This window comes from Lacrimispora sp. (genome assembly GCF_036758025.1).
In the GTDB taxonomy this organism is placed as follows: domain Bacteria; phylum Bacillota; class Clostridia; order Lachnospirales; family Lachnospiraceae; genus Lacrimispora.
On the sequence record NZ_DAIOXM010000024.1, the window covers coordinates 1 to 43,183 of the forward strand.

A 43,183-nucleotide genomic window follows, 5' to 3' on the forward strand; every position below is an offset into this window, starting at 1 on the left:
AAATCTTATAGCAAAGAGCATCAAATGACACTACGGTAGATTATGTAGCGGTTACATCCCAAATATGATCTGGCATAGTACCTGCAATTTGAATCCCACTAGGTTCAACGGAAGCCCATAAATCAATTTTCTTCCCAATCCATTTTACTTCCTTCTCATTTCCGGCCCAGTATGGCATAGATTTATAAACTTCACTTATTTTATTCCATACTTCTTCAGGCGCAGAATAATGAATATTCAAATTTATATCTTGTTCCATATTTTTTCCTTTCATCAAGTGAAAATTATATCCCGCATACTTCAACATAAATTACAGGTTTGCAGCAATTATTGATAGAGCAAAAATAATGAATATGCCGTAGATAATCTTAACTGCTTTAAATTTGCTTCTCTTGATAGAATATACCAGATAAGCAATCCATACTATGTAGGAAATATAGATTATCCCACGATTGCGAATCAATACAGATAAGAGAAAAGCAGATTTATAACAGTCATTCCTTTTTCTGAATTCAAAACTTCTTTTATTTGTTATAATGAGACCTCCACATTCAAACTGTCACTATTCTTCAAATAAAAAATCTGCGGTATCTGTCCCTTCTTCAAGAATAGTGCATAGCTGTTTATCATCTACACTGATTTTATATGCATAAGTCAGATCGTCATTGATTCCAATGCTATATTTGTATCCAACTACATAGATTGGTGTTTCAGAGGTATAAAACCCATAATATGTTTCTAGGATTTCGCAATTTGAATTAAAGTGGCTCAAGAAAACATCAAATTCTTTGTCCGCATATTTTCTCGCAACAGTGCTTCGATTATAAAATTCTTGCATTGTACTATCTGAATTACTATATGCTTTTTCCTTGGTACAACCGTTTAACAGCAAGCACATTACAAACAAAATAAAAATCAAAACCATATTCTTTCGCATTTTTGCACCACCAATTCAAATTTATATGATAATACCTATAACACTAAACATGCAAAATCCAACCTTTTAAATTTATTGGCGAAGCTGTAACACCTTCCAGTACATACTCTCCATATGGTTGTATCATTATAATTTCACTATTAAAAGCATTCTTATAAAACTCCAGTGCTTCTGCAAATGTACTCATTATCTGCCCCTCGTAAAATTAATGTTAAACCCCTATTCCCAACCAGAACTGTTATTCCAGATTTTGAATGATATAAATAGCTGTTTTGGGTATAGATGATGAATCCATCGGATCTCCAGGGATATTCCCCTGAATTGCAAACTTATAGCTGCCATATTCCCAGGTAGCCAATACATCCTTGTTGTCAATGGAATGCTGCACTTTGACCGGCACAACTTTATTTGATATTGTACGGCCTTCCCATGCCTCATCCAGTGTCCCGTCATAGGCATGGTCCGGTAAATCAAGTTCACCACCATTAGCGACCTGAACCGTGCAATTCGCTTCTGCCATAGCATCGTAATAAGAAATCTTCATACCACTTTCATCCAACTGATATTCTCTTTTTTTTATCCAGTTTGGATTCCAGGGTAACAGAACGGGTATACCAAAGGCATCCATCAGCTCCTCCGGGCTTATTGTTTCTTCCAAATCCGATTCAATATTCTGATTTTCAGCGGGCTTTGTATTTTTTATTTCCTGCATACTGGTTTCTGTCGAAGGTTCTGTAACCGGCTGGTTTTTCGTACAGGCATTTAAATGAAGCATACATAAAACTGTCAGAAATAAAACCATCCTTTTCATGTTCTCCTCTTTTCATTATCATGGAAGTTTAAAAGTGCTGCGAGAGATTCGGGAAGGGCATAGCCACTAAAAACACTGAGTGTGCATTGATATATCTCATCCGTTATTCTTTGTAAAAATCAAATGCTTTTTCATATAATTCTCTGGTTTGCTTTTCATCTCCATACGATAAACAATCATCTGCATAGCTTAATGTATGAAATGGTTCCTGCATACTAATGTCTTTAGGTAATACAGTCCACATTTTGTAACATCTATCAGCAAATTCTCTAATATCAAGTGTATTAGTTTTATAAACTTGATTCATCCCTTAAAATAAAACTTTTCCAAATATATTAGACTCAAAACTACTTACTTCATTTTCAAAATATCTTTTAAGTTTAATGAAAGAAGTATTTAAATCACTGGAACATTCCTCTAATTCCAACAGTATCTCATCATTTGATTCTTCCAAAAACAAGGCATCTAAATGAGCATTGTACTTTTTCTTGGAAATAAAATTAAACGCCCAAAGATATGCATATGCGAATAAAGTATTCATTTTGTTCTCTCAAACTCCTGTTTCATGCAGTTAGCCTTTAAATACCGCCAAACTCAGCCTCCAAAGAACTTATTAAGATTGACTATAAATTCTTGTAAATAATTACCCAAAATCACTTTATCACCTTCATCAATTATGGCAGGGACTGTAAAGTAATTTCCTCTTGTATCTACTCCCAAAAGTTCACCACCGCCATTGGATCCAATAATACAACTATCTGGTAAATATTCTTCAACGGAGTAATCCTCATTTATTTCCGTCAATTCTTCCATCCTGAAAAAAATAACCCAGACATTTCCTGTGTCCCCTTCACCGCCATTGTGTTGTTTCATAAATTCAAGATAATCCCCTGGAAGCTTTACACCATTGATTTCTTTTACCGCTTCACCTTCAAAAGGATTATTAAATGTAAAATCATTCCACACATTGTATTCTATTTCACCAAAAACAGCATTATCAAACATCATTTAGTCACCCCTAATACCGGTTTTCTGTAAATCAAATGATTCAACTGTCTTAATTCCATTTATCATAATTCATCATCCATAGGGCATCCTTTATAATTTTCCTTAAAAATCGTACTGCTATCATAATTCCCCTCAATGCTATCATCAGTGGTTGTGCTGTGGATGCTCGAGGGGCCCTCAGCCGGAGGAACTCATACGTAGGCTCTTTTTTTGCCATACTGAAAGTGAGGTATATTATGCCTCAACAATTTATGACATATCAGCAACAACTTTTATATGAAATGAGGTTTCCTTCAAATTGGTACAAAATAGCCAGAAATTAAAACATTAATTAAAAATCAACATTCTATCATCTAAACTAATCTACTCGTTGCACCATCTTCTACAGCTAAATTAATATTTAGTGTAATATTCATGTATAGGTATTTCGATTATGTCTTTTATGTAATATTCAATCTCTTGAGTTGACCGCAAATATATGGCTGTATTTATAGTGCCGTTGTAAAAATTAAGGGTTATCACATTATCTTGTACACTATAAGTTCCCTCATATCTGTCGGTCTCTTCAGTAGTTATGCCAATGTACCGCTTAAATGTGGCATCATCATTGAAAGTCAATGTTCCACCATACTGTATTCCTGTACCATATAACTCTTGGAGAGAATAGTCCTCACCTGTATTTGCATTTTTGGCATAACTTATCATCCAAGTTCCCATTATGTATTCAGGGACGTTGTCTTTAACAGCAGGCGAGTTTGTAGCACTTGATGTTGTTATTGGCTCTACTTCTGGCGTATTTGTTGGTTTTATTACTTCGGTTGTCATTGACGGATTAGGATTAATGCTGAATCCATTTTCACACCCTGCAAGTATTAAGACCACAATACAGGTTAAAAATATAATAATTTTTCTCATGACACTGCCTCCTATCTTCAATAAGTTCTTTTATAGTCACCATCATAGTTTTCAGTGATTAATACTTCTCTTAAATTATCGTAATTATCAAAGAAATCTGTCATATTTCCATCCATATATTCTTCTAACGGACCAATTATAGATATGCAATGATTTTAGTTTAGAAACGAATTCTATTCTTTCTAAAATCATTCGAATTTTCCGCATATGTTCTATACCTATACATTGGGACTCCTTCTCTAAATTCTTATTTACTTTAACGATATAAGTTACGTGTATTTTAGTACCAAATTTATTTTATATATTCTACTTAAAAAATTTTATATTATTTCTGTCACATTCATCTTTACATGATATACGTCCCTATTTTTTACGAGAAAGAAGTACAACCGATTGCTTTTGACTACCATTCTCTTCGCTATACCTATGCTATGGCATCAAAAAGTGTGGATATATTTGAAAAGGCGGCTTCCATTTGCAATTCACCATAATATAAAGTTTCTAATCATGTCTATAATCATACGTATTTTTTCTAACATCAAGCGTTTTACCGTTGATTCTAACCGTAACATCATCCAACCATTCAATTACAGCTGTTTCCCAACGATATTGCCAATATATATTCTTCTGCCTGTTAGTTTTATTGTTTTTTACGGAACCTAAAACAGCATAAGATGTTGTTGCGCCGCCATTATTTAAATATGCGTACACTGTATATGTACCATTTGGTGACGTAGACTCTGCGATTTGTTCTTGACCTTTTATCCTCTGAATATCAAAAAATACCCAATACACAGCATATCCTGCAATCACACAAACAACTATCAGGATAATAGTCATTTTCTTAAATGTTTTATTCATAATCAGCTTCTCCAATTTGCAAAATTGAAATTTTGCAGTGAATCATTAAAACTGATAAAAATTACAGTTAACTACAAAAATCAATTTCATATCGAGTTCCATGTGACAGTAAAACACCATTTGTGAGTTTAATACAAAGAATACAGGTATTTACGTCATCAAAATTGTTATGCCCATTGTCAATCCATTCAGCAAAGGATTTTCTTAGTTTCTCCGCAATATAGCTATTTTCTTCTTTATCAAAACAGCCCAAATTAACACCCTTTCCATGTGAAGTAAACCAATCCCCTGAAATAGTAACAACCGAATTATTCTCAATCTTCTTCATTTTATTAGAAAGTCCGTACGTAATTATATAAAACGTTCCATTTTCATAATCAGATTTACTGTTCACTTGAATTTATCCGTTCCATAATCTCCTTTATAACTTCAGTTTTTGCATCCGCATAGTTTTGTACATTCCGCCAAACATGTTGAGCAAGATCACGTTTAACGCGTGCATAGTTTTCCCGGTCGGTGTCGTTAGTCCTCAGCCAATCGCGGAAGCGAAGCATTCTTTTGGCCTCAGATGCTCCCGCACTGAACACATGCAAGTTGATATCGGTATCAGGTCCTTTAAACAAACGATGCTCAAACCAATCAGGCTCTCGTATTCGAAGCGTATAGCCAGCTGTTTCCAAAGCTGGAACATAGGACGGTTCATCTGAAGAATCTGCCACGGCCAGCAATATGTCAATGATTGGTTTTGCACATAATCCCGGTATCGAGGTTGATCCCACATGTTCCAACTGTAATACCCTGCAGCCAAGTATAGACTGAATCCTATAGGATTCCTGGTTGAACAATTCTGGCCAATGCGGATCATACTCGATAAGCGTAATAGGGGCATTGTGCAGTTTCAACCCACCTACCGTAACCTTTTGAAGATATTCATCGTTTGCAGATGCGGAATTGTGGCTATTCTCAATGTTTTTCATTTATTCATCCCCTTGTTGATAAGTTTTCCTGATATTAAGAACCTTCAGATCAAATTTGCTCCATAAGTTCCTGTTTATCCATTATGATGTATTCACCTTTGAATACATCATACCATATTTTTTTGCATAGAAAAAGGCATAATTAGCCTTTGGCGTAAACTATACGCTTTTGTAGTTATCGTGGAAAATTTTCTCGGGATAGCAGGGTTTTGCTAATGTCTTCAGCGGCAAATTGAAATTTTGCGGTGAATCATTAAAAATGATTAAAATTGCAGGTAGCTGCAAAAATCAAATTCATATCGAGTTCCATGTGACAGCAAAACACCATCTGTGAGTTTAGTACAAAGAATACAGGCATTTACATCATCAAAATTGTTATGCCCATTGTCAATCCATTCAGCAAAGGATTTTCTCAGTTTCTCCGCAATATCGCAATTTTCTTCTTTGCCAAAATAGCCATCATTATGTTCCCCCGTTAAATTCATATTTATCTTGCTGTTTAACTGGCTAAGCTGTAAGTTCTCTATTTAAGATTTATCCTATACAACTTCCTATTTACTTCATCAATATAAATCGAATGTACTTTGAAACCACATTTATTTTCTTTTATTCTCACCACTCCCATCTTTGCACGATATATGCTATTTTTTCTAAGAAAGCAGTATAACGGTTTCCACATTTGTTGATGCTGTGATTCGGATTCCTGGAAGGCATAATTTGTCCTTGGCAGAACGATTATTATTCCAGCCAAAGCAGACACTAAGTCTCTTTAATGACATATATGAATTTCAGAAATTTATCATAAAATTTTGTTTAATTGCATAGAAAACCGCACAGAACCATTTCCATTAGAATAAACTGAACTGAGAATAAAAATGCGTTGCTATTTAAGCAGTCTTCAGGAGTTTATATGGACAATAACATCTATAATAATCAAGCAATGGCAAGTGCAGGTTTACCTTATGATGATATAAACTGGTATACTATTGCAGGTCAGCCGTTTGGTGCTGCATCCAGATTCAATGTTATTGTATTTAACGATGCAAATAACATTATAGATATTGAAGGGCCTGTAGCAATAGGCGGAAGTTTTTACAGCCCAAGGGGCTTGAGCGTTGGCTTTGTCCGTAGAGGTAACGGAGCAGTCAGTTACTCGCCGGATTTAGTACGCTTCTTAGTTGGCGGTAATGTATCTATGACCGGCCCTTTGGTTGTTATCGGCCATGTGGTTGTCGGCGGTGGATTCCGTGCAGCCAATGGAAGTACTTATTTAATCGGAAAAGATGGCATGACTGATGGAATACAAGAATTAAAATTTTTGTACCAGGCCAATGGGGGCAGTCAATATTGGACACCATCGGATAAGGGTGATCATTATGTGGTTCCCAGTTATGATGTACCAAGATATATACCTGCAAGCAGGATAGGTGCTAACATACCACGTTTCTTTAGTGATGCAAGGGAAAGCATCGGATACTACAAAAACTGTATTGAAGCTTTAACTCCAAATGGAAGTGTAGTAGATAATAATTATGAATGGATTTTAAGGGGTAATGACCCTGTACAGAATGTATTCCTTATCGATGTAAGACCAAATGGTTTAATCAACAAAGGAATACGTGCAGAAGTTCCACAAGGAAGTACGGTCATTGTAAGACTGAGAACGGGAGCAAATGCCCATTTGCAATACGGTGTTTATGGGGAAAGAAATAAGGCGAATCAGACATTGTATTTGTTTGAGGATGCAACTAATATTTATATGGAAAAATCTTCCGATATCTGGGGAAGTATACTGGCACCACAGGCTATGTTCCATGCACATCCTACAGGCGGTCATGTAAGCGGTAATGCTGCCTTAGGAGCATTTGCGGTAAATGCTGACAGCGGCTTTGAATTTCACTATTTTCCATTTGTTGGAGGTGTGATGTGTCAAGCTATAACACCAGCCCCTACAGTTCCGGCACCTGTAGTTCCGGCTCCTGCTGTTCCGGCTCCTGTCGTTCCGGCTCCTGCTGTTCCGGCTCCTGTCGTTCCGGCTCCTGCTGTTCCGGCTCCTGCTGTTCCGACACCTGCTGTTCCAACGCCTGCTGTTCCAGCTCCTGTAGTTCCGGCTCCTGCTGTTCCAGCTCCTGTAGTTCCGGCTCCTGCTGTTCCAGCTCCTGTAGTTCCGGCTCCTGCTGTTCCAGCACCTACAGTTCCAGCACCTGCTGTTCCAGCACCTGCTGTTCCGGCTCCTGCTATTCCAGCACCTGCTGTTCCGGCTCCTGCTGTTCCAGCACCCGCTGTTCCGGCTCCTGCTGTTCCGGCTCCTGCTGTCCCAGCACCTACAGTTCCAGCACCTGCTGTTCCAATCCCAGAAGTACCTCAGGTGAGCCCGACGTGTCCGGCACCGCCACCATGTCCGACACCGCCTCCATGTCCTGCGCCGGAACCATGCCCAACGTGTCCGGTACCACAGCCATGTCCTGCACCGGCACCATGCCCGACACCGCAGCCATGTCCAGTTTGCCCGGTACCGGAAAAGGAATATATTTTCGTTCCAATAGCAATACCTGGAGAGTGTCCCGTGCCAGAACCATGCCCTGTTTGCCAGGAATGCTTGATTAAACCCTGTATTATCACGGGATGTATCTGGGGCTGCCACTGCCAAGATTTCCATGAGTGGGATGTAAAATTATATCAGAGATGCAACGACATCGATACTGTTCTGTACTGTGTACAGATTAACGGTTGTGGCTGCTTTGAATTTACCGTTCCTTATGAAGGCTTTTATATCTTAAAAGTAAGGATGTCTAATAGCTACTGCAAGACATTCCGGTGTAAACCAATCATAATTTTTAATAATATTGGTGTGGCCTGCTTTATGGTTGAATAATTTTATATCAATTTACCGTGTATTAATTTATATTAGGGCTGCTGCATGAGAGGTATACCTTAATTGCAGCAGTTTTTTATTGTATAGGAAAGTTTGCCCTAGTACGAAAGTAAATGTGATCAAGGCAAATGCCTTCAAATACTCTGTGTCAGCAATGTGTAGAGTCCTACAAATTCCAAGAAGCACCTATTACTACGAAGCAAAATAAAAGCAAGACAAATCTGTTTTGATCGCACAACAACCTTACTTTGCAATCTTTATAGTTTGTAAGTAACACTTGAACTTTTTCTGGTAATTTATCAATACTAAAATCATCTTGGGGAAGTATCACTGTATATCCATAAACATATGGTGTGTATTTTCTAGTTATCTCCTCAACGCGTTTTCTCTCCTGATTGATTTTGGCAGGGGTACAATACCTATTTGAATCAGCCAAAGGAGTGTTACCTATACTGGTTTTTTTGTATTTTCTGGCAATTTGATTTAAAACTTCATTGTTTTCCATATAATATATATGAAAGTTAGAGAAACCGATTGATTGGAATATTATTCTTCTTTATTCATTTCTTTCCTTGCTTCAAAAAATTGACCAAGCATAACTCCGACAAAAGAAAGCACTAAAGTAGAATATGTATCTTCTCTCCAAACATCAGCCCAATCAATCCCCCCAGAATCTTTTAATCCGTATGTAATAATGCATCCCCCAAAAGCTATTATCACTACTAAAATACCGTACATTACTCTTCCCATAACAGATGTTGTTTTACCATATTTTTGTACAAAGTGTCCAACAAAAAAAGTTATTATGCCAGCTCCTCCAAGCAGATATGGAAATAACCCAAAAAACACAACCCATAAACTTCTTTTAGTAGCATAACAAAAAACTATAATAAACAATACATATACCACTATTGGAATAAGAACTTTTTTATTATATTTAATGTTTTTCTCCTTTCATCAACAAATCAAAATATATTTACATAGAAGCTGCAAGACTGCTTATTTTCTCATCAAATGCCTGTGCTAATGCCTCTCCATAAATATCTGCTAAAAAGTCACCAAATATTAATTCAAATATATCGGAAAGCACAAAAACCTCTTCTTTTGCAAATTCATATTTGTCGAAGTTATTTTTATTTATCAAATTGCTTTCTTCATCCATTCATTTAAAAAAATAACTTGTTCCTCCGTATGAAACCAATGTTCTCCATTTTTCATTACAGTAAGTGTGGCATTGTGACTTTCAACGAAAGCATCTACTGTTTTATGTGATATAAGATTATCTTTTTCAGCATAAAGAATTTTTGTAGGAATACTCCACTCAATCGGGTTTTTTCTTACATAATTTAGATATTCCCATGATAATGTTTCACCAAAATCAGTTGGTATTTTTCTCTTTTCATAAAGTTCTTGCTCCGTAACATTTGCCCATTGCATCATATCAAGAATGAGTCTTTCCATATCCAATACAGGAGATATAAATAATGCCTTTTCAATTTTGCAGTTTTGTAATGTATGCATTGCCAAATAGGCACCTACACTATTGGCAATTATATAAATATGTTCATGCCCTTTACATGCCTCGTCATATGCTGCCTTAATTTGATTTTGTACAATCCATGGGAAATAATCGTTATAGTCTATTCCAATAATATCGAAGCCAGGACAGTTTTTCTTGTAGTTCTCAGCTTCTAAATAACTTCCGCCTTTTCCGTGAATATATAATATAGCCTTTTCCAAAATATCACCTCCACAAATTCAAATTTTGTCAGCTTTAAGTTATACCCATAATCATCATGTCATTTTTTCACAAATTTCCTTTTTAAGCTTAAATTGCGCCTTATACCGGTCTATGCCTCCTTCAACGGCAACCACATGAAATCCACACTTATTGATATAGAAATGATGATTACGGTAAGATACCGCAGGAGTTTCAGTCTCCCATACAGCAATCTGCGGATATCTATGCTCCACAAAACACCATGCAGTATATCCATAGCCCTTTCCAATTAATTCGCTGTCGATAAACATGTTGCCAAGGAAACCACACTTATGCTTGTCGTCGATAAACAAAATGATTGCACCAATCGCTCTTTCGCCAAGGTTAATGCGGTAGGATACTGCATTTGAGTCAAACCCCCACTTTTCAAGAAAACTTCCATCGTCATAACCAGGCGGATCACCTGCTGTTTTTTGAAAAAAGAGACGAGCATCATCATCAAACGCACGTTTCATAACAGGTATTAAAACTGATATATCTTCTTTTTTCATTAAGCTGAACTCTAATCCATTAAATATCATCTTTCAACCTCCTTGCGATGATATAAATAATCTACAACCATTATATTGACGTCTCCATACAGTGTCAAGGAAAGTTCTGACAATGAAATTGTTAGAATCTTATTGTTACTATTTTTTGGTCGAAACTATTTTACTATCCTCACTTATCATCTCCTTGTATTTTTTAGTTACTTAAAGAAAAAGGGCGCCAGTGGAAAAGTTTTCTTCCACTAGCACCTTATGAACAAGTTCTATAGGTTCCAATATAGATAAATCAAATAATCTCTGTTGGCAAAATACTTTCTCCAATGAGTTTTCAGGCACGACTAAGTTCATAGCAATCCATATAAGATAAATCCATTCCTTCCGGAATCGCTGCAAATGTAGACTTATAAAATGCCTCCTTATCCCTTACCGAAGCACTGAATATATAATTATAGCCAATATCAAACAGATATTCCGGACACAGTTCAGCGCTTGGACCGTAAATGCCTCGGATTTTTGCATTTTTACACATCTTAAGAATATCTCTATAGGTATTATTTACGATTGTGCAGCCAGTCATTACCACGATATCCAGACTCTCCAGTACATCTTTATGCTCAAGGGCATTATTTCCAAGATGCCAGCAGATGTTTTCTGGATATACCTTTGTCTCATTTCCGATTTTATAATTTAAAATCCCCTTGGGATCCCGAAAATCAAAAGCATGAAATTCCTTACATTTTCCAAGAAAAACTTCATTATATAGACCATAGCCTATAATTCCAACCTTTTTATCCTTTACATCATAGTCAAATATGCGCCCCTCTGTCCGAACAATTCCCCTGTCTTCCAGTCTTTCCGCTGAGTTAAATGGCTTGCTTAAAAGATTGCATAAACAGGATGCTACGATTCTAAGTTCGGGATCCGACCGCTCAATCAGTTCGTAAACACATTCATCTGCCGACCTGCCAATTAAAGATTTTAATATTTTCTCATATTCATCAAGTTCTTTTTCCTGCCCCACCCGCAGTGCCATGGATAATCTGTCCTTCGTATCAGACACCATGAACCACCGGTATCCCAGTACAAATTCTTTGACGATTGGCACTGACTCATTATACTTTTTGTAATTTTTCTGTATGATTTCCAATGCTGTACTTAAATCATTCATAACTTTCCTCCTCATTCATAATTGAAATAGGAACAATGCTCTTCACAATACGTTCGTTATATTGAAATTCATTTACCGCAACATTCACATGGAATGCTTTTGAAATATTTTCTTCATTGAGGACATCCTGAGTCTGTCCGTATACATACTCGCCGTTATTATGCAGCATGAGTGCTTCATCAGAAATAGAAATTGCATTGGTCGGATAATGTGTATTCATAACAGCACATATTCCTTTCTCATGAGCCATGCGCTCAATCAGACTGAGCACCAGTATCTGATTATGGAAATCAAGACCTGTTTCCGGTTCATCAAGAACAATGAGGTCAGGTTCATTTATAAGCGCTTTTGCTATAAGCACCATCTGTAACTCTCCCCCGCTCATATGGTTGCAGTCTTTATCTGCCAGCCTTTCTATTCCTATCTGCTTCATTATTTCTTCAGCCATTTCGATATCTTTAATGCCCGGCTGTTCAAAGGCTCCAAGATGTGCACTGCGTCCGAGAACAACCATTTCAAGACCTGTAATGGAAAATGCAAATCCATGGGACTGAGGGATATAGGAAACCTTTGACCACAGCTTTTTTGATTTAATACTTTTTATATCCTCTCCATATAAAAAGCTTTTTCCATCCGCCCAGTCCAGAAGTCCAACCATACATTTTAAAAGTGTTGTTTTCCCTACTCCATTAGGACCAAGCACGGACAGAATCCTGCCCTTATTCAATTTAAAGCTAATATTCTTTAATATCCTTTGTTGATGGGGATATCCGAAACTTCCATTCTGTACTTCAAGTATCAATGTAAACTCCCCCTATTTCTTTTCAGCAGTGATATAAATACTGGTGCTCCAATAATTGCAGTAAGAATGGACAGCGGAAGCTCAATGACACTGATGCTTCTTGAAAATGTATCAATGATGATCATAAAACTGGCGCCAAGGCTGATTCCTACAGGAACCGCATAACGGTTGTTGCTTCCTACAAGCATTCTTGCACAGTGGGGAATTAAAAGTCCGATCCAGCCAACCTGTCCGCACATAGAAACGCATGAAGCTGTTATGACTGTAGCCGCCAGCACGAAAACCAGGCGTGTTTTCTTTAAATCCATTCCGCTGGCTCTTGCCTCATCACTGCTGAGGGATAATATATTTAATTTCCATCTCATCATATATATCACTGCAATGCCTGCAAGTATCAGCGGTGAGCCTACCGCGATTTTTTTATATGAGGCACTTGTAAAGCTGCCCATAAGCCAGTAGGTTATGGCCGGAAGTTTATCTAAAGGATCAGCAGTATATTTTAATAAAGAACCTACCGCATTAAACAATGCTGATATGATCACTCCGGCCAGAACAAGAAATACGACCGACTGCCCATTTCTGTCTCTTGCCAGTATCATCGTAATCCACACGGAAATGAGTCCAAAAGCCAATGCAAGCAGCTGAGTCTGCATAATGCCCATAGACATAATAATGGCAATAATTGCGCCCACACATGTTCCACTTGTAACACCAAGTACATCTGGTGTTGCAAGCGGATTAGAAAAGAGTGACTGGAAAGCATTTCCTGCACAGGTAAGACCGGCTCCGACAATGATTGCCATTACGATTCTCGGTGCCCTTAAATTTATGACAATGGAATAGTTCTGGCTTTGCCGATTCCCCTTTGCCGCATCAGATAAGGTGTTAATAACCTCTCCGATAGAAAGGTTCATTCTTCCTATACACAGGCATATGAGCGCAGTAGCAATTGGCAGTATAATCATTGTCAGTACGGCAACAATTGTAAATTTGTTATGTCTGATCCAAACAGTATTTTTCATTGCAATTGAAGCATTCCCTTCATTTCTTCATCAGTAATTTCGTACCCATAAAAGTTCTGGTAATATTCACATATTACTGTTTCCAGAGGATAGTCCGAAAATTCTTCCGGATAAGTATTATATGCGAGCCAGGCTAATACAAGAGGTGCATCAGGATTAGGGGTGAACCAGTTCCACATACCCAGTGTTGTGTTATATACGCGCTCATCCATTACTGCCTGTATTGTTGAAAAATCTACACCTTCAACTTTATTATCTATTACATCCTGCCTGCCCAGCTTTAGCAGACCAGGACCGTTTAAAAATAATACCTGCGGATTCCAATCATATATTTGTTCAAAGCTGACCTGCGCAAATCCATTGGCCTCCGCTGCCACATTTTTAACTCCAAGATGCTGCAGCCAAAAATCACCGAATACACCTTTACCGGCAACCTGAGGAACACCGTCAATCAGCTTAAATAAAATCATTGCACTGGGACGCTTATCCTCCGGAATATTTTCTATTCTGGTTTCCACATCTTCAACGATCTTATTGCCTGCTTCAAGAAAACCATCCATCTTGCCCTTCTCTCCAAATACATCTTCAAGAAGCTTCAGCCACTGCTCATACCTTTCTATTGGATCTGCAGGGGAATCTGCGCCCACTGTCGCAAATCCTACTGACGGAATTCCACTTGAGGCCAATATTTCCGCATGCTCTTTATTGTTTGCATTATAAAGAATCACATCCGGTTTAAGCTTTATGATCTCCTCTATATTCAGATCTGACTGTGCATATACGGTATCTGATGATTCAAGCAGCTCAGGTGCAATGTTCTTTAATGCTGTTTCTGATATGGTTTCCTTAAAGGAACCGCTGTACCCGACAATATGGGGAGCTGAGCCTTCAAAATATGCCATGTATGTAGACAATATCGGAATTTGGTCGATTACAATACGTTCTATCTTATCCGGAACTTCAACCTGATTTCCACCATGGTCCACTACCATATGAGTTCCCGGCTTCTCATTACCTGCTTTGGTTTCTGTTTCATTTTCCTCAGCAGCAGTTACTGATTCTTCAGAAGTGGTTTCTGCCACTGACTGGGCAGCTGTATTATTATTCGTATTTGAAGCACATGCTGTTAATAGCAATACTGATGCAAATAAAAGTGACGCTGTTTTTAATCTTAATCTCATAATGTCCTCCTCATTTTGTTAGTTTGAACTAACTCATATGTAAGTCTACATGAAAAAAAGGATTATTTCCGTTGCTGCTGCAACCAAATTAATCCTCTTATTGGTGTTTATTTATTATGAACGCATTTTTTCTATAATCTGCAGGGCTCTTTTGATAGCTTACTCTTTTCAACACCAAGATAATCTGCTCCAATACGAGAATTTGAAGAAAAAAGCTCAAGCGGCAGCAGATACTTTTAATCAGCATTCTACTGAAATCGAAGCCACTGAAAAGCGGATGGCTGAAATAGCTGTCCTTAAAAAGCACATCATCAATTATGCTAAAACCCGTAACCTCTTGACCTGTGATTTTTTTAGCTCACAAAGTGAGCGTAGTTACACAATCTTCAGTGAGAATTGGGGATACTCCCTAACAAGCATATATGCCAGAAATCCCACAAGAGAATTTTGTGCAAAATCGCAAGGTGTACCACCTTGCCCTGCTTGCCATTATAGCTTTTTCAAATTCAACAGGTATATAAAACATCAATTTATAAAGATATATCCCTCACTGGACAGTTTCTTTTGAATCTGATATTATAAGAAGAAATTAAATATTGAAAATGCTGAGAAGAGGATTAGTATCTGTAAACTGGTTTCAGAAAGTTGCTGGTTGATGCGAAGCAATAAAAGGAATACAGAGAACTCACCTTTGAGCAGTCTTAGTCAAATTTAAATATACACTTTTGTAGAAATTAGAGAGTAGCTAAGAACGGAAAACCCACCGTTACTGGGGGAAGGATATAAGGCATTCGTGCCCGTATCTGAATAAGTGCATAATACTTAGGTATTATGAATCGGAGTGGTACCGCGTAAGATTAAGTCTTTCGTCTCCTTGGCAGATTGCCGGAGATGTAAGACTTTTTTTATTATTATTAAGGAGGAAATATATTATGTTTAATTATCAAAAATATGAAAAAAATTTCTTTTTACCCCCTGTTATTTCTTATGATTGGGTAAAAAAAGAGTCAATCGACGAAGCACCCATATGGTGCAGCGTGGATTTAAGAGATGGAAATCAGGCATTACCTACTCCAATGACATTACAGGAAAAACTTGAAATGTATCAAATGTTATTAGACATTGGATTTAAAGAAATCGAAGTGGCATTTCCGGCTGCTTCGGATACGGATTTTCAATTTTTGAGAACGCTGATTGAAAACAAAATGATTCCGGAAGATGTCACTATTCAAGTAATAACTCAAGCAAGAGAGCATATTATTCGTAGAACTTTTGAAGCTTTGGACGGTGTCCCTAAAGCGATAGTTCATTTGTACAATTCAACGTCTGAAGCCCAACGTAGGCAGGTATTTAATAAATCAAAAGAAGACATTAAAAAGCTTGCTGTTGACGGTGCTATTTTATTTAAGCAGATGGCTGAAAAAACAAAGGGTGATTTTTATTTTCAGTATAGTCCTGAGAGTTTTCCGGGAACGGAGGTTGACTATGCTCTCGATATTTGCAATAGTGTTATAGAGATTTGGAAGCCCACACGCAATCATAAAGCGAATATTAATATTCCAACCACTGTTGAGAATGCTATGCCTCATATTTACGCAAGTCAGTTGGAGTATATTAACAACAATTTGTTGGATAGAGATTCTATCGTATTATCCATTCATCCTCATAATGACAGAGGTTGTGGTGTATGTGATGCAGAGTATGGAATATTAGCCGGAGCGCAGCGCGTCGAAGGTACACTTTTTGGAAATGGAGAACGTACAGGAAATGTTGACCTCATTACAGTAGCCATGAATATGTATTCACAAGGCGTAGACCCGAAATTGAATTTCAGTAATATGAATCACATATGCGATACATATAAGCGTTTAACAAAGATGTCCATTCCAGAAAGACAACCATATTCAGGTTCACTTGTCTTTACAGCTTTTTCAGGTTCTCACCAAGATGCAATTTCTAAAGGAATGAAATATCGTGAACAGGAAAAAATGGAGAAATGGGAGGTTCCTTATATTCCTGTGGACCCTGCCGACTTGGGAAGGAACTATGAAACCGATGTAATTCGTATCAATAGTCAATCTGGAAAAGGTGGTATAGGTTATATACTGCAAAATGCTTATGGTATTAAAATGCCATATAGGATGAATGAGGAACTTGGATATTTTGTAAAGAAGGTATCAGATAGAGAAAACAAAGAACTTTCTACGGAGGAAATATATCAAATATTCAAACAACAATACATTAAATTTTTCCCTGAATTCAAAATCGAAAATATCAAAGTTAACATTGAAGAATCACATGAAGCTTTATTAACAATATTACAAAACGATAATCAAATGCTTATAAAAGGTCATGGAAATGGCAGCCTTGATGCAATCAGTAATGCATTAAAAGAACATTTTTCTGTGGATTATGATTTAGAAATATATGAAGAACATTCTATGGGAAAAAATTCATTGGCGTTAGCTTCCGCTTATATCGGAATCTGCAAAAACGGAAAATTATACTGGGGAGCAGGAATAGATAAAGATATTATAAAAGCATCTGCTTATGCCTTGTCAATCGCAATTAACAAATTATTAGGAGATTAAGATAATGAATAATAATAAATTAGATAAAAGTGAGGTGATGCAGCATTTAAAAAAATATAATGATAGCGAAATTTTTTATCAGCAATATGCTTTGCTTCAAAATGACAAAGAAGCTTTAAATCATTTTATACAGCAATATGATCAAACTACTTTAAGACAAAAAAGAATTTATATAAAAGAAATATTACAAAAATCTTATAAAGAGTTTGAAGATGAGTCAGCTATGTGGGACAATCAGGATGATATTTACATTGAAAAATACTGCCGTTTTATGCCTCGTATTTCCGCAATACATGACTATTTTGAAATCGTGTATGTTGTAGAAAGTAATATAGATATTGACATTGGAGAAAAAAGCATAACCTTAAAATCGGGTGATGTCTGCTTTATATCTCCGGGGATTCTTCATAGTCCGCATATTATGGAAAAAACAATAGCGTTGCAAATGATTGTCCGAAAAAGCACATTTCGTCAGGAGTTTTTTCGATGCTTAACGGGAAACAGCGTGATTTCAGATTTTTTTCTGAATGCCTTATATTTGCAAAACGAAGGCAGCGTCTTATTGTTTCACATGAGTTCGGACGAAGAAATCAAAAATATATTTTTTCAGATGTACCTAGAGAACCACAATAGATATGTTCGATACCAAAATATCTTAAATAACCTTTTTGAGATTTTATTATGTCATTTGTTACGATGTGATTCTTCCAACATTGAAATCAAGCAGACTTGCCAAAAGGCTGATTCTCGTATTACTCAAATTCTACAGTATATTGAAAATAACTGTAAAAGGATCACAATTGCAGATTTATCAAAGGAATTTCATCTATCCGGTCCATATTTGTCAAAGTATATAACAAACAAAACAGGGAAAGCATTTAGTCATATTTTACAAGAAATAAGATTGGAAAAAGCCCGTAATATGTTATGCTCCAGTAATCTTCGGGTTGAAGATATTGCCGATTCTGTTGGCTATCGCAATGTAGAACATTTTATTCGACTTTTCAAACATAAATATTGTAAGACACCAAACCAATTTCGCAAAAGTAAATAAATTCAATACCCGCCAAATAAAAAAAGTAGATTTGGCGGGGCTATACTTGTGCCTGATATTTTACAATATGCCTTCCATTTCTGACAAAATTGGAAGGTGTATTTTTATGGTAAGCGCCTAAATTTCGGGCAGTAGTCCGATTTTGTTGTTGAGGATTTTGGTAATGGGTAGTTTTTTACTCCCAAAACTCAGGCGTTCTTAAACCTCGAATAATTGCCCCATCATCTTTTATTTCAACCATAGATTCTCATCTTCATATCGAACTTCAATAGAATCCACATCTGATTGCATCGAAAACACTAAAAACGCAGCCGCATTGCTGCGAGTATTTATAATTTGTTTCTTATCATGTTTCATTTAACTTCCTCATCAACAAACCGCCTATCTTCATCAATTCTAAACTTACAATTTCCTGCTCCAATTTTACATTACACTGAAGCATATAGCGTACCGTATCAGCGTATGGATCCAATCGTTTCAATTCTTGTAATCGTATAATGTCTGTGTCTGTTAATGGATGCAAGCAATGTTTAAAACCCTTATGCAAAAGAACATCTCCCGTCATACAAAAAAGCTTGAATTTAACATCTGTAATTTCAGACAGATTATGATGAATCCAAAATCCTCCTGCATCAATATCTCCAAAATGCAGATATTCCAAATCATGGTTATCTTCATACACCTTTTTTATAAAATCACGTTGAAAACGATTTGCATATCCCCCCAGATAGAATGTAACTGTATCAGGAGCTGAATAACGCAGGTAAGAAGTCCTATTTTCAATTGTCATAAATTTAGTTGCGGCAATCTTAATATGGTCAATTTTTTCAAGAGATTTGGCATCCAACTCGATTCCCTCATCCAATACACTGAAATCAAGTTCTTTTCCATTAACCGATATCATAAATTTCCCCTTAAGACACAATTTCTGAGTTTCTTTTTTTATTCCATATTCAACTAATATCTCATCTAAAAATTCTTCTGAATCACAAGGCTTATTTCTCAATTTGCGAAGTCGCTGACAAACCGAAGCCAGAGTATTAATTTCAAAATATTTTGAATCTCCGTATATCTTCATCGATGCTTCTCTAACGAACAATTCCGTTTGATTGTTTTCAATAAATACAAGAGCATCTAATATTGGCGGAAGTTCTTCATAGTTAGCCGAAATTTTATTGCGTTTCAAATCCTGTTGTAAAAGGTCACATTCCACAGTGCATGCTGCTGATAAACCAGAATATTTATCAATGATCATCTGTACGGCTTCCTTCTTCATTTCCTTAGATACAAAACCAAATGTTTGATGCAAATATTCCTCCACTTGCGTTATTTTCTCATCAACAAGATAGATACACTTGAGCTGCGTCCCAAACGTTTCCTGATCATAGATCAAAAAGCCCTTTTGAGAAAGCAACTCTACTGTACAATTTATTGCATTAATAATGTCATAATCTCCGTCATTTGCCCTATACTTCTTATATAACTTTTCAGGTTTAACCTGAGTTCTTCGATTAATCTTATTACTGCCGGCATCCTTTTTGCTGCTGCGATAATTATTTACCAAGTATTCAAGAATTTTTTCTTCCCATTTCAAAATTATTCGCTCCTTCATGAATTTCAATAATTCCTATCTCCATCAAATCTGCTTGCGTTCTAAGTACAGGAAGAATGACATTACATTCATTGCCAATCAACTCCGTTTTATCTGGTGCACAAAAAATCATTTGCAACTTCTGTGTTCTCATAAAATCAAGCATAATTTTCACATTACTCGGATCCATTTTTGCAAATGGCTCATCAATAAAGACCAGCCTGGTAGAGTTCCGTTTATCATTGTATATCAAAAGTAACGCTGATAATAAGATTAACATATACGGAATCTGTACCTCAGCCCCCGAGTTGTAACCGGACTGTCTTGACAATTTCGCCTTATTTAGAACATTATTTGTCAGTAAAATCTCATACTTCATATAATTCCGATAATCTGCATACTGTTCAATACGTTCTTTATTATTATTATCAATAATACTGTTGATAATTTTTCGGATGCATTTTTCTAATTCTTCTCCACGCTCATCTGAAAAATCCGTAGTAATCATTAGTGTTCTTTGCCCAGATATCGTTCCTAAAGACTCCCGTTCTTTCAAATATCTGGCATATTCCAGAATTTGCTCATAATCAGAGCCATCTTTTACATACTCGACCTCAAACTCATACTTGGCTTTGAATTTCAGTCTGGAAAGCTCAGCATTGATTAATTTCAAATCATCTCTTGCACTCTCGCAGAATTTTAGTACTGTAAGAACAAACTCATTCTTAAATATTTCCTCATAACGTCTGGTCTGGTCGCTGAGTTTCTCTTTAATTTCCTGAAAGTCGTCCATCCATATTTTTGCTTTTCTTGCCTCATATGCATCACGTCTGTCCTCCCCGTCAGGCAATCTGTTTTCTGGGCTACGTCGTGCATTATAGGCTGCCTGTGCACTAGTCAGGTCTTTTTCACTCTTTTTACTATCACGTTCCGCACGTTCACGATCTTTTAAAGTACCTCCCAACCCCGTTCTTCCATTAGCAATAAACTTATTGTAGGCTTCTATGGATTTTTTATAGACATCGTAGTTTTCTATCTGATATTTTTTTGAATAACTCGCATATCGTTCCATCTCCTCTATCTTTTCTATCTTTCTTTCCTCATTTACCTTAAGTTGAGTCTGCATATTCACTTGAGATTCCTGAACTGTAATGCGTTCATTGCTATTCGCTTCAAGTTCTTCTGTATATTTCACATACAACTGGTTTAATTCCATGTATTCTGTATTATTCTCTTGAGCCTGTTTCAAATTATTCAATTCAATGGCTGCTACTTCATGTTTTATTAAAATATCTCTATACATTTCATGTGCATCAAAATTATAATTGCCAAAGTGTCCCTGTGCAGTCTCTAAGTAGATCTTTTTCTGTTCAGTAATCTGTTTCTGTTCCCTCAGTCTTCCTCCCTCATCAAGTAATGCCTGTAACTTCTTTTCAGCACGGATCAGGTTTAATTTTATTGTTTCCTGCCCCAGGCAATAAAAACGAATTTTGTCAAACCGCAGGTAAAAACTATCCATTGCTACAGATACTCTGCCTTCCTTCGATACAGCATTTTCATAATTCCGAACCTGATCCTTTGCAACTGCATGCATTCGTCCCAGTTGATATTGAAAATACTGTTTTGCCACAGAATTTTTCACTTCAATAAATCGAACGACTGAATCTTCTTCCGGTGTAAGTTTCTTTTTCATTAATAATTTGGTATTAAATAAGTGAGCATACTTGTATTTGGTTGAATTTAATACATCATCTGCAATATCATAGTGATCCGGATCCACTAATATAGTATATCTCCTGGCTCCCAGAAAAGCCTCTATCGCATCACGCCAGCTTTCATCCCTTAGTCCAAGTACATACTCACAGGCGAATTTAGCTTCTGAGTCAATATGCCTTTTTACAAACTCCTTATTGATTTCATCCCTCAGTGCCACATAATCTGGAATCTCCGAAAATGTGGTTTTCATTGCATTACAATCATCAATAATTTTTTGTTGCTGTGCCTGCATCAAACGATTTTTATTCTCTTCATCTTGCAGTCTTGTAATTGATGCAAATATGTTATCCCTTTCTGTACGTATCTGTTCCAGAAAGGATATTATACTATTGGTTTTCTCAACAGATGTGTATTCTGTTGTGGTAAGTGAAGATAATATGCGATTATCATTAACAGTGATGTTTTCTTCATAAAACCAGTTAAGTAATTCACTTATCTTTATTTGGAAATCATCTACCTTTTTTGTTTCTTGATTTAATTTTTCTTTCTGTAAGGTTAGTATCTCTAATTGTTCCTGTGCTGCACGAATCGCTTTTGTACAGTCCATTTCATCAAGACTATCTTCCACCTTTTTTAATCTTTTTTGAATCTCTTTCTCATTTCCTTTAATCAGTTCCAGTTTTCGCAAGTCTTTCTCTAATTGTCTTTCTGCTATGTCAATCAATTTGGCAGCGTTCTCAATCTCTTTTTTAAGTCCAAGCATTTTTTTATAATTAATTTTTATATCATCTGATAAAATGACGTTCCTTGCGTTCTGCAGTTGATTAAATATTACTAAGATTTCATCAAGTTCTATTATCTCTGCATCAATTTTCTCAAAGGTTGCATTTAGTATGCTTATATTATTTTTAGCCTCTACCAGCTTTGAAAAATCAACCTTTTTTTCTTCTAATACACTTTCACGTATAAATCTGTCTATTTTTGCATTGGGATCATAAGACATGATACTGCGCAGCTTTCTGCGGAAGGCTATGGTTTGCTGCTCATTTAATCGCAGGCCTGTCCGCTGCAAAAACTTTGCAATACCATCTTTTGCTTCTAACATTCTAATGTTATATTTTTCTTGTAATCCACCACTGCCATATGGCATCGACAAACCATTTTCTTCATATACATGGTCAAAGTCAATTACTTTTATATTTTCTATTATATACCTGTTTGTGATAAGCCCATTTGCTGAATTTGTCTCTATAACAGTACCAAGCACAAAAGTTTTCCCCATCTCTGTCTCAGACATTTCCAGCACAATGTGGGTGTAAACATTGGGATATGAGTCCGCAGGCCTCATGTATGTTCCCGCTGTTGCATCCAATAATCCTCTTGTATAAGAAGATAACGTTCTACTTCCTTTATTCTCAGTGGATTTGTTAAAAACAGTGTCTCCATATAGTGCATACTTAATAGCATCTAATAATACCGATTTACCATTGCCATTTTTTCCTGCAATCAAAGAAAAATCGCCAATCGGAACCGTTATATTATTAAAACCATACCAATTTACCAAGCGAACAGATTTCAAGATTATCATTCATCGTCCTCCTCTTCGTCTTCCTCCTGTTCTGCTATACTTTCACCACTCTCCATATACTCTGATGCCACTGTCTGAAACTGTGTTATATCCCAGCCGAATTGAAGAGAAGGATACAGCGTAATAATGGCATCTTCCGTTCTATCCTTTATATCAAAGTCAATTAAATTATAACGTTTAAATAATTCCATTGCTGCAGCAAATTTTCTATTGTCTATGTCAATCTCATAAGCTTTAATCTTGTCAATCAGATCTCCCCGCAACACCAAATTCTCTTGATTATATCCAAGATTCTCCAAATACACTTCCCAAAACACCAAAAGAAGATGGTATTGCTCATTGGTAAAAGTTACTACATTTGCTCTTTTTAGGCCTACAGCTTCTTCATCTGCCTCATGTGCTTTCAACATTGCAATTCTCACATGATCATCCAGAAATACATCAAATCCCATTATCCGTAAATAATCCGATATATCCTGCCGATTCGATTCTCTTGAGATGAATGCATACAGTTTTTCATCCTTTTCACCCACAATAAACGTAGACTCCAAAAGCTTGCGTATACACCGCTTAAACAATACAATATTTTCCTCTTGAATTGATATATTTAGTTTGATCTCACTCATCTAATTCTTCCTTTTTATTCTGATGTTACTAATTGTGGCAACCTCTGTCTCAATCATTCCCTCTAAAAATTCCACTTCAAACGGGAACTCCTCCGAACTGGAATACATGATACTTGCTGCCATCATCATGGCATCATCTCTGCTTTGTATACTCTGCTCGCTGATGGTAATCGACTTTTTCCCATCAAATAATCGTTCAAAATAATCAGCAGCTTGACTGGCACTATATCGTTCCGGATATTTATGCAGTAGTTCCTGTGTCAGCTTTGCTTTCTCATCATCAGACAAAGAGCTCGTCACTATTGCACCGCTCTTAATATTGGGACGCCGTTTTTTTCTCCGTTCAATTGACTTCCTGCCAATATATTTATAGGACATCAGTTGAAAGCTTTTAGAAACCTCACTGAGAACTATCTGTCGTTCTTCCAGCTCCATGCCCTTTAGCAGCATTAGCAAATCATCTAAATAAGTCTGCATATTCGTATTATTACTAAGCACTATCAGCATTCTGGTAGAGTACAAGTTATAATAGATATTAATCTTTTTATCTATGTAATCCATTTCTTTCACATAATCATAATTAATGAATCCCTGTGTCTCAGTAAATTGCATGTCAATAATTTCTCTTGCTTCATTTTCATTCACATGCTTTAAGTTCTGATACTCATGAACCATATTTTCATATACATCCGTATTCATAACCTGCCGGAACATCTTCTCAATCTCTGCTATATAGCCAGGTATTAACCCATCCTTCTTTATAAAAAAATAGTCATTAAAAAAAAAGTTCATCATCTCATCTTTAATTAAAAACTGACCAAAAGTATTAACTTCTGTCATCTTAATAACAATTCGCATAATTGTACGAATGCTATCTTTCAGAATCTGAAGTTCATTCTTTAAATCTGAGATATTATCTACAAGCGGCACCAGGATGTTGGTATAAGGCCGATGTGTACGCCCATGATCTGCATCCAGAGCTGACTTCAATGTATCGTAAATAGCAAAGATATGATTTGTCAATGCACCACTGGTATCTCGCTCAAAAATCCGCTGGATGGCATCTATCATTTTTCTGCAATATGGTGTAACAGAAGCAATGTTATCTCCGTTACGCCCAATTTCTTGTTTAGAAATCCAACTGCATGATCGAAAGTATCGCAATATCGCACTGGCATTTTCTGTTTCAGATTTTTTGCTGCTAATATTTTCATCGCTGCTCTCCGACTCATCTTCTAACGCATAGGAACAATTACGTAGATACAAAATGATACTGTCTTTAGCATCGGCTTCATAAAGCAAAGAAACTGTCTTTGATTTTTCAATCAACTGTAAAATACAATCATAATATATTCTTTTATTTTTATAACAGAGTGGATTAAAAAAATGATCATATTCCTTATTTTCGAATAATATCATGTTTAGTACCTCTTTTAAACGGAAGTCAAATTTTCCTCATTTATTAAATTAACCTGAAAACCAATCCTCTTTATTTTACTGGAGAAGGGTAACCCTATTTAACGTTTACATTTTCGGATACTTCATTGTACCTCATATGAAAACGGTCGGGACATGAAAGCTTATTTTGCATCTCCCAAAGCAACATACAGTATAATAAACCATCGAAATATTTCTTAAGATGAGAATGGAGCAGGATTCAAAGAATCCCACCCAAATATTGATAAAGAGCCGCCAAATGTAGCTTATAACTTTCTCTCACAATGGGAAAATATTCTTTCTCTCTGCAAAATCCATTAGTAGATATTTTATAACTTCTGATATTTCAGAGTGGTTATATTCAGTACTTTCGTAATATTTACATTGAATAGCTATTTTACTATCCGCCGATGATATATCAACATCTTCAATTCCTTCTACCATTATTTTATCTGTTATATGTTCTAGCTTCAACAACTGCAAAATAGTAAAATCAAATTGATAGAAATAGCCCTTTAAGGTATTAACTGCACTTCTATCTTTCAAATTATTCTCCTCCAACTTTCCACTATATCTCCGCCACCAACTGGTGCACCATACAAGCTGTCCATATTTCCAATGTTATTACTGAAATTCTGATAACTGTTGTAGCTAGTTTCCACTTAGTAAAGAATATATTTTAAATATATAAATCTTTTAATTTAGGAGAAAAAGTTTCAAGATTCAAAATGTTTATTTCATCATATTCTTCCTTTGTAATTAGTCCTTGTTCTAACAATTCATTTAACATCTTCAAAGAAATCTTATACTTTACTTCATTTTCTGCCTGTTCTTAGTCATTCCACTTCCTCACAATCTTCTCAACTTCAGCAATTAGCTTCTCTTTATCCGGAATATAATAGGTATATTTCGATGCAAATATATTATTTGATAAACCACCAAGAGCATATTCAACAGTCAATGCATCTTTATCCGTACACAAAATAATTCCAATCGGTTTATTATCGTCTTCATCATTAACTTCATTTTCATAATAATTTAAATACATATTTAGCTGTCCTGCTGCCTCTGGCATAAGCTTTGTCGTCTTCAGTTCAATCAGCACATATGACTTCAGCGGTTTATTATAGAATACCATGTCAACATAATAGTGGGTATTATTTATAGTTACTCTTTGCTGTGTACCAACAAACATGAATCCCCGTCCCAATTCAAGTAAAAACTTTTCTATCTGCTCTGTAAGTGCTTTTTCCAAATCACTTTCCATAACAGGCTTATTTTCCGGTAAACCCAAAAACTCAAATACATATGGATCTTTAATCATATCAGAAGGCCTTGCCAACTCAATCCCTTTAGCCGCCAATTTTAATACTTCCTGTTTATTAATATCTCCTTTTGAAAGTAGTAGCCTCTCATACAAAGATGTGTTTATCTGCCTTTTCATTTCCCTTACTGACCAGTTTGAATTCATTGTCTCTTTTTCATAAAAACTGCGTTTATCTTTGTCTGAAATGCTTAATAACTCACAATAATGTGTCCAGCTCAATTTGCCAGTCACTGACTGGCAAATGTCATAGTTTAAATAAAACGCCCTCATATTTTGGAGGTTTGATCTGGAAAATCCTCTTCCAAACTCTTTAGTCAATTCCTTAGACAACTGTTTTAATGTTTGTTCCCCATACTCTGCCCTAATACTATCATTCTGTTCATAACGAACAATAATTTCTCCTATTTTCCAATAGGAGGCTATCAATTCACTGTTCACAACTTTTGCTACATTACTTCTTGCAATATCAAGAATACTTTTAATTTCACCTACCAGAGGATTTATTACATTATTGGGCATATTAACACCTCACTATCATACTCATTAATTTTGAAAATTTTATACTTTTTAAAGTTCTTTTATTCATAGAGTACACTTCTCTCCATTAAAAAGCAAATACCAATAACATTATTATTTCAATAATACCCTTGTGAGATGATTTTCACAAGCCCTAAAACTATATTTAGTATTAATCTTATCTATACACCAATTATTTTGTATCACCTACACGCTTTCATTTACCTTTAAAATAACAGATAATATATTCATACACTTAAATTTGAATTATCCATTCAATATCATTTTTTCCTTTCACAACTAAGTGTTTCTGATAAACACAAATCTGCTCAACCTTTTCTCTTATAATATTTTCATCATATAATTCTCCAGAAACCATAGAAGTCAGTCTTTCCTTAATCCACTCTTCTTTTACAGTCGGTGATTCCAAACACGCTTCTTTTCCCTTTTCAATTCTGGTTGCACATCTCCAAACAACTATCTCTCTTTCAGTTCTTCTTCGATACGAAGCTCCACAGTCGCCACACACCAGTAGATTTCCCAAAAGATATTTGCCATTATATTTGTTAGTGCTTAAACCTTCTGTGCCATCTTCATGACGGATCACTCTCGCACGCTTAGTCATTTCTTTCTGAACCCTCTCAAACACCTCATCTGAAACAATAGCCGGATGACTTCTGTTTATATAATACTGTTTTCTCTGTCCTGTGTTTTTTACTTTTCTTCCTGTCATAAAATCTTCTGTATAGGTCTTTTGAAGTAAGGTATCCCCTTTATATTTTTCGTTTTTAAGCATTTTTTGAATTGTAGTTGTATCCCATTGCTCATTGCCAGTAACGGTTTTTATATTCATAGATTCCAAATACCTTTTTATTTGTCCAAATGTTTTTCCTTGCAAATATAATTCAAACATTTTTCTTACAACTTCAGCTTGCTCTGGAACGATGACAATTTCACCATCAATACAGGTGTATCCCATAAAATTTTTGTACTTTGTAAATATATTCTCTTTTTCAAATTTACGTTGAAATCCCCACTGAATATTTTCACTGGTGTTTCTGCTTTCTTCCTGCGCAATCATACTCCTAAGTGTAATTTCAAATTCTTTATCCAATCTAATGGAATCTAAATTTTCATTTTCAAAATACATGTTTATTCTCCTCTCTCTCAAATATCTTACTATTTTTAAAACTTCAACAGTATCTCTCGATATTCCGCTAATTGATTTTGTTATGATATAATCAATTTTCCCTTTTTCTGTTTTCTTTAACATCTTATCCAATCCAGTTCTTCCACTCCTCCTTAAACCGCTTTTTCCTACATCATAAAATATACCATCATAAATCCAATCCGGATTCTCTGTAATCATTTTTGTATAGGACTTAATTTGATAATCAAGACTACGTCTCTGAGTTGGACTCAATGTGCTAACTCGGCAATATGCTGCAACTTTCAATTTCTTATATTTTTGTAATTTAGGTGGTATGACTATAACCTTTTTCATAAAACATTTCTCCGACATCTATATAAAATGAGTAACCTCATGGATTTTCAGAATAAAAAAGGACGTGAAAGTTTTCACTCTCAGGTCCTCAATTATCGTGGGTTTCTATTACTTTTCTTTTATAATTTAACCCATTTTCTTTTGCAACAGGACTATGGATTCCACATTCCTTGTTGCTGTAATTCGGATGACAATCGTACCCACTCCTTCCTTGGCGTCAGTTTATATTTTCAATAATTTCGACGCTCATCCTTTCTTTGTCACAAATCATCTATTCTGACAATAACATAATAACGCTGATTTATTGTTGTATTATTTAATAAAAGTAAAAACTACCAACTATAAAACCCTCAGCATACCGAGGGCTTTAGCCTTAGCAATTTCGATAGAAAATATAATCTCTATGTCTACTATCATTTCATACACATATAGAATTTACTTTTCCAATTTATATTTATTACGGCTTTATTGTCGTTGCAAAAATCCAGCAAATTGCGCATGCCGCTTAAGTGTAACTTTAATAGCATCTTTAATGGAAGAAGGCATTGTATTTTCTGAAGAAAAAGCTTTCAACTCAATAATAACTCCTGACTTTACTGACTCCTTACGTAACATATATATATCAGCACGCACTGAACTATATGGCGAGGATAATGTTTTTTCATATTCTGCACTTAACCCACATTGCCTAATAGCACTTGCAATTCTTTTTCCTATTAAAGTTGGCTTATTTGTGACGGAGCTATACCACTCTGCTGCTTCTCGAGATCTTTTAGATTCTCTTTCTCTAACTGGATTATAATCGTAAGAATCCCATCGATCCAATAAAACATGAAAAAAATGTGTTTTTTGAAAGCGGTCTAAATATGTAGGTGCAATTTCATACTCTGGATTATCCAATTCCATACACATTTTATACAGGTCTGCTGCTCTAACAGGAATTATACGTACATCAAAATATAATCTCGCTCTATTCAATTCCCTTAATGGTAATTGCATTCGGTCTTCAGCATTTAATTCATTATACCAAATATCCCAATTCAGTTTATATCCTTCTCTAGGTTTCGAAAATGAGAGCACCCGCTGATTCCGCAGAGAATCAGCTACTGGCCACATAAGAATAACTTGATATTCTGATAGATTTTGGATATTATCAGTAAATCTTGCCAATAAGCTGCCAACTTCCTCAATAGCATCTCCTAAAGTATCATTTTCGTCTGTCACTTTCAATATATCTGATTGTATAATCTCAAAATCTGCTAATGCTTGGCCTTCATTATGAAATGAAAATGTCTCTTCTATGATAGAATGCCATTTATCTTTTGATGGACCTATAATATCAAAATCTTTTTTTAATAAAATTCTTCTATTTCTAGTAGTAGCTTTTACCAAATCTTCTCTAAAGTCTCTATTTGTAGTTAACCATATAAATATCATTGGTATTGTTCTTAGTTCACTCCGATCTATCAGACTAAGATGTTCTACAAATTGAGTTGGTATTTTTTCCCTTCCTTTAACATTTTCTTCGTATTGATCAACAATCCCAATTAGCATTTTTCCGTGTGATTTCATGCTTTCTAATTCAATACGATACATTAATTTTTCTCTATTCTCTATTTCCTCTTTATCAAGTGAAAAAACATAGGTACTTGGAAGATGTGTACTAATTTCATGTGTAGCACAACTTTTCCCAGATCCACTATTTCCATAAATAGGTAAAAAACGTATTCCTCCACTGATTTGCATAGACTTTCTTCCTGTATTGACGAGATCCAATAACTCTGAATTTGGAAGTAACCGTCCTCTATAAGTTGTATCTATATCTTCATAACGAGAAGGTAACTTTAACTTCATAAACACTCCATTCTGCAATTACATTAGCAATATTTTATTTTTCCATATAGTATTTTATTATACCAAAAATCCAAGAAAAAGGAAATATATTACAAAAACTTCTGTATTTCCCTGTAATTCCCCAAAATTTATATTACTAAACCTTTTCTAAAAGACAGCAGACCTCGCAATTAGCCGTAGAAGGAAACATATCCACACAACAAACCCTCTCCACCTTATACCCTCTCTCCTGCAAAACCACCAAATCCCTAACCAAACTGGTAGGCTTACAAGACACATACACCATCCTATCCACCCCAAAATCAATAATCGCCCCCAACGCTTTCGGATGAATCCCATCCCTAGGCGGATCCAGAATAATAAGATCAGGCTTATCCTCAAGATTCCCAATCACCTTCAACACATCCCCAGCAATAAACTCACAATTCTCCAACCCATTAACCTTCACATTCTCCCGTGCCGCTTCCACAGCCTCCTCCACAATCTCCACTCCCACTACCTTCTTAGCAACAGGAGCTACAATCTGAGCAATAGTCCCAGTCCCGCTATACAAATCAAACACAACCTTATCCTTCGTCTCCCCCACATACTCCCTGGTCTTCTCATACAAAACCTCTGCCCCAAGAGAATTCGTCTGAAAGAAAGAAAAAGGTGATATTTTAAATTTCAACCCCAAAAGCTCTTCATAAAAGAAATCCTGCCCATACAAAATATCAGTCCTGTCACTTTTCACAACATCAGCCAGACTATCATTAAATGTATGCAAAATCCCAACAATTTTCCCTTCCAATTCAAGCCCCAAAAGCATATCCGCAAACGGTTTCAAATCCAGATCTTCCTGAGTCGTAGTCACCAGATCCACCAATATTTCCCCTGTCTTCACAGCCCTGCGCACCAGTAAATGACGCAGATATCCCGTATGCTGCATTTTCTTATAAAATCCAATTCCCCTAACTTCAAAATACTCCTTTACCCCTTTTAAAATACAACAAAAATCCGGATGAACAATTCTGCAGTCCTCAGTGGTCACCACATCATAAAAACTCCCCCTCTTATGCATTCCCAGCGCAAGAGGCCCATCTTTATACTCATCCCCAAAGGAAAACTCCATCTTATTCCTATACCGATCCTCCATGGGACTGCCCTTAATACCCTCAAACTCATAATCCTCACAGACCCCATCTAAAAGAGCCTTCACCTGCTGCTCTTTAATCTTAAGCTGCTCTTCATATGGAATAGTCTGATACGTACATCCTCCGCAGTTCCCAAAATGAGGACATGGATTTTCCGCTGTTTCCAGTGGAGAACGTTCCAACATCTCCAGAATCCGTCCTTCGCACTTCCCGCCTCTTTTCTTATTGATCATAACCCTTACCTTCTGACCGGGAAGGCTGTGCTTTACCGCAATTTTTCCTTCAGGAAGCTCAATAACTCCTTTATCCGGGAAATCAAATTTTCCTATTGTACCTTCGTATATCTCACCCTTTTTCACGTTTCTGACTCCTATCCTGCTCTATATTAATTTTCAGGCAAAAAAGCGTGTCTCACTTTCTGAGGCACGCTTTTGCTGGTTTTAAATGCAAATTTTACTCTTCAGAACCTTCGCCCGGCTGATCGTCTTCAAAAAAATCATCGTCAAAGTCATCATCAAAATCGTCTTCAAAGTCTTCCAGATAATCCGGTGTGAAGAAACGGTATACAGTGTAGGCAATTCCTGCCACTGCTGCCACTGCACCTATGATAGCCAATACCCAAAGGATACAGTTTTTCTTCTTTTCTTCCTGTTCCCTCCTATGAAGCAATTCGTTCACTCTGCTTGAATTTATCATATCTTCCAGTTTGCTCATCGCTTCCTTGCTCATTGCATCAAATCTGTTCATGTGTCCACGTCCTTTCTGAGAGCCCTGCTTTCTTTTTTTGCCTTTTTTCAAAGCTTTAAATATGCTGTAAGGCATTTTTCCTTACCTTCCGGCAAAGTTTTAGTCTCTCTGCCTATCGCAGTTATTATACCATTATATTGACTATTTTACTATCATTTTTGCCCTTTTTTATAAATTTTATAAATTTTGTAAATAAATCATACCACTTCATTCTTTTACACCAGCTTCAGCTTCGCAAAGGAAGCGAACATCTTTTTTACTCCTGCCTGATCAAACTGTACAGTCACCTCATAATCTCTTCCGCCGTCTTTGATCTCCATGACCTGGCCTTCTCCGAATTTCATGTGTCTGACCCGGTCCCCTTCCTTATAATCCAGGGAGCTGGCCTTTTCCACTGTAAAAGCCTTTCCAAAAGCAGGCTTGGCTGCACCGCCGTGATCCGGCCCGAACCGGTTGACTCCAAGAGACCGTTCCGTACTTTTCCCTCCGCCCCAGGGCAATGCACTGTCATCAAAATCAGAAGAGCTCCGGGAGGAGAAAAGTCTGGATTCCAGCTTGGAAGAATCCAGAAGATGTGCCGGAATTTCTTCTATAAAGCGGCTTACTTTAGAATACCTGGTTTCCCCGTTGACCATTCGCTGTCTCGCCCCTGTCATCATCAGATACTGCTGCGCTCTGGTAATTCCAACGTAGCAAAGACGCCGTTCCTCTTCCACATCTTCCTTATCATCTGAAGATATGGACATCATGCTGGGGAATAATCCATCCTCCATTCCGCTTAAATAAACCCGCGGGAATTCCAGCCCCTTGGCACTATGTAGGGTCATAAGGGTCACTCTGTTTTCCGACTCATCCATACGGTCCACATCAGCCACCAAAGCCACTTCTTCTAAAAATTCATTGAGGTCGGGATGCTCATGCTCCCCCTCAAAACTGACCGCTTTATTAATTAATTCCTCAATATTTTCCAGACGGGTCTGATATTCAATCTCCCCTTCTGCTTCCAGCTCCTTTAAATATCCCGTTTCATCCAAAACATCTTCAATCAGATCATGGATGGAATATACCTCTTCTTCCAGCCTTCCCCGGAAATCCTCAATCTGAGCCGTAAAGCCAAGAATTTTGTCCGCAGCCTTTCCCAGTCCCGGCACAGCCTTTGCCCGGCAAAAGGCATCATAAACGGAAAAATCGTGTTCCGATGCAAATGCCTGCACTTTTCCCAGGCTGGTGGCTCCAATGCCACGCTTTGGAACGTTAACGATTCTCAAAGCCGACAGATCGTCTCTTCCATTGGCAATAGTCTTTAAGTAAGCCAGCACATCCTTGATTTCCTTTCTCTGATAGAAGTTTACACCTCCTACCATGCGGTAAGGAACATTGTGCTGAAGGCATTTTTCTTCCAGCAGACGGGACTGGGCATTGGTCCGGTAAAGGATTGCATTGTCCTGATAATCAGAAGCGCTGTTTAATATATCCCGTACAATGGCCTCCGCTTCCTCAGAGGCATTTTCAAACTGCTTAAATTGTACCAATGGGCCTTCATCATTGGCAGTCCAAAGGGTCTTGTCCTTCCGTCCCCTGTTATGGCGGATCACCTCATTGGCCGCATTCAATATGCTCTGGCTGGAACGGTAATTCTGCTCCAGTTTAATCACCTTTGCCCCTGGATAAGCCTTTTCAAAATTTAAAATATTTTCAATATTGGCCCCCCGGAATTTATAGATGGACTGGTCATCATCTCCCACCACACAGAGATTTTTATGTTTTCCGGCCAGCAGACTGATCAATTGAAACTGGGCCGTATTGGTATCCTGGTACTCATCCACCATGATATATTTAAACCGCTCCTGATAATAATCCAGTATCTCCGGATTTTGCTGAAATAACTGTACGGTTTTCATAATCAGGTCATCAAAATCCAGAGCATTGTTCTTCCTCAACTGACTCTGGTATTCCTTATAGATCGAAGCTGCTTTTTTCTGCCGGAAATCAGAGGAAGCATTTTTTTCAAACTCCTCGGCTGTTATTAATTCATTTTTTGCCGTGGAAATAAGCCCCAGCATGGCCCTGTCCTTATAAAGCTTGGGATCAATGTCCAAAGTCTTTAAAACAAGGCGCATCAGGGTTCTCTGATCGTCAGAATCATAGATGGTGAAATTGGTGGTATAACCAAGGTTTTCAATATGCCGCCGCAAAATGCGGACACAGGAGGAATGAAAGGTGGAGACCCATATGCTGTCGGCACCAAAGCCTACCAGACGGTCCACACGCTCTCTCATTTCTCCCGCTGCCTTGTTAGTAAAGGTGATTGCCAGGATATTCCATGGATTAATCCCTTTTTCTTCTATCAAATAAGCAATACGGTGGGTAAGGACCCTGGTCTTTCCCGACCCGGCCCCTGCCAGCACAAGAAGCGGGCCTTCCGTGTGAAGTACCGCTTCCTTCTGCATTGGATTCAATGTATCATAAATGCTCATAAACTATACCGTCTTTCCTTCCCGCAAGGCATCCCTTACTCTGAAATTTCCAGATAATGCTTTAATTTTTCCAGATTCTCTTCTGCCAGACGCTTCCCGTCCTCATAAAGGGCCTCCAGCTTCCGCTTATCCTGTTCTGTCCTCTGTACCGTCACATGCTTATCCGGACGGATCACATAAATCCTTCCGTCCTCTTCCAGCTTGTCAATTTCCTCCTGCATCCGGTTATACCGGTCCGGAACCTCTTTCAAGGCCTTTAAAAACTCAGGCAGAGGAGCAAAATAACGCTCATACCCTTTTTTTGTCCATTTATCAAGAGACGGCTTCCGGTACCCCTTTTCCCTGGTCAGAATCAAAATGATTTTCTCATATCCTAAATCAATGGCCCTCTCATAGGCAATGGGCATGGAACAGCCGCCATCTAAATACTTCTTTCCATTGACATTGACCATTCCGGAAAGGATGGGAATGCTGCTGGAAGCCTTTACCGCATTGATGAAATCATCACTGGAGCTTTTTTCAAAATACTCCGGTTTTCCCGTCTTGCAACGGGTGGCAACCACCTCAAACTTCTGAGAAGATTTCCAAAAACTATCATAATCAAAGGGGACCAGGGTTTCACTGATCTCCCCGAAGAGAAAATCAAAATTAAAAATGGAACGGTTTTTCACCATATTCCGGAAGCTTAAAAACCGTTTATCTCTGACATAATCCAAATCGACTTTAATGGTCCGCCCGATCTGGCCGCTGACATAGCTCATTCCGGCCATGGAACCGGCAGAAACACCATTTACATAAGACAAGCTGATTCCCTTTTCCATAAATACGTCCAATACTCCGGCTGTAAATACGCCTCTTAAAGAACCGCCTTCTAAAACCAATGCACCTTCTGTCATTTTTTTCACCTCGCCTTCTATTCTATTGCATTTCCCCGATCCGGTCAATCCCTTTTCCTTTGTCCGGCTGGGCCTGGGATTTTATAATAGTTTGTAAACTTCGTTTATCAGCAGTATAATTTTGATAAAGGTATTGCAATATTGTAATGCAATATAGATGAAAGGAGTTATTAAAACAGAGGCTTTAACAATTCTCAAACAACATCATGATATAATAATTTAATTTTCTTTATCCGGGAGGTTTGATAATGATAAATATATTAGTGGTAGAAGATGATATAAAACTAAATCAAATCGTATGCGCTTATCTTTCTGACAACGGATACGCCGCAAAAGGCTGTCTTAATCCCAATGAAGCTTACGATTTAATGTATAACAGCCTGTATGATCTGATTATTTCCGATATTATGATGCCGGAGATCGATGGCTTTGAATTTGCTGAAACAGTGCGCTCTTTGAATAAAACCATCCCCATTCTATTTATGACGGCACGTGATGATATTGCGTCCAAACAAAAGGGCTTTCGCGCCGGGATTGATGATTACATGGTTAAGCCCGTCAATTTAGACGAGGTTATATTACGGGTTGCCGCACTCTTGCGCCGTGCAAATATTATGGACGAGAAAAAACTGACTGTCGGCAGCCTCACCTTAGATGCCGACGCAGTTACAGCAAGCATTCATGATGAGGAAATCCCCGTAACTGTCCGTGAGTTTAATATCCTGTTCAAGCTGCTGTCCTATCCCAAAAAGACATTTTCCCGCGCTCAGCTCATGGATGAGTTTTGGGGAATCGACAGTGATACCAGTTTACGCGCCGTAGATGTTTATATTACAAAATTGAGAGATAAGTTTTCAGTTTGTGATGGTTTTCAGATTGTCACGGTTCACGGGCTTGGATATAAGGCGGTGCTTAAATGAAGAAAAATAAAGAGCGGCCGGATGAACGCGTTAAATCCATACATTTTTCCATAAAAGCCTATCTCATAACCTATTTTGTTTTGCTTGTCCTTTCAGCCGGTCAATGGCTGATTTATGCTGAATATATAGACTTCGGAACCATGCCCATAGAATATATTTTTGGTATGCTGGGCTATTGGGGGCTTGTATCTGCTTCTTTTATCCTGATCACTCACAGCCAGATACGCCGCAAGTTTGATGCACCTATGCGGAAAGTGAGCAAAGCAGCAAAAGAAGTAGCCGAGGGTGATTTTTCCATATACTTGGAGCCAATTCACACTTCGGACAAATACGACTATGTAGATGTCATGTATATGGATTTTAATAAAATGGTTGAGGAACTGGGAAGCATAGAAACCTTGACCAATGATTTTATCGCTAATGTTTCCCATGAAATCAAAACTCCCTTGTCTATCATTCAGAATTACGCCGCCGCCCTGCAAAATGACAGTCTGCCGGAGGAGGTACGAAAAGACTACAGCAATACCATTATTACGGCCTCTCAAAAGCTGAATACTCTTGTTGTAAACATCCTGCGGCTTAATAAGCTGGACAACCAGGATATTACCTTACCGGAAGAGCCTTATGACGTATGCAAGCAATTATGTGATTGTGCTTTGCAGTTTGAAAATCTATGGGAAGAAAAAGACATTGATTTTACCGCTGATATTGAGGACAAGGCAATGATACGGGCAGACGCAGGTATGCTGGAAATTGTATGGCAAAACCTGCTTTCCAATGCGCTTAAATTCACGGAACCGGGAGGCAGGGTTGCTTTGGTGCAAACCTCTGACAATGACAGCATAACCGTTTCCGTTTCTGATACAGGCTGCGGCATGAGCAAAGATACCATGAGGCATATTTTCGACAAATTTTATCAAGGCGATACTTCCCATTCCGTCGAGGGTAACGGCTTGGGGCTTGCCCTTGCTTACAGGGTCATTGAGAAATCAGGAGGACATTTGAAAGTTACCAGTGAGCCCGGAAAGGGCAGTACATTCACGGTGACTATCCCTTTGAATTATTAACATCATATCAGGAAGAAACCGGCGTTTATTCCCCTTACGGGATGACCGCCGGTTTTCTATTTTAATATTTTGCAAACAATTTCCAATTATTTTATAAACAACAACAAAGTAAAGTATGAGTATCAAAACAAAATGAGGAGATAAAGGAAATGAAAAAAAGCAGCTTTATAGCAATGATTATGGGAACAATCGGAGGTATTTTAACTGCCATTGGCATGTGCATGAGTTTACTGCCTCAATGGAACGCATTTAAGCCGGGTGTGGTGATGGGGTGTGCCGGATTGGCTGTATTGCTTGCGACACTGATCACATGGCGCAGGATGGAGCATAAATACCCAATACGTTTAAACGGGAAAACAATCCTGACCGGCATCCTGGGTGTATCAGGTGCACTTGTACTGGGTGTTGGCATGTGCCTTGCAATGGTGTGGGGAAAGATGGTCTTGGGTATCGTCATTGGCATAGCCGGTATCATTGCATTGCTTTCACTTATCCCGCTTATCAAAGGGATTAAAACAGCTTAAACAGGAGGTGATTTTATGAATAGAATTATGGGAACCCAAAAGAAAATTGAAAAAGCCGTGGTTGGCGGTTATAAAGCAATCGAAACCGGCGTGGTATCCGGCTATAAGAAAATAGAAGATACGGTTGTGACCAGATACAAAAAAATCGAGAATGAATTTGTTGATGCTTTTTTGACTCCAGACGAGCATAGTCCCGAAACCGGGATGCAGAGCGGCAGCAAGGACAAAGAACAGGAGTAATTATGGTGAATGAAACAATTACGGGCGTTAATGATTTTGTCGGCTATGAATATAAAGATGTGACAGTTAAAAATGACCTGGTTTCGGTATACACTGACGGCTGCACCAATTTTGGCTGGATTTTGGAGGGAACTTCCCACCCCATGCAAAAGGTTGGCGCGGTTACTCTGAAACTAAAACGTGACCGGAAAATCCGCAATAAAGCGGAGCTAACCCGTCTGCAGCGGCAGTTTGACGCTTGCGTAAATGAAATCATTGCGCTGGAAAATTCAAAGGTCATTACCGCAGCTACGGCCGCTTATGTAATAGGAGTAACCGGCACCGCTTTCATGGCCGGCTCGGTATTCGCGTATTTAGCAAATATGCTTCCTCTAATGGTTATTCTGGCCATTCCCGGTTTTGTCGGCTGGATAATCCCTTATTTCTGCTATGTCCATATCAGCAAGAAGAAGGCGGACAAAGTAACGCCTTTGATTGACGGAAAGTATGACGAGATTTACGAAATTTGTGAAAAAGCAAATGGTCTGCTTTCCAAATAAAACTACAAAAATACGAAAGGAGGATATACCATGAACCCTGCTGTTATTGTTGTTGCCGCTATCGTAGTCGTTGCCGTTACGGGCGTTGCGGCTTTTGTGAAACGGCGCAAATAAACGCCAGAAGGAAATTTGAGCACCTCTGCATCAACCATGAAATAGATAAAACCGGTATAGCCTGATGTGCCATGCCGGTTTTATCTATGCCTGTTTCATTTATTTTACGGCTCCCGGCATATAGCCTGCCTTTCTTACGATCTCTTTCAACTGGTCCTCGGACATCTGGTTTTTCATGCGGACCACTGCCTGTCTTTTATCCAGATCCACCGAAGCATACACTCCCTCCTGGCTGTTAAAAGCGTTCTCCACTCTGTTTTGACACTTTCCGCAGGTCATTCCATCTACCTCTATGGTGCTTGAATAAGGGTAATTGGAAATATCTTTATCAGCCACCTTAATCTTCTTTTCTTCACCGCCGCCTCCGCCTCCGCAGCATCCGTATTTCGTCCTTTTTATAGTACTTCTCACTCCAAAGAAGCAAAGTACAGCTAAAATAATACATATAATTGCAGTTGACATTCTGTATCCTCCATTTCTGCTTAAGCTTGATTCATTGGTTTTCTTCCAGTTAAATCATATTATAGTACAATACCGGCAAAACTTCCTGATTATTTTTATCAACAGCTAAAATTTACGGAAACTGATCCCGTCCTCCTATACCACGGTAATATTGCCCACGGGGTGTAGCACAATCTTTTCTCTTTAATATAATATAGTATACCAAGAAGGTATAATTAAACAACCTAACTTATTAAGCAAAATGGAGGTCACATCATGATGGATCAAGATATGAGAATGTGCGAATGCGATTGTGACGAGTGTCAGCAGGATTGCACATGCAACTGCAGCTGCACATGTGAACGCAAGAAAAAATACCTAAGACCAAACAGATCAGTGTTAAAATGCGGAAGCCAGGGAGCTGTAACTCTTCCTTTAGCCACTGTTGCAGGCGCTACCTTTACTTTATCAACTGTAAGCGTAGATACAAGAGGCTTAAAGAACCCATGTATTAAATTTGAATTTGCCAGCAACGTTGTAACCACCGCAGCAGTTATTACTCTTAACTTCCAGGTGTTCAAACAGTGTAGAGGCCAGCTTGTTCCTATTCCAGTAGGACCGATCTGGACATTTGCCCGGCTTGTAGCAGTTACAGACAGCAATACCTTCTCCTTCTTCGTATGCGATTGCGATATCTGTGACGAAGACTGCTGCACCTACAGCGTAGTTGCTACTGTTGCTGGTGTTGCTACAGTTGGTGTTACTGCTATCAACAACGCTACTCTTTCTGCAATCGTTGTAGATAACGCAGACTGCTATTAATTGGAGATTTTGATACAAATAGCTGCATAAACTAACTTCTTTCATAGATAGGGTATTTGGTAATTTTACTGAATGCTCTATCTATGAGCTTTCATTTAAGGAGCTGTGGACATGAATCATTGCTTATTTGGTATGCCTTATCCCAGGAATAATCCATATCGCAATACGTCCAACCGGAACCCTCGCCCTGTTCCGTCCAGACAGTGCGATCAAAAGTTAATGGTACAAAGTCTTCCTGAACCTGAAAGCCCGGAGGTGGTTTCTGCTCCAAACAAGATGATGCTGAAAGGTTCTTCTTCCGGAGGCATTTTTCTGCCGGAAAATACAGATAAAAATGCTGTTTACACGGTAGCTTCCATCAATCTTAATACCTCTGGATATAAGAACTTTTCCATGCATTTTAACTTTTCCTGCATCATTGCCACAACCGGTGCAAGGATGCACCTTAAATTTCAATTATTTAAACAAGAAAAAAATCAGACCAATCCGTTTCCCGTTGGATCTGGCTTCATTTTCACAAGAAGTGAAGAAAGCACTGAAACCAACCCGTTTTCATTAACTGCCTGGGACTTCGACTCAATGGCCTCTGAATGCTGCAACTACAGCATACGCATAGAAGTCATGGGATTTGATACGGTAGGCACTGTAATGATTACAAATCCCGTCCTTGCTGCATTTATTATAGAAAATGAACAGTGAAATTATATAAGGGGGAATCTCATGACAAGTCAAAAGAATATGGTATTTAAAGACTCTACTATGATTATTGAAGGAAATACCGTCAGATGGGAAAACCATATGATAAAAACATCCGCCATTTCCCGGGTATGGATGGGGGATGGGCCTAAGGAAAGCTTTCCGGTCCGTCTTTCGCTGCTCCTGTTCTTCATAGCCTTATCAGGCCCTAATCTCATCAGTATCATTGGTATGCTGGCGGTTCTTGCCTTATACCTGGCCTCCTGGTTTTACCGGTATGGGAAAAGGAGAGATACAAAGGGCATTCATTTTGAGAGCTGTTCTGGAAAAATCTATACCTTTCTTTCAGCCAATGATGACTTTACCCTCCAGGCTTATGAATTAATCCGGGAAAGCATTGCAGAAGACAAAGGGGACACAAATCTTCAGCTCAGCTTTTCAGGTGACGGGAAGGTCATCAGCGAAGATCCTCCAAAGGAAGCCGAGGAAGAAATACAGGTGCTGAATGTGGTGGCAAGAGGAGCAAATGAACAGGTGGTCAAAGAACTTCAGAAATTATTTGTAAGCTTCACTCATAAAAACGAAGCAAATAAGGAAATTGCCGAGCTCATTGAAGAAACCATCCGGATGTTTAATATCAATGATTTGGCAGGAACAAAAAAATCCCTGGGCAAATTTATTGTTATGGGGCTGATCAATGATTGCAATGAACTGGGGCTCAATGCATTGATTGACGCTATCAAAAACAGCGTCTATTATTCATGACGGATCGAGTACGCTGCGGGAGTGCAGCTCTTAAAGTACCATAAAGCTGCCCTGCTGATTGGAATCAGCGGAGCGGCTTTTTTCTGCGAATATTTGGGTACTATCAGGATTATTAAGTTTCTAACAAACTTGATATAAAGCACATATCATAAACTATAAAGGATTGCAAGAACCCTTTATGTTATGATTACCGCTCTACAGCTAACTACGCGGATAAGAAAACCACAATATTAAACCTTAACAGGAGGGAACTATAATGAGTAATTGTAGAAATTGGGACGATAACCGCGGCTGCGGTTGCTGCGGCCCAACAGGACCTCAAGGGCCTAGAGGCTGTCCTGGTCCCCAGGGGCCTAGAGGCTTCGTAGGACCAACCGGACCCCAGGGACCTAGAGGATTCTCAGGACCAACCGGACCTCAGGGACCTAGAGGATTTATGGGACCAATTGGCCCAACAGGACCTCAGGGACCTGCCGGACCTCAAGGACCTGCCGGCGCTCAGGGACCTGTAGGACCCGCTGGACCTCAGGGCGTTCAGGGACCGACTGGACCTACTGGCGCAACTGGCGCTACCGGCGCTCAGGGACCAATTGGGCCAACAGGCGCAACTGGTGCTACCGGTGCTCAGGGACCAATTGGACCAACCGGACCTACTGGCGCAACTGGCGCTACCGGTGCTCAGGGACCGACTGGACCTACTGGCGCAACTGGTGCTACCGGCGCTCAGGGACCTGCCGGACCTCAGGGACCAACAGGACCTACTGGCGCAACTGGTGCTACCGGTGCTCAGGGACCTGCCGGACCTCAGGGACCAACTGGACCTACTGGCGCTACCGGCGCTCAGGGACCACAGGGGCCTCAGGGGCCTGAAGGACCTACCGGACCTACCGGCGCAACTGGTGCTACCGGTGCTCAGGGACCTACTGGACCTACTGGCGCAACTGGCGCTACCGGCGCTCAGGGACCCGCTGGGCCTCAAGGACCTACCGGACCTACCGGCGCAACTGGTGCTACCGGTGCGCAGGGACCCGCTGGACCTCAAGGACCTACCGGACCTACTGGCGCAACTGGTGCTCAGGGACCACAGGGACCGCAAGGACCTACCGGACCTACCGGCGCAACTGGTGCTCAGGGACCACAGGGACCGCAAGGACCTACCGGACCTACCGGCGC

At 38.3% G+C, this 43,183-nt stretch carries 43 protein-coding genes, 4 pseudogenes and 1 other annotated feature; of the genes and pseudogenes, 13 read left to right on the plus strand and 34 right to left on the minus strand.

The window, feature by feature from the left end; genetic code table 11:
- Window positions 1-40: 40 nt before the first annotated feature.
- The 11 genes and pseudogenes from V7M78_RS17340 to V7M78_RS17390 all read right to left on the minus strand — a co-directional run.
- Window positions 41-259, minus strand: a complete 219-nt coding sequence (locus tag V7M78_RS17340) for a hypothetical protein (RefSeq protein WP_333651628.1) — start codon at window positions 257-259, stop codon at window positions 41-43.
- 303 nt (window positions 260-562) lie between these two features.
- Window positions 563-937 (minus strand): hypothetical protein, encoded by a 375-nt coding sequence (locus V7M78_RS17345; RefSeq protein ID WP_333651629.1) that lies wholly within the window; start codon window positions 935-937, stop codon window positions 563-565.
- Between the two features lie 43 nt (window positions 938-980).
- The gene (locus V7M78_RS17350; protein ID WP_333651630.1) at window positions 981-1,124 is read right to left on the minus strand and encodes a hypothetical protein; all 144 of its coding nucleotides are present in this window, start codon (window positions 1,122-1,124) and stop codon (window positions 981-983) included.
- A gap of 51 nt (window positions 1,125-1,175) precedes the next feature.
- Complete coding sequence (locus tag V7M78_RS17355) at window positions 1,176-1,748, minus strand: hypothetical protein (RefSeq protein WP_333651631.1); 573 nt, start codon at window positions 1,746-1,748, stop codon at window positions 1,176-1,178.
- Between the two features lie 310 nt (window positions 1,749-2,058).
- Window positions 2,059-2,289 carry a hypothetical protein gene (locus tag V7M78_RS17360; RefSeq protein WP_333651632.1) on the minus strand — a complete coding sequence of 77 codons (231 nt, stop codon included), beginning with the start codon at window positions 2,287-2,289 and terminating at the stop codon, window positions 2,059-2,061.
- Window positions 2,290-2,342: 53 nt separating this feature from the next.
- Window positions 2,343-2,756: an SMI1/KNR4 family protein gene (locus V7M78_RS17365; RefSeq protein WP_333651633.1), complete on the minus strand. Its 414-nt coding sequence runs from the start codon at window positions 2,754-2,756 to the stop codon at window positions 2,343-2,345.
- Window positions 2,757-3,149: 393 nt separating this feature from the next.
- On the minus strand, window positions 3,150-3,671 hold the full coding sequence (locus tag V7M78_RS17370) for a lipocalin family protein (RefSeq protein WP_333651634.1): 522 nt from the start codon (window positions 3,669-3,671) through the stop codon (window positions 3,150-3,152).
- Between the two features lie 501 nt (window positions 3,672-4,172).
- A complete protein-coding gene (locus tag V7M78_RS17375; protein ID WP_333651635.1) occupies window positions 4,173-4,532 on the minus strand; it encodes a DUF5412 domain-containing protein in 360 nt (119 codons plus the stop codon).
- A gap of 67 nt (window positions 4,533-4,599) precedes the next feature.
- Window positions 4,600-4,932, minus strand: coding sequence for a pyridoxamine 5'-phosphate oxidase family protein (locus V7M78_RS17380; RefSeq protein ID WP_333651701.1), 333 nt, complete (start codon window positions 4,930-4,932; stop codon window positions 4,600-4,602).
- Complete coding sequence (locus tag V7M78_RS17385; RefSeq protein WP_333651636.1) at window positions 4,916-5,509, minus strand: GrpB family protein; 594 nt, start codon at window positions 5,507-5,509, stop codon at window positions 4,916-4,918. Before V7M78_RS17385 ends, V7M78_RS17380 begins: the two co-directional genes overlap by 17 nt.
- Window positions 5,510-5,772: 263 nt before the next feature.
- Window positions 5,773-5,967, minus strand: a pseudogene (locus V7M78_RS17390) (pyridoxamine 5'-phosphate oxidase family protein); the annotation flags it as partial.
- Between the two features lie 452 nt (window positions 5,968-6,419).
- Between V7M78_RS17390 and V7M78_RS17395 the strand changes: the two are divergent.
- Entirely contained in the window at window positions 6,420-8,384 is a 1,965-nt protein-coding gene (locus V7M78_RS17395) for a collagen-binding domain-containing protein (RefSeq protein ID WP_333651637.1), read from the plus strand.
- 166 nt (window positions 8,385-8,550) lie between these two features.
- Here the strand turns inward: V7M78_RS17395 and V7M78_RS17400 are convergent, their stop codons facing one another.
- The 9 genes from V7M78_RS17400 to V7M78_RS17440 form a co-directional block, all read right to left on the minus strand.
- The gene (locus V7M78_RS17400; RefSeq protein ID WP_333651703.1) at window positions 8,551-8,889 is read right to left on the minus strand and encodes a hypothetical protein; all 339 of its coding nucleotides are present in this window, start codon (window positions 8,887-8,889) and stop codon (window positions 8,551-8,553) included.
- A 41-nt stretch (window positions 8,890-8,930) separates the two neighbouring features.
- A complete protein-coding gene (locus tag V7M78_RS17405) occupies window positions 8,931-9,281 on the minus strand; it encodes a hypothetical protein (protein WP_333651638.1) in 351 nt (116 codons plus the stop codon).
- A gap of 79 nt (window positions 9,282-9,360) precedes the next feature.
- A complete protein-coding gene (locus tag V7M78_RS17410; protein ID WP_333651639.1) occupies window positions 9,361-9,528 on the minus strand; it encodes a hypothetical protein in 168 nt (55 codons plus the stop codon).
- The gene (locus tag V7M78_RS17415) at window positions 9,525-10,124 is read right to left on the minus strand and encodes an alpha/beta hydrolase (RefSeq protein WP_333651640.1); all 600 of its coding nucleotides are present in this window, start codon (window positions 10,122-10,124) and stop codon (window positions 9,525-9,527) included. Before V7M78_RS17415 ends, V7M78_RS17410 begins: the two co-directional genes overlap by 4 nt.
- Before the next feature lie 54 nt (window positions 10,125-10,178).
- The gene (locus V7M78_RS17420; protein ID WP_333651641.1) at window positions 10,179-10,685 is read right to left on the minus strand and encodes a GNAT family N-acetyltransferase; all 507 of its coding nucleotides are present in this window, start codon (window positions 10,683-10,685) and stop codon (window positions 10,179-10,181) included.
- A gap of 295 nt (window positions 10,686-10,980) precedes the next feature.
- On the minus strand, window positions 10,981-11,820 hold the full coding sequence (locus tag V7M78_RS17425; RefSeq protein WP_333651642.1) for a Rossmann-like domain-containing protein: 840 nt from the start codon (window positions 11,818-11,820) through the stop codon (window positions 10,981-10,983).
- Window positions 11,813-12,622, minus strand: a complete 810-nt coding sequence (locus V7M78_RS17430; protein ID WP_333651643.1) for an ABC transporter ATP-binding protein — start codon at window positions 12,620-12,622, stop codon at window positions 11,813-11,815. The genes V7M78_RS17425 and V7M78_RS17430 overlap by 8 nt, the downstream gene beginning before the upstream one ends.
- Window positions 12,619-13,644 (minus strand): FecCD family ABC transporter permease, encoded by a 1,026-nt coding sequence (locus V7M78_RS17435; RefSeq protein WP_333651644.1) that lies wholly within the window; start codon window positions 13,642-13,644, stop codon window positions 12,619-12,621. Before V7M78_RS17435 ends, V7M78_RS17430 begins: the two co-directional genes overlap by 4 nt.
- A complete protein-coding gene (locus tag V7M78_RS17440; protein ID WP_333651645.1) occupies window positions 13,641-14,825 on the minus strand; it encodes an ABC transporter substrate-binding protein in 1,185 nt (394 codons plus the stop codon). Before V7M78_RS17440 ends, V7M78_RS17435 begins: the two co-directional genes overlap by 4 nt.
- A 49-nt stretch (window positions 14,826-14,874) precedes the next feature.
- Between V7M78_RS17440 and V7M78_RS17445 the strand changes: the two genes are divergently transcribed.
- From V7M78_RS17445 to V7M78_RS17455, 3 genes and pseudogenes are all read left to right on the plus strand, one after another.
- On the plus strand, window positions 14,875-15,393 hold the full coding sequence (locus V7M78_RS17445; RefSeq protein ID WP_333651646.1) for a hypothetical protein: 519 nt from the start codon (window positions 14,875-14,877) through the stop codon (window positions 15,391-15,393).
- 30 nt (window positions 15,394-15,423) lie between these two features.
- Window positions 15,424-15,702: a binding site (T-box leader), on the plus strand.
- A gap of 55 nt (window positions 15,703-15,757) precedes the next feature.
- Window positions 15,758-17,404 (plus strand): annotated as a pseudogene (locus tag V7M78_RS17450) (2-isopropylmalate synthase); the annotation flags it as partial.
- 16 nt (window positions 17,405-17,420) lie between these two features.
- On the plus strand, window positions 17,421-18,470 hold the full coding sequence (locus V7M78_RS17455) for an AraC family transcriptional regulator (protein WP_333651648.1): 1,050 nt from the start codon (window positions 17,421-17,423) through the stop codon (window positions 18,468-18,470).
- Between the two features lie 346 nt (window positions 18,471-18,816).
- Here the strand turns inward: V7M78_RS17455 and V7M78_RS17460 are convergent, their stop codons facing one another.
- From V7M78_RS17460 to V7M78_RS17515, 13 genes and pseudogenes are all read right to left on the minus strand, one after another.
- Window positions 18,817-20,064, minus strand: a complete 1,248-nt coding sequence (locus V7M78_RS17460; RefSeq protein WP_333651649.1) for a Wadjet anti-phage system protein JetD domain-containing protein — start codon at window positions 20,062-20,064, stop codon at window positions 18,817-18,819.
- A complete protein-coding gene (locus V7M78_RS17465) occupies window positions 20,039-23,365 on the minus strand; it encodes an SbcC/MukB-like Walker B domain-containing protein (RefSeq protein ID WP_333651650.1) in 3,327 nt (1,108 codons plus the stop codon). Before V7M78_RS17465 ends, V7M78_RS17460 begins: the two co-directional genes overlap by 26 nt.
- Window positions 23,362-23,991 (minus strand): DUF4194 domain-containing protein, encoded by a 630-nt coding sequence (locus tag V7M78_RS17470; protein ID WP_333651651.1) that lies wholly within the window; start codon window positions 23,989-23,991, stop codon window positions 23,362-23,364. Before V7M78_RS17470 ends, V7M78_RS17465 begins: the two co-directional genes overlap by 4 nt.
- On the minus strand, window positions 23,992-25,410 hold the full coding sequence (locus tag V7M78_RS17475) for a Wadjet anti-phage system protein JetA family protein (protein WP_333651652.1): 1,419 nt from the start codon (window positions 25,408-25,410) through the stop codon (window positions 23,992-23,994).
- A 297-nt stretch (window positions 25,411-25,707) separates the two neighbouring features.
- Entirely contained in the window at window positions 25,708-25,974 is a 267-nt protein-coding gene (locus V7M78_RS17480; protein WP_333651653.1) for a hypothetical protein, read from the minus strand.
- 133 nt (window positions 25,975-26,107) lie between these two features.
- Window positions 26,108-26,248, minus strand: a pseudogene (locus V7M78_RS21660) (SHOCT domain-containing protein); the annotation flags it as partial.
- 12 nt (window positions 26,249-26,260) lie between these two features.
- Complete coding sequence (locus V7M78_RS17485) at window positions 26,261-27,274, minus strand: PDDEXK nuclease domain-containing protein (RefSeq protein ID WP_333651654.1); 1,014 nt, start codon at window positions 27,272-27,274, stop codon at window positions 26,261-26,263.
- A 253-nt stretch (window positions 27,275-27,527) separates the two neighbouring features.
- A complete protein-coding gene (locus V7M78_RS17490) occupies window positions 27,528-28,775 on the minus strand; it encodes a recombinase family protein (protein ID WP_333651655.1) in 1,248 nt (415 codons plus the stop codon).
- 465 nt (window positions 28,776-29,240) lie between these two features.
- Entirely contained in the window at window positions 29,241-30,629 is a 1,389-nt protein-coding gene (locus tag V7M78_RS17495) for a hypothetical protein (protein ID WP_333651656.1), read from the minus strand.
- A gap of 136 nt (window positions 30,630-30,765) precedes the next feature.
- The gene (gene rlmD, locus V7M78_RS17500) at window positions 30,766-32,121 is read right to left on the minus strand and encodes a 23S rRNA (uracil(1939)-C(5))-methyltransferase RlmD (protein WP_333651657.1); all 1,356 of its coding nucleotides are present in this window, start codon (window positions 32,119-32,121) and stop codon (window positions 30,766-30,768) included.
- Window positions 32,122-32,215: 94 nt separating this feature from the next.
- Entirely contained in the window at window positions 32,216-32,509 is a 294-nt protein-coding gene (locus V7M78_RS17505; RefSeq protein ID WP_333651658.1) for a DUF4366 domain-containing protein, read from the minus strand.
- Between the two features lie 215 nt (window positions 32,510-32,724).
- Window positions 32,725-34,986 (minus strand): DNA helicase PcrA, encoded by a 2,262-nt coding sequence (gene pcrA, locus V7M78_RS17510; protein ID WP_333651659.1) that lies wholly within the window; start codon window positions 34,984-34,986, stop codon window positions 32,725-32,727.
- Window positions 34,987-35,021: 35 nt separating this feature from the next.
- A complete protein-coding gene (locus V7M78_RS17515) occupies window positions 35,022-35,882 on the minus strand; it encodes a patatin-like phospholipase family protein (RefSeq protein ID WP_333651702.1) in 861 nt (286 codons plus the stop codon).
- 248 nt (window positions 35,883-36,130) lie between these two features.
- On the opposite strand from V7M78_RS17515, the gene V7M78_RS17520 reads away from it, so the two are divergent.
- From V7M78_RS17520 to V7M78_RS17540, 5 genes are all read left to right on the plus strand, one after another.
- Window positions 36,131-36,802, plus strand: coding sequence for a response regulator transcription factor (locus V7M78_RS17520; protein WP_333651660.1), 672 nt, complete (start codon window positions 36,131-36,133; stop codon window positions 36,800-36,802).
- Window positions 36,799-37,869, plus strand: coding sequence for a HAMP domain-containing sensor histidine kinase (locus V7M78_RS17525; RefSeq protein ID WP_333651661.1), 1,071 nt, complete (start codon window positions 36,799-36,801; stop codon window positions 37,867-37,869). Before V7M78_RS17520 ends, V7M78_RS17525 begins: the two co-directional genes overlap by 4 nt.
- A gap of 149 nt (window positions 37,870-38,018) precedes the next feature.
- Window positions 38,019-38,393: a hypothetical protein gene (locus V7M78_RS17530; protein ID WP_333651662.1), complete on the plus strand. Its 375-nt coding sequence runs from the start codon at window positions 38,019-38,021 to the stop codon at window positions 38,391-38,393.
- Window positions 38,394-38,408: 15 nt separating this feature from the next.
- Entirely contained in the window at window positions 38,409-38,633 is a 225-nt protein-coding gene (locus V7M78_RS17535) for a hypothetical protein (protein ID WP_333651663.1), read from the plus strand.
- 2 nt (window positions 38,634-38,635) lie between these two features.
- Window positions 38,636-39,172 carry a hypothetical protein gene (locus tag V7M78_RS17540; RefSeq protein ID WP_333651664.1) on the plus strand — a complete coding sequence of 179 codons (537 nt, stop codon included), beginning with the start codon at window positions 38,636-38,638 and terminating at the stop codon, window positions 39,170-39,172.
- Window positions 39,173-39,385: 213 nt separating this feature from the next.
- Here the strand turns inward: V7M78_RS17540 and V7M78_RS17545 are convergent, their stop codons facing one another.
- Complete coding sequence (locus V7M78_RS17545) at window positions 39,386-39,748, minus strand: heavy-metal-associated domain-containing protein (protein ID WP_333651665.1); 363 nt, start codon at window positions 39,746-39,748, stop codon at window positions 39,386-39,388.
- 375 nt (window positions 39,749-40,123) lie between these two features.
- Here V7M78_RS17545 and V7M78_RS17550 point away from each other — a divergent pair, with 375 nt between their 5' ends.
- The 4 genes and pseudogenes from V7M78_RS17550 to V7M78_RS17565 all read left to right on the plus strand — a co-directional run.
- On the plus strand, window positions 40,124-40,549 hold the full coding sequence (locus V7M78_RS17550; protein ID WP_333651666.1) for a DUF4489 domain-containing protein: 426 nt from the start codon (window positions 40,124-40,126) through the stop codon (window positions 40,547-40,549).
- A 111-nt stretch (window positions 40,550-40,660) separates the two neighbouring features.
- The gene (locus V7M78_RS17555) at window positions 40,661-41,248 is read left to right on the plus strand and encodes a DUF4489 domain-containing protein (protein ID WP_333651667.1); all 588 of its coding nucleotides are present in this window, start codon (window positions 40,661-40,663) and stop codon (window positions 41,246-41,248) included.
- Window positions 41,249-41,269: 21 nt separating this feature from the next.
- Window positions 41,270-42,010 carry a hypothetical protein gene (locus V7M78_RS17560; RefSeq protein ID WP_333651668.1) on the plus strand — a complete coding sequence of 247 codons (741 nt, stop codon included), beginning with the start codon at window positions 41,270-41,272 and terminating at the stop codon, window positions 42,008-42,010.
- 256 nt (window positions 42,011-42,266) lie between these two features.
- Window positions 42,267-43,183, plus strand: a pseudogene (locus V7M78_RS17565) (collagen-like protein); the annotation flags it as partial.

Bases quoted from the DNA above. Each gene is read 5' to 3' on its own strand.
- V7M78_RS17455 (WP_333651648.1), top strand. From the start codon at position 17,421: ATGAATAATAATAAATTAGATAAAAGTGAGGTGATGCAGCATTTAAAA.
- V7M78_RS17365 (WP_333651633.1), bottom strand. From the start codon at position 2,756: ATGATGTTTGATAATGCTGTTTTTGGTGAAATAGAATACAATGTGTGG.
- V7M78_RS17535 (WP_333651663.1), top strand. From the start codon at position 38,409: ATGAATAGAATTATGGGAACCCAAAAGAAAATTGAAAAAGCCGTGGTT.
- V7M78_RS17490 (WP_333651655.1), bottom strand. From the start codon at position 28,775: ATGAAAAAGGTTATAGTCATACCACCTAAATTACAAAAATATAAGAAA.
- V7M78_RS17420 (WP_333651641.1), bottom strand. From the start codon at position 10,685: ATGATATTTAATGGATTAGAGTTCAGCTTAATGAAAAAAGAAGATATA.
- V7M78_RS17495 (WP_333651656.1), bottom strand. From the start codon at position 30,629: ATGAAGTTAAAGTTACCTTCTCGTTATGAAGATATAGATACAACTTAT.
- V7M78_RS17340 (WP_333651628.1), bottom strand. From the start codon at position 259: ATGGAACAAGATATAAATTTGAATATTCATTATTCTGCGCCTGAAGAA.
- V7M78_RS17540 (WP_333651664.1), top strand. From the start codon at position 38,636: ATGGTGAATGAAACAATTACGGGCGTTAATGATTTTGTCGGCTATGAA.
- V7M78_RS17440 (WP_333651645.1), bottom strand. From the start codon at position 14,825: ATGAGATTAAGATTAAAAACAGCGTCACTTTTATTTGCATCAGTATTG.
- V7M78_RS17520 (WP_333651660.1), top strand. From the start codon at position 36,131: ATGATAAATATATTAGTGGTAGAAGATGATATAAAACTAAATCAAATC.
- V7M78_RS17360 (WP_333651632.1), bottom strand. From the start codon at position 2,289: ATGAATACTTTATTCGCATATGCATATCTTTGGGCGTTTAATTTTATT.
- V7M78_RS17475 (WP_333651652.1), bottom strand. From the start codon at position 25,410: ATGATATTATTCGAAAATAAGGAATATGATCATTTTTTTAATCCACTC.
- V7M78_RS17385 (WP_333651636.1), bottom strand. From the start codon at position 5,509: ATGAAAAACATTGAGAATAGCCACAATTCCGCATCTGCAAACGATGAA.
- V7M78_RS17400 (WP_333651703.1), bottom strand. From the start codon at position 8,889: ATGGAAAACAATGAAGTTTTAAATCAAATTGCCAGAAAATACAAAAAA.
- V7M78_RS17525 (WP_333651661.1), top strand. From the start codon at position 36,799: ATGAAGAAAAATAAAGAGCGGCCGGATGAACGCGTTAAATCCATACAT.
- V7M78_RS17530 (WP_333651662.1), top strand. From the start codon at position 38,019: ATGAAAAAAAGCAGCTTTATAGCAATGATTATGGGAACAATCGGAGGT.
- V7M78_RS17425 (WP_333651642.1), bottom strand. From the start codon at position 11,820: ATGAATGATTTAAGTACAGCATTGGAAATCATACAGAAAAATTACAAA.
- V7M78_RS17435 (WP_333651644.1), bottom strand. From the start codon at position 13,644: ATGAAAAATACTGTTTGGATCAGACATAACAAATTTACAATTGTTGCC.
- V7M78_RS17560 (WP_333651668.1), top strand. From the start codon at position 41,270: ATGACAAGTCAAAAGAATATGGTATTTAAAGACTCTACTATGATTATT.
- V7M78_RS17555 (WP_333651667.1), top strand. From the start codon at position 40,661: ATGAATCATTGCTTATTTGGTATGCCTTATCCCAGGAATAATCCATAT.
- V7M78_RS17505 (WP_333651658.1), bottom strand. From the start codon at position 32,509: ATGAACAGATTTGATGCAATGAGCAAGGAAGCGATGAGCAAACTGGAA.
- V7M78_RS17545 (WP_333651665.1), bottom strand. From the start codon at position 39,748: ATGTCAACTGCAATTATATGTATTATTTTAGCTGTACTTTGCTTCTTT.
- V7M78_RS17370 (WP_333651634.1), bottom strand. From the start codon at position 3,671: ATGAGAAAAATTATTATATTTTTAACCTGTATTGTGGTCTTAATACTT.
- V7M78_RS17485 (WP_333651654.1), bottom strand. From the start codon at position 27,274: ATGCCCAATAATGTAATAAATCCTCTGGTAGGTGAAATTAAAAGTATT.
- V7M78_RS17375 (WP_333651635.1), bottom strand. From the start codon at position 4,532: ATGAATAAAACATTTAAGAAAATGACTATTATCCTGATAGTTGTTTGT.
- V7M78_RS17470 (WP_333651651.1), bottom strand. From the start codon at position 23,991: ATGAGTGAGATCAAACTAAATATATCAATTCAAGAGGAAAATATTGTA.
- V7M78_RS17350 (WP_333651630.1), bottom strand. From the start codon at position 1,124: ATGAGTACATTTGCAGAAGCACTGGAGTTTTATAAGAATGCTTTTAAT.
- V7M78_RS17445 (WP_333651646.1), top strand. From the start codon at position 14,875: ATGAAAAAAAGGATTATTTCCGTTGCTGCTGCAACCAAATTAATCCTC.
- V7M78_RS17355 (WP_333651631.1), bottom strand. From the start codon at position 1,748: ATGAAAAGGATGGTTTTATTTCTGACAGTTTTATGTATGCTTCATTTA.
- V7M78_RS17395 (WP_333651637.1), top strand. From the start codon at position 6,420: ATGGACAATAACATCTATAATAATCAAGCAATGGCAAGTGCAGGTTTA.
- V7M78_RS17465 (WP_333651650.1), bottom strand. From the start codon at position 23,365: ATGATAATCTTGAAATCTGTTCGCTTGGTAAATTGGTATGGTTTTAAT.
- pcrA (WP_333651659.1), bottom strand. From the start codon at position 34,986: ATGAGCATTTATGATACATTGAATCCAATGCAGAAGGAAGCGGTACTT.
- V7M78_RS17515 (WP_333651702.1), bottom strand. From the start codon at position 35,882: ATGACAGAAGGTGCATTGGTTTTAGAAGGCGGTTCTTTAAGAGGCGTA.
- V7M78_RS17345 (WP_333651629.1), bottom strand. From the start codon at position 937: ATGCGAAAGAATATGGTTTTGATTTTTATTTTGTTTGTAATGTGCTTG.